Raw genomic sequence first — 57,671 nt, forward strand, 5'->3', positions numbered from 1 at the left:
AACTCTTCAATTTAAGATTTGTTTGATTTGCTACCCAAGGGTAGCGATGCTCAAAGATTACTTTCAGCAAATATGCATTCGAACCGAAGTTCAAATGTGTACTGCTTTGGTCACTCTTCAAGACTTTGATATTTCTTCTGCCTGCCGAAACAGGCTAGATATCGTCTTGCGAGTGCCCACACAGATTGTCTGATAAATTGTTAAAGAGCGTTCGTTACCTGTTCGCTTGCGGCGAATCTTACGGTAACGCGGGAGGTGCATATTACGCTTTCCCGCTGAAGAGTCAAGGTTTTATTTGGTTTCTTTCGAAGTCAAACTCATCTGTTCTCTTCCTGACCCGGCGAAGTGTGTTTCGTTGTTCCCGGTCAGTGGAGGCGCATTATAGGGAGTTCCTGACAGGCTGCAACCCCTAATTTCAAATAATTTTCCAACCGCGTTTTTTTTAGGCGAAAACCGATTAAATCGCTAGTTTTTTCAGCGTTGGGAAGCCATAGCCCTGTAGAACGGGCAATAAAGCATCAGTTCCTGCATCTAGAGTCAGGCAGTAAGCCACATTATCTTCTTGTGTAGAAATGACATTCTCTTGTGAAGAAATCAGCCAGGCAGTTCTACGGGCAATTGCAGCACCAGAATCCACCATTCGAGTGCCTTCTGGCAATACTTGCGCCAACTCCTCTGCTAATAGAGGGAAATGGGTGCAGCCTAGCACCACCGTATCCGGCGGCTCGCGCATACTTAGCCACGGGTTAAGGATTTTCTTTAGTACGGAGAGGGAGACTTCGCCACCATGCAACTTGGTTTCAGCCAGTTCTACCAGCTCGGATGAACCCAGCAGCTCAATTTTGCAATCAGTGGCAAAACGCGCGATCAAATCCAACGTATAAGAACGGTGAACTGTCGCTCGGGTTGCCAATAATCCAACCACGCCATTGCGGGTTAACCGGGCCGCCGGTTTGATTGCAGGCACCACTCCAACAACAGGGAAAGAGAAGCGCTCACGTAAAGCTGGGAGGGAAACGGTGCTGGCGGTATTACAGGCGATGACGACAATGGCAAGGGGATGTTGTTGCTGAACCGCAGTGACGATCTCTACTACACGCTCGACAATAAACTCTTCGGACTTCTCTCCATAAGGAAAGGCGACGTTATCGAAAGCATATATATAGTGAAGATCCGGCAGAAGCTGCCGAATCTCTTGGTACACAGACAACCCGCCGACGCCGGAATCAAAAATCAGCGCCGTCGGGCGAGGGGCAGTATTAGCCTTAGAAGTTATAGCTTCCAGTGAAGTAGTATTCGCGTCCTGGGGTTTGGTAGCCATAAACCGTCTCATAATCTTTATCAAACAGGTTGGCGATTCTACCACGAACCGTAAGATGAGAGGTGACTGGATATGACACGGCAAGATCCCATAGGCTCACACCACCAAGTTCTACCGTTTCTTCTGGATAAGTGCTGTAGTCTTTGTCATAACGCTGGCCAAGATACTGATAGGTTATAGACCAATCCAAATCAGCAACTTGCCAGTCCAACTGGTATTTGACCTGTTGTTTAGCACGACGAGTCAGAACTTCATTAGTTTCCGCATTGCGTGGATCCAGATATTCTAAAGTGACCTGGTGCGATAATGCGCCGGTATCGAAGGAACCTGTCCATTCAACGCCCTTAATGGTGGCTTTGCCCACATTGTAATAACGAGAGTTTGGGTAAACACCTCTGGTATTAATCAGTTGGTCAATATCATTACGATATGCCGATAAACGCCAATCCAGCAGGCCAGTTACTCCGGTAATCGCGCCTTCCCACTGTTTACTTTCTTCCGGTTTAAGATCCGGATTACCAAATCCTGCAGCATAAAGTTGCCCAAGATTGGGGGCTTTAAATGCCGTTCCATAGGAACCAATCAAACTGTAACCATCAATAAACTCCCAACCGGCACTACTTTGCCATGTGGTATGCCAGCCAAACTGCGAATTATCATCACCACGTATCGCACCTTCCAGAGTCACTGGCCCAACAAATTGCTGCACTGTGCCGTAAATCCCGGTATTACGCTGTTCATACCCCTCAGACAGGTAGTTCGTACCTGGCTCGGTGGTTTGCTTTTGCCAATCTACGCCGCCACCAATATTACCTAGCCCCAGCGCATAGGTATTCGCCCATTGTAGATTGTATTGGGAAATATCATCCAGCGTTGCTGATTTGTCATGACGCCCCAAATCAGGATTATAGTTGTAGTCTTTAGTATGGCTGTAACTACCGGTTAGCTTGGCAACATAATTGCCGCCATTAAATTGCAAGCCAGTATCATATGTGCGGCTAGAAAGCTGACGGGTATCAATGAGTGGTGAGCCAACACTGTAATAACCATCATAGTCACTACGGTTATCAAAACCATATGCCCGGGCAAAACCGGTGAACTCTTCATTAAATTTATGATTCAACCCAACCCATAACATTTTTCCCATATACCCATCACGGTCAGGCTGCTTTGCCGTACCGGTATTGCCATCGGCAACAATGTCGTAGCCTTTGCTGTAATTATAATTACCGGCTACGGTAATAGTCGTATTCTCACCTAATTTCTGCTGAGTTGACCCACCGTAGTTTTGATAGCCGTTTGAACCCATACCGGCGGTTAAGGTGCTACCTAGGGTTTCTCGTTCAGTAATAATGTTAATGACGCCACCAATCGCGTCGGAACCATAAACAGCCGAGCGCGGCCCACGGATATATTCCATGCGCTGCACCAGAGATACGGGGATTTGGCTAAGATCAGACGATCCACTAATTCCAGCCTGATTCAGACGTACACCATCAATAAGAATCAAAACGTGTCGAGATTCAGTCCCGCGAATCAATACCGAACTTAATTGCCCTGGCCCACCATTTTGAGCAATATCGACACCCGGTAGGCGGCGTAGAACATCATTAATGCTTTTGGCCTGCCAACGCTCGATATCATCACGAGTTACCACATCGGTAGAAGCCAATACGGTAGAGATCGGTTGTTTGAAACGGTTTGCTGTGACAACCATGTCATCATTACTGTCCGTGGTGGTGTTGTCTTGCGCCCAGCCAGAAAATGCCGTCAGGGAAAGAGCCGTGAGCAGCGTATATTTTTTAATTGTCATGAAAAAGCATCCAAACTTAATTGGCGGATGCCGCAGAACTATGGCCGGTAGCACGCGACGACCACAAATATTGCGACGTAATACCGGCAGGTTTTCGGGCTTGGGATGTATTGCGTCAACATCTACATTAAAGTGCACACCTTTAATAGATGAAGTAACACAATACCGGGCGATGACTTCCCATCCGTTATGGACAGTGTCTGTAGATAAACTATCGCCGTGACTTCCCCTTACCGCTGCGCGTCAGCTCTGGATTTACACCAGATTCCCTTTTCACTCTCAGTTCGAGGCCGGACGGCAATGCTACGATCAATGCAAATAGATATCTAGACTTCCGTTCATGTAACAAGGAATAAACACGACAAAACTGGACTTCATAATCACTTCCCCTACAATCCCGCAGGAATATCCTTTCTTTTACTGCCAGACGAGACGAAACATGACCCCCGACATCCTGCCTACTGAAAATTACGATCACCAATTGGCGGAAAAAATTGCCTCTCTCAAAGAGATGATGTCGCCGTTCAAGGCACCCGAACCGGAGGTTTTCCGCTCTCCGGCAGAACATTACCGCATGAGAGCCGAGTTTCGCGTTTGGCACGATGAAGACGACCTGTACCACATCATGTTTGATCAGCACACCAAACAACGGATTCGGGTGGAGCAATTCCCCGTTGCCAGCGTACTGATTAACCGTTTGATGAGCGCCCTAATGACCGCTATCCGAGCGCAGCCTATTTTGCGTCGCAAACTATTCCAGATTGACTATCTGTCAACGCGGAGCGGAAAAATCATTGCTTCTTTACTGTATCACCGTCAATTGGACGAAGAATGGCAGCAGCACGCGATTGCACTGCGTGATCAATTACGAACTGAAGGTTTTGATTTACAACTGATTGGCCGCGCCGCTAAAACCAAAATCATGTTAGATAATGATTATGTTGATGAAATTCTGCCTGTGGCCGGTCGCGATATGATTTATCGTCAGGTAGAAAATAGTTTCACCCAACCTAATGCGGCGGTGAACATTCATATGCTGGAATGGGCGCTTGATGTAACCAAAGACGCCAGCGGCGACCTGCTAGAGCTGTATTGCGGTAACGGAAACTTCTCTTTAGCACTGGCGCGAAATTTTGATCGGGTACTGGCTACTGAAATTGCCAAGCCTTCTGTTGCTGCGGCACAGTTTAATATTGCAGCCAATCACATTGATAACGTGCAGATTATCCGCATGTCGGCGGAAGAATTTACTCAAGCGATGCAGGGTGTCAGAGAATTTAACCGCCTGAAAGGCATCGACCTACAGAGTTACCATTGTGAAACTATTTTCGTCGATCCTCCGCGCAGCGGCCTGGATGATGAAACCATCAAGATGGTGCAGGGATACCCGCGTATTCTGTATATCTCCTGTAACCCGGAAACACTGAGCGCTAATCTGGAACAGTTGCAACATACTCATACAATCAGTCGATTGGCGCTATTTGACCAATTCCCTTATACCCACCACATGGAATGCGGCGTGTGGCTGGAGAAACGCGACTAATCGACCCAACAAAAAGGGCAACATCACGTTGCCCTTGCTTATTTCATTTGCCAACTGACCCAATGCTTACTGTGAGTTGTCGTCTCTCGCCGCAGCTTTGCGCGCTTTTAGTCTGAATAAAATCCAGAACACCAAAATCACGCACAAAATAGATGGCAGGAAATTTGAGCCAATTTGCGGATATTCAACCCGAACTATCGCGCTATATAGCAAAATACCCAGCAGGAAGCATGCCGATGCCAGCATTGGTAGCCCCCGAGGCATGACATAGTTCAGATAACGTTGGTGTAAACAGTAAATAGCCAATACCAGAGCCAATATGGGAAATAGAGAAAAAGAAACCAACGAGCTGAACAGCGCAGCAACAGAGCCGTTAACTGAAAATCCGGCAATCAATGCCAATATGAGAGTGCCATTTTCACGGCGAGGTTGTTCCATCATCATCCTTACCTTTATTCAACACGGGATACAGCAAGCTTTTCCTGTTCACGGCGATACCAATAATAAGCGCCTTTGGAAATCATCCGTAACTGCAAGACTAACCGCTCTTCTAACTGTCGCCGTTGTTCAATATCAACGTCCAGAACTTCCGCACCAGCACTGAATACAATTGTGACCATGGCCTCAGCCTGCGCTTCGGTAAAGCTGCGCGGCATATGATGTTCCAACTCCAGATAATCAGCGAGTTCGGCAATAAAGTGCTGAATTTCTCTGGCAACGGCGGCTCGGAATGCGGCCGATGTCCCGGAACGTTCCCGCAGTAGCAGGCGGAATGCATTCGGGTTGTTACCGATAAATTCCATAAATGTTGAGACAGAGGTGCGAATAACGCTGCCACCTTTGGCGATACGCTGGCGAGCTTGGCGCATCAGTTGGCGCAACATCAGACCACTTTCGTCCACCATGGTCAGCCCCAATTCATCAACATCGCGGAAATGGCGGTAAAATGAAGTTGGCGCGATTCCCGCCTCACGAGAAACCTCCCGCAGGCTCAGGCTGGCAAAACTCCGTTCTGCACTCAATTGACTGAACGCCGCTTCGATCAGGGAACGACGCGTTCGCTCTTTTTGTTGTGCTCTGACGCCCATAATCGTACCCAAAAGATATCCATTTTCTTTAGCTAAGCCATATAGTAAGCAATATACCAAACTTTATAGTAACAACGGCTATACAAACGCATCAACTTATCCGCGCACGTATGAATTTACAGTCTCAACGACCGCAAAAAACCTAATGATGATTGGGTTATTAATAGGATGATGTTAATATCTCGTTGTAATTTTGTATAATAATAGGTCTCTCCTACATGCAACAGCACTTCCATTTTGATGCCATTGTCATTGGCTCGGGTCCTGGCGGTGAAGGTGCCGCTATGGGGTTGGTTAAGCAAGGTGCTCGCGTCGCCGTGATTGAACGGTATGACAATGTGGGCGGCGGATGTACCCATTGGGGTACCATTCCTTCCAAAGCCCTGCGCCACGCCGTGAGCCGTATCATTGAATTTAACCAGAACCCTCTTTATAGCGACAACTCTCGGGTTATCAGCTCTTCATTTTCCGATATTTTACGTCATGCTGATCGGGTAATTAACCAGCAAACTCGTATGCGTCAAGGCTTCTATGATCGAAATCATTGCCAGATGTTCTCTGGAGATGCCAGCTTTATCGACGCCAATACCCTCAATGTTCGCTATGCTGATGGCACTTCAGACCAATTGACTGCCAATAATATCGTTATCGCGACCGGTTCCCGTCCTTATCGTCCTGAAAACGTCGATTTTACCCATGAACGTATCTACGACAGCGACACCATTCTGCAACTCAGCCATGAACCACAGCACGTTATAATTTATGGTGCTGGGGTCATTGGCTGTGAATATGCCTCGATCTTCCGGGGACTAAGCGTCAAAGTTGATCTGATCAATACTCGTGACCGCTTGTTGGCATTCCTCGATCAGGAAATGTCCGATGCACTTTCCTATCATTTTTGGAATAACGGCGTGGTTATTCGCCACAACGAAGAATTCGAGAAAATCGAAGGCACTACCGATGGCGTTATTGTACATCTAAAATCAGGGAAAAAAGTTAAAGCTGACTGCTTGCTATATGCCAACGGGCGAACCGGCAATACCAGCGGTTTGGGATTGGAAAATATCGGATTAGAAGCCGATAGCCGAGGCCTGCTGAAAGTTAACAGTATGTACCAGACCGCCTTGCCACACGTTTATGCCGTTGGTGACGTCATTGGTTATCCAAGCCTGGCTTCCGCCGCTTACGATCAGGGACGCATTGCAGCACAGGCGATGATTCAGGGGGAAGCACAGGTTCATTTGATTGATGATATTCCTACCGGGATTTACACCATTCCTGAGATCAGTTCTGTCGGTAAAACCGAACAGGAACTGACAGCGATGAAAGTGCCGTACGAAGTCGGTAGAGCGCAGTTCAAGCATCTGGCGCGAGCGCAGATCGTCGGTATGGATGTCGGTAGCCTGAAAATTCTATTCCACCGTGAAACCAAGCAGATACTGGGTATTCATTGCTTTGGTGAGCGAGCGGCCGAGATCATTCATATCGGCCAAGCGATTATGGAACAGAAAGGTGAAGGCAATACCATTGAGTATTTCGTGAATACCACCTTCAACTATCCGACAATGGCAGAAGCCTATCGCGTCGCAGCGCTCAATGGCTTAAACCGCCTGTTCTAACATTGGGTTCATACGCGCTTGCATGTGCTCGCGTATCGCCTCGGCAAGTTGCTCATAGCGGCTACGCAATGGGGAGCCGGGGCGGTAGACCAAAGCAATGGTGCGCTGAGGAACGGGCTTGTAGCACTCCAGATAACAAACTCCGTCGCGTACTTTTTCCGGCGGAACCGCCAATGATGGCAGCAAGGTGATACCGCTGCCAGCAGCCACCATATTACGCAGAGTTTCTAAACTGGTAGCACGGAAATGCGTGTCTTCATCGGCTCCGGCTTGAAAACAGAAGCCCATCGCCTGATCTCGCAGGCAGTGACCATCTTCCAGCATTAACAATTTTTCGCCTGCTAATTCATGCATTTGTACCCGTTCGCGATTAGCCCACGGATGATCGGTATAAACCGCCAGACTCATCGGTTCATCAAATAGCGGCACTTCAATAAAGGCTTCGGTTTCTTTGACCAGCGCCAGAATCGCACAATCCAGCTTTCCACTGTCCAACTGCGCCAACAGGTTCTGGGTTTGCGCTTCATGCAGATACATTTCCAGCTTTGGAAAAGCCTGGTGCAGCATCGGAATAATTTGTGGTAACAGATAAGGTCCTACGGTCGGTATCAAACCAATGTGCAGCGGTCCTGACATACTTTCGCCCTGCAAACTGGCCATTTCCTTCAGAACCTTCACTTCCCGCAACACTGTTCTGGCTTGATCCACCAGCAACAGACCTGCTTGAGTAAACAATACCTTACGGCTGGTGCGCTCCAATAGCATCACGCCTAGCTCATCTTCCAGTTTACGGATCTGGCCGCTTAATGTCGGCTGGCTGACATGGCAGGAATCCGCCGCCCGTCGAAAATGACGGAATTCGGCTAAAGCCACCAGATACTCGAGATCGCGAATGTTCATCTGCTCCTCACTTTATGATAGTAAATAACGATAGATAAGATAGCAATGAGTGATTAGAACTATCAAGAGATAAAATGAATAATGTAGCCCAAGAAAGAGAGACTCAATCAAAAAAAGAATTTAATTTTATAATTAAGGAGTTACACATGTTTACCCACCAAGAAGGTAAAAAAGTTCCACAGGTCACATTCCATACCCGCCAGGGCGATCAGTGGGTTGACGTAACGACTGATAAACTGTTCAAAGATAAAACCGTTATCGTCTTTTCACTGCCGGGAGCCTTTACCCCAACCTGTTCTTCCAGCCATTTACCACGCTATAACGAGTTATCCAGCGTGTTTAAACAGCATGGCGTAGATAGCATCCTGTGTGTTTCTGTTAATGACACCTTTGTCATGAATGCTTGGAAAGCCGATCAGCACGCCGAGAATATTACGTTCATTCCAGACGGTAACGGTGAATTCACCAAAGGCATGAATATGCTGGTTGAGAAAGCTGATCTTGGCTTTGGCCCTCGCTCATGGCGCTACTCCATGCTGGTTCGTAACGGTGTGGTAGAGAAAATGTTCGTTGAGCCAAATAAGCCGGGCGACCCGTTTGAAGTGTCTGATGCCGACACGATGCTGAAGTATTTAGCTCCCGAATACAAAGTACAGGAATCCGTGTCTATCTTCACCAAACCAGGTTGCCCATTCTGCGCCAAAGCCAAACAAATGCTACAAGATCGTGGCATGCAATACGAAGAAATCGTTCTGGGTAAAGATGCAACGACGGTAAGCCTGCGCGCGGTCAGTGGCCGTTCAACCGTACCACAGGTGTTTATCGGTGGTCGCCATATTGGTGGCAGCGACGATCTGGAAACCTATTTGTCAGCCTGATTACATCAATAAAAAAAGCAATCAACGTGAAGTATTTTGGTAGGCCTCGGCCTACCCTTTTTTTCTGTTAGGAGCGGATATGAAAACCTTAAACGTAGATGTCGCCGTTATTGGTGGCGGCACCGCCGGACTGGGCGCTTATCGTGCCGCCAAACTGTCCACCCCCAACGTGGTCATGATTGAAGGCGGAGAATATGGCACAACCTGCGCTCGCGTAGGCTGTATGCCTTCCAAATTACTGATTGCCGCTGCTGAAGCCGTCCATGCCATTGAGAAAGCACCGGGATTTGGCGTCTATCCGCAGGGAGAAACCGTGATTAACGGACGTGAAGTGATGGATCGCGTTAAACGCGAACGCGACCGTTTCGTCGGCTTCGTATTAGAAGGCGTTGATAGTATTCCGGCAGCAGATAAAACTCAGGGTTATGCCCGTTTTATTGATGACAACACCCTGCAAATTGATGACCACACACGCATTGTGGCGCAAAGAATTGTTATCGCAACTGGTTCGCGTCCAAGCTGGCCGACACCGTGGAATGAGTTGGGTGACCGCCTAATCGTAAACGACGATGTGTTTAACTGGGACGATTTACCCGAATCCGTTGCCGTATTCGGCCCTGGCGTCATCGGTCTTGAACTTGGCCAGGCGCTGCATCGTTTGGGGGTTAAGGTAAAAATGTTTGGTGTCGGCGGTGCCGTTGGTCCGTTAACTGACAGCGTGGTGCGAGAATATGCCGCCAAAACGCTGAGAGAAGAGTTCTATCTCGACCCTGATGTAAAAATCGATCTGATGCAGCGAGAAGGTAATAAAGTCTTTATTCGTTATCAGGGGCTGGATGAGAAACCACAAGAAATTATGGTGGATTACGTGCTGGCCGCCACTGGCCGCCGCCCAAATGTTGACAAGTTAGGCCTAGAAAACACCAATCTGGTGCTCGACGAACGTGGTGTACCCAAAGCCGACCGTTTAACCATGCAAACCAGCGCACCACATATCTTTATCGCCGGTGATGCCAGTAACCAACTGCCTTTACTGCATGAAGCAAGCGATCAGGCGCGAATTGCTGGCGTGAATGCTGGCAGCTTTCCTGAGGTAGTTCCGGGATTACGACGCAGCCCGATTTCCGTGGTATTTTCCGATCCACAAATCGCGATGATTGGTTCCACTTTCCGAGAACTAAGCCAGAAGTTCAGCGTCTGTGGCTGTTTCGATGTCGGTGAAGTTTCCTTTGAAAATCAGGGGCGCTCACGGGTTATGCTGCGTAACAAAGGCATACTGCGGGTTTACGGTGAGCAAGGAACCGGCCGCTTTCTCGGAGCCGAAATGATCGGGCCAGGTGCCGAGCATATTGCACATTTATTGGCATGGGCACATCAACAGCAAATGACGGTCGACCAAATGCTGGATATGCCGTTCTATCATCCGGTGATTGAAGAAGGCTTGCGTACCGCGTTGCGTGACCTGCAATCCAAACTAAAACTGGGTACCGACGAAACCGAACGCTGCCTGCGTTGTCCTGGCGAATAAGTTTCAATCTTTAGCAAAACCGGGTCCAAAGCCCGGTTTTGTTGTTTTCATGATCTGACAAAGCATTATTTTTTGCGTGACGCCTTCCTGAATAATGTTTCCTCCGTTGCCCTGCCGAGAAATTCTCCTCATTGTCCTCTTTACACAGAAAATGACATCACCGACTTGAAGTGATACCAATAACAGTACTACAATGGAGGCGCAATGAAAGGCATGGAAAGCCGGATTGCTCGTATCAAAGCTAACCCGTCGGGCGTAAAATTTATCGAATTAGCAAAAATCTGCACATTCTACTTCGGTCCACCCCGACATGATTCAGGCAGCCATCATATCTACAGTATGCCCTGGCAAGGTGACCCAAGGATTAACATCCAACGTAATAACAATGGAATGGCCAAGTTTTATCAGGTCAAACAGGTTGTCGCTGCGTTGGATAAGTTAGAGGAGATGAACCGTGATTAATATCGAACACTACACCTACCGAATTACCTGGTCAGAGGAAGATGCAGAGTTTATCGGGCTATGTGCCGAGTTCCCCAGTTTGTCATGGTTGGCACCGTCCAGAGTACAAGCCCTAGACGGCATAACGGCGCTGGTCGCCGATGTCTTGGCAGAAATGGGACGAGTCGGAGAAACACCCCCAGAGCCCCTGTCAGAAAAACAGTTCAGTGGAAAACTTGTTCTTCGTATGCCTCCCGACCAACATCGCCGTTTGGCAATCAGCGCAATTGAAGAAGGGATCAGCTTAAATCGTTATTTGTGCTCACGCCTGACCTGTTAATTAGCGAGCCAATTGATGTAGACGCCAGTAAAACAGCACCTTCGTGGGTCAATTAAATATCCAATGACTGGCTCTGCCTCAATCTGTCACTGCCTGCGGTTTTTTTTCTTCATATCAAAATCCAACGGTAATGTGATAACGAACTGCCCGGCGCTCAGTAATTCAGCCGGTGGTTTGGGTAACGGTTGAGCGCGTTTTAGCATCGCCAATGCTTCACTATCCAATAGAGGGCTACCGCTACTACCGGCTAACATCGCGGATAGTACCCGCCCTTCACTATCAATGGAAAACTTGATGATCGCCGTGCCTTTACGTTGTTTATTTCTAACTCCGGGCGGGTAACGCTTAAAATTGGCCAGATGACTTTGCAAAATAGCGATCCAGGTCGCCCGAGTTTGCGAATTATTTAATGAATGGCTATTAATCGGTGCCGCAACGCGCTGCTGTGTTCCAGACAGCGGTGAGCTATTACTCATTGATGCGGTTTGAATCTCCGTTTCTTGGTTTTCTTGCGGTTTTGCGGCCTCTCGCCAGCTGGCTTTAACGTTTTTCTGCGGTTTAATGACCTCTTTTGGCTTTTGCTTTGGTTTTTCTTTAACCACAAGCAAAAGCGCATCAGTCTGTGAGACCTCCGGCAAGGACTCAATAACCTCATTGAACAACTCTGGAGGAGACTCACTGGCAGCCACTGCCAGCTCCTGCTCAACCCCCAGCTGATATTGCTCAAGACTCGGCGTAAACGCTATCTCCGTAGACAGAGAAATCACTACTGAAGTCAGCGAATCCGTAGGCAAAGGGGGAATGGTACGCATAGCCAAAAACCATAGCGCACAGAAATGCAGAGCAAGAGATAATAACCAACTGAACGATAAAAACATGACAGAAGAATTACCGTCCATTGATACGCTACGATTATCCGCAGATAGATTCATCATATTCCTTTATTTTCAATCAATGACATAACTGCCATTGAGTAACCCGCCATTTATTCCTCGGCCAATGCAGCTTGCAGGCGATCTGTGAATGGCTTAAATAAATAGCTCAATAACGAACGTTCACCGGTGCGAACAAATACATCGACAGACATACCTGGCCGTATTTTTTCTATCTGGGTCTGCTGTACTGCATCGATATTTATCGACACGGTTAATGGATAATAAGGCTGTAAACTGTGTCGATTATCCAGCCTGTCCGCACCGACACGCAGAACCGTGCCTGCTAACCGTGGAGAATGGCTCTGGTTAAAGGCAGAAAAGATAAGATCCACGGGTAAACCAACGGCGACTTTATCAATCAGCTCAACGGGTAGTTGTGCCTCAATCAAAAGCGGTTCTCCATTGGGAACAATCTCCATTAGCTGCTGCCCTGAACCGACAACACCACCCACGGTATGCTGGGCAAGTGCGATAATCACACCACTGGCAGGAGCAGAAATTTGCATATTGGCCAGTTCATATTCTGCTACGGTGATATGTTGCCCCAGTTCTCGGCGATTTTGTTGCGCTTTGGCCAGCTGCTCATGAATATCTGCCTGATATTGTTCGTGCTGCTGTGCCAGCCGTTGTTCTGTTTCCTGAATGTGCCTGTGAGTTTCGGCGATATAGCTATTGTCTTGATCAACTTTAGCCAAAAACATAATGGCCTTGCTCTCCATCTCTAATTGCTGACTCGTCGCCACATAACCATTTTGTGCCAGTGCGCGAATGCCTTTCAGTTGCTGCTGAATCAAGTCAGACTGACGCTGATTATTCACACGCTGTATGTGTAAACCGGCAAGCCGCTCATGCAGACGGGCTATTTCTGTCGACAAACGAGTCAATTCGCCTTTCTGGACCTGATGCCGATGATGAAGAAGTTGCTGCTGTAGAGCCATTAGCTCTTCAATGATTGGCTGCCCACGCTGCTTTAATAGCGCCTCTGGGAAGGTAATCAGTGCCGAATTACTTTGTTCAGCAATCAACCGAGCCTCCAGAGATAGTAATGAAAAATACTGCTGTTGCAGGTTATCTCGCTGGCTACGTATCGCAGTATCGTCCAGCGAAATCAGCAATTGTCCCTTTTCGACCCACTCTCCCTCCGTCGTATGCAACTGGGTGATTCGTCCACCTTGTAATGACTGAACGATTTTGCGGTTTTCAGCCACGATAACTATTCCAGGCACTGCAACACCTTTATCTAATGGTGCGAAACTGGCCCAAGCGAAGAAACCGATAAACCCGGTTAATACCAGTAGCCCACCAATATAAAGATAGCGTTCGCTATTAGTTTGCAGTGACGGCCGACCGACTTCTGATAACATCATCTTTTGCCTTTTTCCGTGACTTGGGTTAGTCATTCTGCGATGAGTGACCTGCAGGGGCAACGCGGTAAACCACGGTATTACCCCAGACATTTTTCTTACCCACGTTCTGGATATGTGCTGTTGAAGCCACATTATCTTTAGCGTAAAGACCTGCCAGTACCACTTGAGTCCGATCAAACAACTCCTGTCGTCCATTTTTCAGTAATAGTAAAAAGTCACTGCCAGATAATAACTCTGGTTTATGGGTAATCATGACGATGGTGCAGCCTTGTTGCTTTAACTGGCTAATACTCGCCAAGAGCGCTTTTTCTCCTGCATCATCCAAGCTCGCGTTGGGTTCATCCAACACAATAAGCCGCGGCATACCGTACACTGCCCGCGCCAAAGCGATTCGTTGACACTGCCCACCAGATAATCCCTCACCACCATCACCCAACGGGGTGTTATAACCTTGGGGCAAATGCAGAATCAAATCATGCACATCGGCCATTTTGGCAGCAGCGACAACTTTGGCTGAGTCCACGCAACCAAAACGAGCAATGTTTTCGGCAACAGATCCGCGAAATAACTGCACATCTTGCGGCAAATAACCGATAAACGAGCCTAATAAGGACTTATCCCAGAGAGAGATATCGGCACCATCCAAGCGTATCGACCCACTAAAGGCCGACTTGCTGGCGACCAACAATCTAGCCAGTGTAGATTTACCGCTACCCGATGGCCCAAGAACACCAAGAATCTCACCGGGTTGCAGCGTAAAATCAATAGAGTGCAAAATAGGAATTGCAGTGCCTGGCCGACAAGCGAGCAACTGGGTAACGGTTAGCTGGCCAAGAGGAGCAGGCAATGCCATGCCCGCTTCAGAGGGTGTCTGATTTAGCAGTAAATCGGATAAACGCTGGTAAGCCAAACGGGCATGGCTCCAGTGCTTCCAGACGGCAATCAGCTGATCGATCGGCCCTAACACGCGCCCAATCAAAATTGACCCAGCAATCATCACGCCAGCCGTAATTTCACCCCGAATCACCAATAATGCCCCCAAGCCGAGCATCATTGACTGTAATGTTAAGCGGCTAAATTTAGCCAAGGCACTGATACGGCTACTTGTATCACTGGCGATATTTTGCTGATAAAGATAACGACAATGCTGCGCTAGCCAACGTTCTCGCAGGGCTTTCAACATCCCCATCGCCGCAATAGCATCGGCATTACGCAAGTTGGCGTTTGCTTGTTGTGTTGCTTGCAATGTGACCTCAGCCGCTTCTCTGAGGGGTTTCTTACATGCCCATTGATTAAACCAGGCCAGTAAAACCAAAATACCCGCGCCAGCGGTTGCCAATAAACCCAGCCATGGGTGCAGTAAATAAATCACCAATAGATAGAGCGGGAACCACGGAGCATCAAAAAAAGCAAACAGAGCATTACCGGTAGCAAACTGACGAATTACCGTTAAATCATTTAACGCTTGTGCTGCCTGGATTTTATTTCCCTGCAAAGTCGATTCAAATGCTGCGTTGAACACCCGTTGATTAAGCTGCATATCTGTCTTGGTACCCAAACGGATGACAACAGCGCTGCGCACCCATTCCAGTAAACCAATGAAAGCAAAAGCCCCCAAAACCAGGAGAGTGAGCATGAGTAAGGTCATGGTATTCGTTGAAGCTAATACACGTTCATAGACCTGCAACATATAAATTGCAGGCGTCAACATCAGTAGATTAATAATTGCGGTAAATATACCAATCCCCCAGAGACTGGGTTTATCATAGGTTAATAGCGTTAATATTGTTGGCGATGTCGATAATCGGGAAATGTTCGCAGATTGCATGGGCTCGTTTCCACACTGAAGATTATTGCCAAAGGAACAAGCCTTACTCGTTGCCACGCTTCGGCAGCGACCAGTAAAATCACCACCACACCCGGTGTTCCTATTGATGCAGTGGTGAACTTTCTATGCGGCTAAGGCCTTATTTTTTAATTGATGTTCTATCAGGCGACCAATAACATCTCGCTATTATCCGCGACACCGATGGTTTCAACTATTGGCATATCGCCCATCACGTCGCTGGAATCATACTGAGTGGCAATAGACAGGTCTTTGAAAGCGGTATCCACATCAATGCCTTTCGCTTTAAGTATTTCCAGCATCGGATCGGGATTTCCTCTCATTAAACCATGCGTTATCTTGTGCATATTACCCTGATGGTTTTGCTCCATAGTGAGTTCATCATCATAGCTACCAGTGATATGAAGCCCACTAAAACTCACTTCAGCCGGGGTCAAATACCAGCTGCCACTTTGGTCTTGATGCAGGCTCTCGCCAAACTGTATGCTATCCATCTGCCCATAGAAGGTGTGCTTAGGAAAGTATGAGTAATGCAGAGTACCGTCTATAATCATGGCAGAACTACTCCCATGCGAACTGCTAATGGAATATTGAGTGCCATTATATTGATCGTCACCACCGAAAAACTGACCACGATCTTTCACCGCAGCCTGATCAATATTGCCAAATGTCGTTGCCCATTTATTCATATAAGATGAAATAGTATAATCGGAAAATTCATTTTGATATTTGATTGTCACATTCATAAATAACATCCTTTTAGTTAATGAAAGATAACTTAGACATAATTACTTTCTTAATCATGTCTACCAACAGATAATTTACTTACCTGAAGACTTTAAAATTTGTATTCAAAGCCCCCCTGGATAGTGCGACCACGGCTGGCAGAAAATGAAAGAGAATCACCATAATTAACCAAATAAGCACGATTGTTGATGTTTTCTATAGAACCACGCAATGTAAAGTTATTTGTTAATTTATAGCTGGCATATAAATCAAATATTGTGTATTTCGGCCAGTCCGCAACATAGCTTGTACCTGGGTAGCCAGCACTATTAAGGACAGACAAATCTTGATACCCACGGTTATAACGGATCACGGTACCAAAATCTAACAGTTTATTTAATGCTCGTCCGCCGAGGGTTAAACTGCCACGATCACCGGGTAAATAAGCCGATGAACCGAATATCTCCCCATGACTACATACAACCCGGTGATCTTGCCAACGTTGTTCAACGGTATATATACCCTTAGCTCTTGAATATCCCACTGCTTGTACCCCTCCCAACCAGGCCGGCTTAGAACAACTATCATTATGACCCAGCATTCGGGTATAACTCAGATTGGTATAAAATAAACCGGCGTCATAACTTAGCTGATATTCGAATCCACGAAAGCGGCTCTTTAATAGATTATTACCAAAGGCGGCATAGGCAAAAGAACTGCGGCCCAGTTTGGGTAATTGTTTACCCAATTCAAGATTAATATAATTAGTCACTCGAGTATCAAAGTAAGCCATTTTAGCGGCAAATTTATCCCCGTTAACTAATAGGTCTGATTGCTGAATATTGAATCCCGCCTCCCAGGTTCGGGAGCGTTCGATTGCCAGTCTAGGATTGGGGAAAAACCGCCCTGAGCCGTGAGCGCTGCCCGTGGCCAAGGCTTCCGTAATACCCGGTGGCCGCCATGATTTACCGTAATTACCGAAAAATTCCAGCCATTGCACTCCGGGCTTAATCCCCATGGCTACCGTCGGTAAGAGTTGCTGTTCATGGCGATCAACATCCCACGTCATGATTAGCCGTTGACGAACGCAAGGGTCGATGGGGTTATAACCTAGTTTGTAATAATTCGCTGGTCGCTTGCAAGGATTATCAATGGTGTGGGGAAGGTGCCAGGTGGGTAGCCAAGTATGCCCTTGTAAATGGGACTTATCGAAACGCAGCCCACCATCCAGCCGCAACCAGTTGTCATAGTGATAATCGAGCTGGGTAAAGACGCTGGTCAGGCTACGCTTACCTTCCGGGGTCACACCGACCATTGAGTCTTTGGTTGAGTGGCCACTGGAACGGTCGCTAAACCAGTCAATACCGTATTTAAAGCTGAGTAAGTGGTTATCGGGTAAGTTTAGTAACTGAGTATTTTGCCACTGTAGACCACGGGTGGTTAAACGAGTACGGGTGAAGTATTTATCACAGCGTACCCAGTCAGAGCAAAGGGTATTGGTTCTATCATCAGTATCAACGTAATAGGCCTTCGCCATGATATCCAACCAAGATAGATGCCCCGGTTGCAACTGATAGTCTAGAGCTATATTTCTGGTCATAACATCACTTATGCTGCTGGTTCTCCAGCCGACTCCGCTCTTGTTAGGTGCGTTTTTTACGGAAACAAGGAAACCGCCGTTGGGGCTGTAGGCTTGAGTTTGCAGGTAACTGGCGACCAAACGTTGCTCGGCTGGCAGGTTCCAACCCACTTTCGCGAGCCGCGTATGCATTTTATAGCCGGAATTCAGCACCTGCATATGTTTCAGCTCTTCACCAACAGCGTTTTTTTTCCAGGACTTATACCCAAAACGTACCCCAGCCAGATCGCCAATATTGCCCGGCCAGTAATCACCAAAATTACGCTCGCTTGCGGCCAGCAGTAAATCACCGGTTTCATTACCGAGAGCCAGCACCCCACCGCCAATAAAGTAGGTTCCATTATCACCGGTCATGGCTCGCAGCCTGCCACCAATCTCTTTTCCCGGTTCAAGAAAATCTTCTGCATTAATGGTATTAAATGTTGTGATACCACCAATAACTCCGCCGCTGCCAATACCATTGGTCGACCCTTTTTCAATCACAACAGTGCTGAGAATTTCAGGATCAATAAACATCACGCCATTGCGCCCGCCATGACCACTTTTCGTAAAATTTTGCCGCATACCGTCAATATTCATATTGATGCGGCTAAAATCCTGAATACCACGAATATTGACCGACAGCGCGGGATCCTGTTGATCCACAGCGGAATACACACCAGAAGTTTGTTCTAATATATCAGCGGCATGTCTGGCAGGCCGGTTATCTAATTGTTCTTTAGTTATTTCACTAATCGATCGCGGCTCGTCATATATCCAATCACTAGAATGCTCGTTACTGCTCCCTTCTATTTTTATCGTTTCTAATTCAACATCATTTTTATTGCTTTTGGGATGTATGGGGTTATTAACAAATTGATTAGAGTAACCTTTAATACTAATCAATGAAAAAAGCCAAAAAAAAGTTATATTTATTAACCTCTTAAAGTTTATTCTCTTTACATAAATATTATTCATATTTTAACTTCATCCTTTAAAAATGATGCTGACAATTGATTGGGTTATTGCACAAAATCAATCATCAAAAATAAAGCGTAACGGCAACGCTTTATTTTTATTCCAACAAGTGAGAATGATAATCATAATCACTTAGTGGGGTAAACTCAACTTTTCACAGGATGAAATGAAGAATAATGAGTGAGAATAACGAATAATATGATTAATTCGGCCATAGGTGTAAAAGCTGAAATATTAGCTGATCGGATAATCCTAATTTATTACATTCAGGCAACACTGAAGTAGAGCTAATATCTAACTCATTATCTAGAAAGGGAATTCTTCATGATAAAGCGGATGGCAGAAATGCCACCCGCGACGCGGAGGGAATCAATTAAAACAGACGTGCTTTGGCCTCAGCAATGGCTAGTGCCACTTGTTCCGGTGATACGCCACCTTTCGCGACACGTTTATCCAGACAAGATTGCAGAGAAAGAATCGGGTATACATCATCGTTGATCATTGCACTGAATTTTTGCAGTTCGTGTAAAGATAAACCTTCCAGCGCCTTACCCTGACGAATAGCTTCCACGACGACCTCACCCACAATATGATGTGCTTCACGGAAAGGTACACCTTTGGCCACCAGATAATCGGCCAGTTCGGTTGCGTTGGCGTACCCCTGCTCGGCAGCCTCTTTACAACGTGGGCGCTTGACCTGAATACCTTCTAATACCAATTCTGCCATATGCAAGCAATCTAGCCAGGTATCCAGGGCATCGAATAGCCCTTCTTTATCTTCCTGCATGTCTTTGTTGTAAGCCAAAGGCAAGCCTTTTAGCGTCATCATCATACCGGTCAACGCGCCTTGAACACGGCCACATTTACCACGAATCAATTCCAATGCATCCGGATTTTTTTTCTGTGGCATCAGGGAGGAACCTGAAGTGACGCGGTCAGACAAATCAACAAAAGCAGCTTCACCACTGTTGAAGAAAATCAAATCTTCGGCAAAGCGGGAAAGATGAACCATGCCGATGCTGGCATTCGAAAGCAGTTCCAGCACATGATCACGGTCGGAAACACTATCCAGGCTATTACGGGTCGCAGAAGCAAAGCCCAACCAGCCGGCAAGCTGCTCACGATCGATAGCGTAGGCCGTTCCCGCCAATGCGCCACTGCCCAACGGACTGACGTCGAGGCGTTTTAAGCTATCCTGCAAACGACTTTCATCACGGGACAACATTTCGCTGTAAGCCAGACACCAATGGGCAAAAGTCACCGGTTGAGCACGCTGTAAATGGGTATAACCCGGCATCACAGCATCCTGATTCGCTTCCGCAGTGATCACCAACGCCTGCTGCAATTGGCGAACCGCTGTGAGCAACTCAGTCACCTGGAATTTGCACCATAGCTTCAAATCGGTGGCAACCTGATCGTTACGGCTGCGTCCGGTATGCAGTTTTTTACCCAAGTCACCGACTTTGGCAATCAACTGGGTTTCTACCCAGCTATGAATATCTTCTGCATCGCTGTTCAGAATGGCTTGTGGGTCGGTCTGAACCTCTGCCAGTAAGAGTGTCAGTGCATCTTCGAGTCGTAACTGCTCTTCTGCACTTAAAACCCCCACAGTAACCAGCGCTTTTGACCAGGCAACCGAGCCAATAATATCCTGTTCTGCCAGCCGGTAATCAAACCGCAGGGAATCATTAAATTGCTTAAACCGCTGATCTGCCGCCTGACTGAACCGTCCGCCCCACAATGCCATAATCTTGATTTCCTTCAACCGGATAAAACAATAATGATAATAAATCGAGCCAGATGGGCGCAGACTAAGCCGCACCCGACAAATCACAACATTACTTCTTTGCGTTCAACGCACGGATACGGGAAGACAGTGAGAACAGACGGATAAAGCCGCCCGCATGGCTATGATCGTAAACCTCATCTTCACCGAAAGTCGCAAACTCTTCGGAATACAGACTGTTAGGCGAAGTTTTCTGAATTGCCGTCACCTGACCTTTGTAGAGTTTCAACACCACTTCGCCGTTAACTTCCTGAGCCAACGATTCAGCCGCAGCTTGCAGTGACTGGCGTAATGGCGCGAACCAGCGACCATCGTAAACCACATAGGACATTTCCAGACCCAACTGCTCACGCCATTTGAAGCTATCGCGATCCAGAACCAATTGCTCAACACCACGCAGCGCAGCCATCATGATGGTGCCGCCTGGGGTTTCGTAGCAACCACGGGATTTAATGCCAACCAGACGGTTTTCAACGATATCAATACGACCAATCCCGTGTTTGGCACCCAGTGTGTTCAACGTATCCAGACACTGGAACGGACTCATGGTTTTGCCATTTACGGCAACCACTTTGCCTTTTTCAACGGTAACGGTAACCTGTTCAGCTTTGTCTGGCGCGTCTTCAGGAGCCACAGTCCAAACCCAGCAATCTTTGTTCGCCGCATTGGCTGGGCTTTCCAGCACGCCGCCTTCCGTGGAGATATGCCATGCATTCTCATCACGACTGTAGATTTTTTCCAATGAAGCCGTAGTCGGAATATCACGCTCTTTCAGGTAATCCAGCAATGCTTCACGGGAACGCAGATCCCACTCACGCCAAGGGGCGACCACTTTCAATTGTGGTGCCAACGCGGTGTAAGTGCTTTCGAAACGCACCTGATCATTACCTTTACCGGTTGCACCGTGCGCGACAGCATCAGCACCCAGCTTCAGCGCCAGTTCAACCTGTGCTTTAGCGATCAACGGACGCGCCATTGACGTTCCCAGCAGGTAAGTACCTTCGTACAATGCACCGGTTTGCAACACCGGATACACGTAATCTTTGATAAATTCTTCACGCAGGTCAGCCACGTAACAGGCTGAGGCACCAGTACGCAGCGCTTTTTGTTCAATCCCTTCCAGATCGGCACGTTCTTGCCCAATATCAGCCACAAACGCGATCACTTCGCAGTTATCGTAGTTTTCTTTCAGCCACGGAATGATCGCTGAAGTGTCTAAGCCGCCGGAGTAAGCCAGAACAATTTTGCTGATGCCTTTAGTTTGCATTTTAATTTCCTTGAATCTCAATTCGGATGAAACAATAGAAGAATCTGTAATGACTTGAATTAACAGTCTCAAGCCAGAATACGTGTACCGATAGGCACACCATTAAACAAAGCAGGAAGCTGGTCAGCATGACGCCAGCTGGCAATATCCACCGGGCGCCCTAGTGCACGAGCGGCATCCAACGCCGCGTTCACTTTCACTACCATACCATCAGTAATAATGCCCTGCGCAATCAGTTGCTCCGCTTTTTGCGCCGTCATTTCAGCAATACGCTGCCCTTTGCCATCCAGAATGCCGCTGACATCAGACAGCAGAATCAAGTCGGCTCCCAGCGTCGCCGCTAGCGCAGTTGCCGCCTGATCAGCGTTAACATTCATCAACACGCCATCGGCGGTAATACCAATGGAGCTGATGATTGGCATATAGTTGCCCGCCAACAGTGTTTGCACCAACGCCGGAGAACCTGGCTGTGCGCTACCGACATGCCCCAGCGCCACGTCCAGCGGCGTCACGCTGACAGTATTGCCATCGCCCAGACACAGGCCAACAGCATTAATCTGGTGTTTCACCGCCCAGGCCAGCAAGGTTTTATTGGCCGTCCCCGCCAGTGCGCCAGTGATGATGTCAATCTGGTCAGCAGGTGTAACACGTAGGCCATTTCTCTTGACGACTGGCAGCGCCAGTTTTTTCATCAAGTCGTCTACCAGACAACCACCACCATGCATAATAACCAGTGGACGCTGATGCTTTTCACGGTAGGTAACCAATGCAGTAAACAGACGTTCCAGCGCCTCTTCACTATCCAGTAGCACCCCACCTAGTTTAATGACTAACGGACTCATCATGATTTGCGCCTCAATTGCATCTTGGAAAAGTGGGGGGCAGCGAAAATATCTTTTATGGCAAATTTCGCAACCATCCCTGGTTAGAATAGAGCCTGAGTTTCCGCGAAACCAAAGCGGATATTCATGCACTGAACAGCTTGAGCTGCCGCGCCTTTCAGCAAGTTATCTTCGGTCGCAACGACGATTAAATGCTCGCCCTGCACTGAGAAGCCAATATCACAGAACGGCAGCCCTACGACGGACTTTAACGCGGGGATACCTTGCTGATACAAGCGCACCAAAGGTTTATCCTGATAGGCTTGGTGATAAGCCTCGGCGACATCCAGCTCCGTTACCCCCGTTTTCAGGCGACAGGTAATCGTCGCCAAAATACCGCGAGCAAAATTGCCCAGATGAGGAGTAAAAATCACTGGCGTACCCAAATGAGCAACGATTTCAGGCTGATGACGGTGAGTAAATAAACCATAAGGTTGCAAACTGACTTCACAAAAACTGTTGCCGATACTGGCCTTACGTCCTGCACCACTCACGCCGCTGACCGCGTTGATAACGGGCCATTGATCATCATTCAGCAATAGATTATCTACCAATGGCTTCAAAGCTAACTGGGAGGCGGTAGGATAACAGCCCGGCACCGCAATCAGTTGCGCCTGCTTAATCTTATCTGCCTGCCATTCCGCCAGACCATAAACCGCCTGTGCCAGCCATTCGAGGTGCTGATGTGCAAAACCGTAATAGGTTGTGTAGAAATCGGGATCCTGTACGCGAAAAGCCCCAGACAAATCAAAGACCACGCAACCCGCAGCTAAAAACTGCGGAGCCAGATCGTGACTGACCTCATGCGCCGTCGCCAGAAACAACACATCCACATTTTTTGCGGCCTGAGCCACATCAACCAACGGTTGTAACGGCAGATCGATGATGCCTTTAAACTGCGGGTGCAAATCAGAAAGCAATTTTCCTGCATCTGCACTTTGCGCTGAAACCGTTAAACCGGTTATGTTCATATGTGGGTGACGATTCAGATAAGCCGTAAGTTCCGCTCCGGCATAGCCGCTGGCACCAACAATCAGCGTATTCAACATGGATTCAGTTCACCTTCTGACTAACTGGTACATAAGTACGCAAAACAGGTTGTAGGGTTTTTCAGTTGATTTTGACTGTTTCCCTACGCGATTTAGCATTGACATTTTCGTAAATTCAAGGGCGTTTCTGGTTCCCTTACGCTCATGCTTGCTGTATTTTCATTCAAATAGTTATTCACTATAACTGCATGAATATTGATACTACCCTAACCAAAGGCTGTCAACAGTGAAGATGAAATTACCTCCATTTATTGAGCTGTACCGGGCGTTAATTGCAACGCCTTCCATTAGCGCAACCGATAGCGCCCTGGATCAAAGTAATGAAGCGTTAATCAACTTGCTGGCCGGATGGTTTAGCGATTTGGGTTTTCGCGTCGACATTCAGCCAGTTCCAGACTCCCGCCAGAAATTTAACCTGCTGGCCAGCATCGGCGAAGGCAGCGGTGGGCTATTGCTGGCGGGTCATACCGATACCGTGCCTTATGACGAAGGGCGCTGGACTCGCGATCCCTTCACCCTGAACGAACACGACAACAAGCTTTACGGTTTGGGTACGGCGGATATGAAAGGCTTTTTCGCCTTTATTTTGGATGCGGTGCGTGATATTGACGCCAGTAAACTGACTAAACCACTGTATATTCTGGCCACCGCCGACGAAGAAACCACCATGGCGGGAGCACGTTACTTCGCTGCCTCAAGCCCATTGCGGCCAGACTTTGCTATCATCGGTGAACCCACCTCACTGAAACCGGTGCGAGCTCATAAAGGCCACATTTCCAACGCGATTCGTATTGTCGGGCAATCGGGTCACTCCAGTAATCCAGCACTTGGCGTCAATGCTATTGATTTGATGCATGAATCTATCACTCACCTTATAGCGCTGCGCAATACATTGCAGACGCGTTACAACAATCCCGCATTCAATATTCCCTACCCAACCATGAATTTCGGCCACATTAACGGCGGTGATGCGGCAAACCGTATTTGCGCCTGTTGCGAATTACATATGGATATCCGCCCACTGCCGGGGCTGACATTGAATGATTTAAGCGAATTAATGCACGAGGCGCTGGAGCCGGTAAATCAGCGCTGGCCGGGCCGTTTGACCATTAATGAACTGCACCCACCGATTCCGGGTTATGAATGTCCAACCAACCATCATCTGGTGGCGGTAATTGAAAAACTGTTAGGTAGCCGCACCGAAGTGGTGAATTACTGCACCGAAGCCCCGTTTATCCAACAAATGTGCCCAACGCTGGTACTCGGTCCAGGATCGATCGATCAAGCTCACCAACCGGATGAATACCTTGATACCGCATTTATCGAACCGACGCGGACACTGATTGCCCAGCTCGTAGACCACTTTTGCCAACAGTGAGCCGACAAGAGTTTGCCGAACCGTCGGGTAATCAGATGGGCAGGCGGATTTATGCCCATCCTCGTGATAGCGAACATCGATCAAGATTGATGATTAGCCAGACTGATAACCTAAGACCGGTAATTAAATTTCAGAAATACCCCCAATTTTGATGTTTTTTTGCTAAAAATAGTGTCAATTGGGTTATTGGAATTGAACGTGGCGAGATTCGTAATCAATCTCAGCCTTTTGGGTGAAATTAATTTACAAAAAGAAATCATATACCAAAAAGTTTTCAACATGCAGCCAACACACTGGCAATTTGAAAGCTGGCGGGTATAGGGGTCAGGGGTCATATGAACGAACAATATTCCGCAATGCGAAGTAACGTCAGTATGCTCGGTACACTACTCGGAGAAACTATCAAGGAAGCGCTGGGCGAGCACATTCTTGACCGGGTAGAAACCATCCGTAAGTTATCTAAATCTTCGCGAGCCGGTAATGAAGCGCACCGTCAGGAGCTGCTGTCGACACTGCAAAATCTCTCTAACGATGAGTTATTGCCCGTGGCACGTGCGTTTAGTCAGTTCCTGAATCTGACCAATACCGCAGAACAGTACCACAGCATTTCGCCGCATGGCGAAGCGGCAAGTAACCCGGAAGCCTTGGCCCAACTGTTTAACCGCCTGAAAGATAAGAATCTGAGCAATAAAGATATGTGCAAAGCGGTGGATGAGCTCTCCATCGAACTGGTGCTGACTGCTCATCCTACCGAGATTACCCGCCGGACTTTGATCCACAAACTGGTTGAAGTGAATAGCTGCCTGAGCCAGTTGGATCATAATGACTTAGCCGATTACGAACGTAACAAAATCATGCGTCGTTTGCGGCAGTTAGTCGCTCAATCCTGGCATACCGACGAAATTCGCAAACTGCGTCCTTCGCCAATCGATGAAGCCAAATGGGGTTTTGCCGTAGTAGAAAACAGCCTATGGGAAGGGGTTCCAGCTTTTCTACGCGAATTCAACGAGCAGTTGGAAAACTCTCTCGATTACCGTCTACCGGTTGAAGCAGTGCCAATTCGCTTCACCTCATGGATGGGCGGTGACCGTGACGGCAACCCTAACGTCACTGCGGAAGTGACTCGCCATGTGTTGTTGTTAAGTCGCTGGAAAGCGACCGATCTGTTCCTACGGGATATTCAGGTGCTGGTATCCGAACTGTCCATGTCGGAATGTACCCCAGAATTACGCAAACTGGCTGGCGGCGAAGAAGTGCTGGAACCTTACCGCGAACTGATGAAGCGCATCCGTAGCCAGCTAATCAATACGCAGGTCTATCTGGAAGGTCGCCTGAAAGGCGAACGAGTGTTACCGCCAGATGACCTGCTGGTCAGCAATGATCAACTATGGGAACCGCTGTACGCCAGCTATCAATCCCTGAAAGCCTGTGGAATGGAAATTATCGCCAACGGCCAATTGTTGGATACCCTGCGCCGCGTGCGTTGCTTCGGTGTGCCGTTGGTGCGTATCGATGTTCGTCAGGAAAGTACCCGCCATACCGATGCAATTGCCGAACTGACCCGCTATTTGGGCTTGGGCGACTACGAAAACTGGTCTGAATCAGACAAACAAGCTTTCCTGATTCGCGAACTCAACTCCAAACGCCCGTTAGTACCATTAAAATGGCAACCCAGCGCCGAAACCGAGGAAGTGCTGGAAACCTGTCGGGTGATTGCCGAAGCGCCAGAAGGCTCAATTGCCGCTTACGTGATTTCGATGGCAAAAGTCCCTTCTGATGTGTTGGCGGTACACTTGTTACTGAAAGAGGCTGGCTGCCCGTTCACCTTGCCAGTCGCGCCACTGTTTGAAACCCTCGATGACCTGAATAACGCCGATGATGTCATGACGCAATTATTGAACATTGACTGGTATCGTGGCCTGATTCAAGGCAAACAGATGGTTATGATCGGTTATTCCGATTCGGCAAAAGATGCTGGTGTTATGGCGGCATCATGGGCGCAATATCGCGCACAAGATGCCTTAATCAAGACCTGTGAAAAAGCCGGTGTAGCTCTAACGCTGTTCCACGGTCGTGGCGGTTCCATTGGTCGCGGTGGTGCGCCAGCTCATGCGGCGTTACTTTCTCAGCCTCCGGGTAGCCTGAAAGGTGGCCTGCGTGTCACCGAACAAGGTGAGATGATTCGCTTTAAATTTGGTCTACCTGAAGTCACCATCAGCAGTCTGGCGCTGTATGCCGGTGCGATTCTGGAAGCCAATCTGTTGCCGCCACCAGAACCGAAGAAAGAGTGGATCGAAGTCATGGATCTGCTGTCTGAAGCCTCTTGCGATATGTATCGTGGTTACGTGCGTGAAAACCCTGACTTTGTGCCTTACTTCCGCGCAGCGACGCCGGAATTGGAACTGGGTAAATTGCCGTTGGGTTCACGCCCAGCCAAACGTCGTGCTAACGGTGGAGTGGAAAGTCTACGCGCTATTCCGTGGATCTTTGCCTGGACCCAAAACCGCCTGATGCTACCGGCTTGGCTGGGTGCTGGTGCCGGTTTGCAAAAAGCCATAGATGCGGGGAAACAGCAGGAATTGGCAACCATGTGCCGCGATTGGCCATTCTTCTCGACCCGAATTGGTATGTTGGAAATGGTGTTCGCCAAAGCCGATCTCTGGTTAGCCGAATATTATGACCAACGTCTGGTAGACAAAAAACTCTGGCCACTGGGCAAACAACTACGCGACCAATTAGCCGCCGATATTAAGCTGGTACTGGCTATTTCCAACGACGACCACCTGATGGCCGATCTGCCGTGGATTGCCGAGTCTATCGCCCTGCGTAACGTTTATACCGACCCGTTAAACGTTCTACAGGCTGAATTATTGCACCGCTCTCGTCAGCAGGAACATCCGGATGCTCGCGTTGAACAGGCATTGATGGTAACCATCGCCGGTGTGGCGGCAGGAATGCGTAATACCGGTTAGTTAGCCAGCAAAGTTAATGTCAATAAAAGACCAAACGGGCCGAGCGCCCGTTTGAGGTTAATAACAAAGTCCTCGCCGCAGTGAAAATAGGCAGACCGTCAAGTCGCAGTGAATACGTTCTTACCGGCTCGTTCCGCGCCATCCTTGGCGCGGACGCTTGGCTCTTCTACCGGCCTTCCCCACTAGAGATCGCAGGATCGAGGTTCGTGACTCGACTGAAACAGGCTAACTGCCCGTTTTTTAGCTAAACATACAGAGCCGAATATTCACTCAATAAGCATACATTCGGTTTATGGAAGATTTTTATAAATAATCCAGCCATTATTATTTCTTATAATATTTCATTTTTATTAGGAATCGATACGATGGCCATACAAGCCTCTGGCGCATTCGCCAGACAAAATATGTTGAGCAAATTAGATAGCTTCGCCAAGACATCTGAAACAAATGGTAAAGTCACCAAAAGCACAGCACAGAAGATGGCTTCTTTGTTCAAAGAAGTAAAAAATACAATCAATAGCTTGAATTCTAACGAAAAAAAACAGGCACTAACAAACTTGGGAAAAATGGCTACGACGCTTGAAGGCCAAAAATCAGACATGTTTGATAAAAAAATGGCTCCTATCAGCCAATTTATGACCGCAATCAAGGGGGCAGGTACGCGTGAGACAACATCAGCCTTGGATAAAGGATTTAACGCCTTATCGGGACACACCATTCACGCATCTAAATATCATCAATAATTGATTTATTGAGACACAGAACCCACTCTAATCGGCGGGTTCTGTGTCTTTTCGCTACGGCCTGACACCTAAAGTATGGCAAATGGCATAGCTCATTTCTGCCCGATTCAGCGTGTAGAAATGGAAATCCTTCACCCCTTCACGACTCAAGATTTTCACCATATCCATCGCAATAGAAGCGCCTAGCATTTTGCGCGTTTCCGGGTCATTATCCAATCCGTCAAAGACACTGGTCATCCAGTGGGGCACACGCACGTTAGTCAGGGTGGCAAAGCGCTGTAGCTGCTTAAAGTTAGACACCGGCAGAATACCCGGCACTATCTCGACATCAATTCCGGTCGCTACACAGCGATCACGGAAACGCAGATAACTTTCTACATCAAAGAAAAACTGAGTAATGGCGCGGTTAGCACCGGCATCAATCTTACGCTTCAGATTAATCAAATCCGCTTGGGCGCTTTTGGCCTCTGGATGAACTTCCGGATAAGCTGCAACCGAAATATCAAAATCACCCACGTTTTTCAGTAACGCGACCAAATCTGTTGCATACATTTCCGGCTTGCCACTGCCTTCAGGTAAATCACCACGCAATGCAACAATATGGCGAATACCGCTGCGCCAGTAATCCTGCGCGATTTCTCGAAGTTCACCCGGAGAAGCATCAATACAGGTCAAATGTGGCGCAGCATCCAGACCGGTGCGCTCTTTAATATCTTTAATAATACTGTGAGTACGATCGCGCTCACCGGAATTGGCACCGTAAGTGACCGAAAGGAACTTGGGTTTGAGGGTGCTCAAACGGTCAATCGAGCTCCACAAGGTGTCTTCCATTTCGCGGGTACGCGGCGGGAAAAACTCAAAAGAGACGTTAATCTGACCCTGCAATTCTGCCAGACTCTGATTCAGCGCTTCCCGCTGGTTTGCGTGAAAAAAGCTCATACCCTGTCTACCTCGTTACCCATCATTATCGACTTTGCGGTTCAATCTCTCCGCCCTTACCACTGCGAACGTCTATACGTTTAGACGTCTAAATAGAAAATGACTGATATTCGAGAAGGAGTCAATGCCTAAATCAGTGTAGACCGATGATTAATTTTCACTCAAGACACGCAGGAAATTCATCTTTAACCTAGAGGTTGCTGTCACTGTTTTAGAGTGTGGCTTTTTTCCATCAAGCAGCTCCGCGGCAAGAAGTTGAATGTATTTTCACAGCACATCTATAGCATTAACTTCATCGTTTTTTTGTATTTAAAAAACGCTATCCGTGTGATCGTTACACATCTAAATTCTCAGCAAAAACACTGATGGCCATAACGATGAAAAATAGAATATTAGTTAACTTTAGTCATACATCAATGCATTTATCCACTTCCAGGATTGGAAGGATGAATAATGCTACAGATAAGAAGGATGCTATCAAATTAGGATTTTCTGATAGACTAAAAAATATTTTCACCCATAAAGAAAATAAACTAGGAAAGCTCTATGACCATTTAAATTCCAATGGGTGTGAGAAAAGGCTGGTTATAAAAACGAATGGTGATATATGTGAAAAATATTATTTATTCCGGCAAGATAATTATATATTTTCAAAGCAACAACAGATGCAGAAAATACAAGCATTCTCTGAAAAAATAGCAGCAAAAAAAATTCAATTGGCATTTAGAGAACATTTAATAAAAAATAACCGAATAAAGTCATCTGAATTTGATGAGAATACCGATTTTATTGCAACAACATACAATGGAAACAAAAAAGACCTTGGTAGTTTTAAGCACGTGATCAGAAAAGACAAACGCTTTGTTGCTTTAGCTTCTAATAATAAAAATAAAAAATTTAGTATGGAGAATAAAATCGACGACCTCAAAGGAATCAAGAGCGTTAAATTTGGTTTAGCGGTTAATCACAACCTCATGATTGCACGTAATGCTGGAGAATCATTGCTAAACTGCATTGAGAAAAAACAAAATATTTTACCCAATCATTTTAATAATGCAGTCAATGACCTCAAAAAACTGCATAATAAACATACTTACCTGAGAGATATAAAGCCGGGCAACATGGCTTATGATGGAAAACAAATTAACTTTATTGACGTTGATGATCGGGTGATAATCACACACAATCCATATAAGAATGAATTAAAACACACTTTTCTTGGCGCAAAAGTTATTTATACGAAAAAATACATCACGAAAGAATTATTGTCACATATTTATAATAAAAATAAACTGGCAACTCAACCTGCTGTAGTTAAATATCTTAAAGCCGCCGATGAATATGCGTTTATCACATCAATGATTACTGCGACAACTCACTTAACCAATATTGGTAGCATACTCAACCCCACAGAGATTAACACAAAAAAGTATAACTCAACCGGAACAATAAATAGCGAAAACAGAAATATACTTGGCTCATGGCTCAATGAAAATGTGAAACCAAAATACCATGAATCTATTATCTCATTGTTAACAAATCCGGTTGACTATGCTAAAAAAGCACGGAAAACCTACTTATCCGATATGCTATTATTGTCAGGAAAATAAAGCCTCCTAATTTTTTGGTAATGACGCGAATGAGTAGAAAATATGTTTTTCAATAAAGGCTCCGATGATCTTTTGATGTCACTCAATCGAGAGCGCTAAAAGCAGATTTTTTTACGGGTCAGACGCGCTTTATGCGACTTCGTAGCATCAGATTGTTACGTTCAATAGGCTGAGTAATTTTTCCAGTTAGAGGGTTATCCTTCGGCATTTTCCGGTAATAACTGCCCCAGTTATCGCTGGGAAGTGCCAAGAGTTTTTAAAGTACGCATGACGCTAAACCAGAGTAGAATCACAACCGGGACCATAAACGTTTACGCCGCCACAAGTAAACATCAAAATTCAATATTATAAATAAAATTCAAAAAATTACATGTATCACCAGATGCGTTTAATTGGAGTCCCGTTACGAAACGGCGCACTTTTGATTATCAGTTCAACATTTCAGCTATCAGGTTTGGTGATATTCACCACCAAGTTTAAATTTTAAAGCGTTTTATTGTATTTAAGATACTGCATATATGTAAGGATAAAGTGGGTTCAATTGGCTATTTAACTTACTACCTAACAGGATAATCATGAAGATTAGTGACATAATTAAATTTTATGAAGACCTTTCCTTACAAACAAATATCAAAAAAAACTGTAATTCACTTACGAATAATAAAATAGATACCCGCACTCATCGACTTGAGGCTACTGGCATTAAAGTAATAAATACGCCAATAAAACTTAACGATGAAGCAAACGACAAAAATACCCTATCTGCTAATAAAATACGCTTTCACTTTAGAGTTCATTTAAAAAAACTGGACAACATGCGAAATAATGGAATTTATACTAACAACCGTTTTATAAAAACCACTTATAATGGAAATGATAAGAGCATTTGTGGCAGAGAGTACTATTTTCATGAAGAACATAGACCTGTATATAGGCCTAATGAAAAAACAAGTCACGGAGGAGAAGGCGGATTTAAAAAAATAACCCATAAAGATAGTCGTTTTATTGCTTTTGAACCTATTGATATAGCAGAAAGATTTCATACGGAAAATAATTTTAATGATATAAAAGAAATAGATAGCATTAAGGTAGGTCTCGCCGTGAGTACGAAATTAATCATTGCCCGCAATGCGGGAGTTGATATATTTAGCTATATAGAGAATGGCGACACCATTCCTTATAGTGCATTTAAAAATGCGCTAATGGATTTAAAAAAGCTACATTGTAAAAACGTTTACCTGCGAGATATAAAACCAGAAAATACAACTTATGATAATAAAAACGTTAACTTTATCGATGTTGAAGATAGAATTTCAGCCCATGTCGATTCGTATAATAATCGGATAAAATGGACCATAAGTGGCGAGCCGGTGATATACACCGAAAACTATATTACTTCAGAATTAAAAGAGAATATTTATAGTGAATATGATGTGCCATTAACGGGTAAAAATGTCATTAAGTATTTAAAATCTGCGGATGAATATGCATTCCTATTAACAACAATAGCGGCAACCACTGAAAACAGTAAGTTGAAAAGCATTATTCTCAATGACGATGAAAATCAGTATCAAGATAGAACAACCGGTAAAATGAGAGTTGAAAATAAAAATGAGTTTAATCAGTGGATTAATGAAAAAATCAAGGTGGAACATAGAGGAACCGCACGATTATTACTAACCAACCCAAAACTTCATGCTGAATTAAAAGGTGATATTTATTTATCTGACATGTTTTTACTTCCTAAGAAATAAAACCTATTTTAAGAAAAAAGATCATTATTGATGCCAAATGATATCTCTCTGGCATCAATAATGATAACAACGGCCTAAAGCAGTTGGGATAGTCGATTCAAATCCGACTGGATAGCGCCAGCGGTGACATCTCGCCCCGCTCCTGGACCACGAATTACCAATGGATTATCACGATACCAGCGGCTTTCGATAGCAAACACGTTATCGCACGGCAGCAACGAAGCCAACGGATGTTCAGGGCGCACCGCTTCAACGCCAACCCGCGCTTTCCCATTAGCATCGAAACGCGCCACGTAGCGCAATACCAGCCCCATTTCATTGGCGGCCTCAAGGCGCTGTATCATTTGCTGATTCAACGCTTCGCCATTCTCAAAGAATTGATCGACAGAGCCAGTTTCCGCCCCAGCTGGTACCAGTGACTCAACCCGAACCTGATTCGGCTCAATGTCATAACCTGCTTCACGCGCCAAAATCACCAACTTGCGCATCACATCCTGACCGGATAGATCTACCCGTGGATCGGGTTCCGTCAAGCCTTGCTGCCACGCCTGATCCACCAAATCGGTGAACGGCACCGTGCCGTCGAACTGCAAGAATAGCCAAGACAAGGTTCCGGAGAAAATCCCGCTGATAGCCAAAATACTGTCGCCGCTGTCGCGTAGATCCCGCACCGTATGGTTAACTGGCAGCCCAGCACCGACCGTTGCGTTATACAGCCAGTGGCGACCGGTTTTGGCGAAAGCATCGCGAATTTGCCGGTAGGTATGACTATTGGCTGCTCCAGCCAGTTTATTCGCGCTAATCACATGGAAACCATAGCTGGCAAAATCCAGATACTGCTCTGCCAGTGATTGGCTAGCTGTCACATCCAACACCACTAAATCATCGAAAGGATGGGCGCGCATCCACAGGAAAAGAGATTCTTCATCCTGTTCTTTGGCTTCATCATCATAAAAAGCCAATGTACGGCTGGGATCCAGTCCGTCGTAACTGAGCAGGCTACGGCGGCTATCCACCACACCTGCCAGCACAAATTCAAATCCGCTGCGGGCCGAAATATTTCTCTGCTCGCGGGCAAACAGTTCCAGCCAGCGAGCACCGATATTACCTTTACCAAACAGCATCAAGCCAATGCGTTTTTCTGCTCGGAACAGGGTCTTATGCAATCCCTGAATCAAATGCTCCGTCGGGCCTAAACGCAGTACCGCAACCAGACTGATTCCATCCTCCGCCTGCCAGATAAACTCGACCGGCTGATCTTTAAGCTGCTGATAAAAACGGTGACTGTGCAACGGATTCTTGCACACCCCAGCGCCCACCATTGCCACCAGCGCCAGACCTTCACGCAGAGATAATTTACCTGGCAAAGTCGCGTCTTCCAATACCCGCAGCGCGCTGTTCACTACCTCAGAGGTATAGCAAAGCTGTAGTAAGTTACGATCGGGGTGAATACCGGTTGCCAGCGGCTTGATCTGCGCGCGTTTGAGCAGCAAATCAATTTCTTTTTGTGCCACAGAGAAATCATGATGGCTGGCGATCTGTAACTCGATCAGGCAAACATCATCGTGGCTGGTCACTATTTTCGCACCCATACCCGATGCCAATACACGCTCAATGCGGGTCGAACCCTGCTCCGGCTGATAACTACAACGCAGCTGTAAATCAATATCGCTGCCAGAAACCGGTTGTAAAGTACGGGTATGTAATACCGGTGCCGCGAGTCGCGCCAGTTCGCTGGCTTCATCCAATCGCAGCAATGGCAGTAGACAGGCATCTTTGACTTTACGTGGATCGGCGCTATAAACCCCAGCGACGTCACTCCAGATGGTTACGCGCTCAACACCCGCCAAAGCACCAACCTGAGTCGCTGAGTAATCGCTGCCGTTCCGCCCGAGTAACACGGTTTCTCCGGCATCGTTACACGAAATAAAACCAGTCACGACTAAACGTTGGTGAGGATGCTGCGCCAACAGTTGTTGCAGTAGCGGGTAAGAACGACCCTCATCAATCTGAGGTTGCGCCGCCCGTTCCGCACGTAAGAAACTGCGCGCATCCAGCCAGTTGGCATCCATATCCAGCTTTTTCAGTACCGCAGCCATTAAACGCGCCGACCAAATCTCGCCGTGTCCAACCACCTCGGCATAAATAGCGTCGTCAACCTTGTTATCCAGCAACGCAGCCAGACGTTCCAAATCTTGAATAAAGGCCGTAATCAACGATTCGGCCATTTCAGGCGGTAGTAATCCGCTAATCAGTTCATGCTGATAACGCCGCAGCGCCTGTTGTACCTGGTGGGCGGACAGACGGTCGCTTTGGCTTAATTTTAACCAACTAATTAATTGGTTCGTGGTGCTGCCTGCGGCAGAAACCACCATCAGATCACCCGGTTTACTGTAATTGGCCATAATCTCGGCCACACGCAGGTAACACTTCACGTCCGCAAGGCTACTACCACCAAATTTATGCAGTTGACGACCATTTACCGCCCCTGCTACCGCTATTGCATTCATGCTTACCTCGCTGCTGCCGACCGAAAAGCATTTTCCAGATCGGCAATCAAATCTTCGCTGTCTTCAATACCCACGGAAATGCGTAGCAAACTGTCAGTAATACCTGCCGCAGTCCTTGCTGCCGCCGCCATACCTGCGTGTGTCATGGTTGCAGCATGAGAAATCAGGCTTTCAACGCCGCCCAGAGACTCCGCCAATGTGAACAATTCCAGGGCAGAAAGGAAGCGACGTAATACTTGCTCATCTCCATCCAGTTCAAAACTAAGCATTGCGCCGAAGCCGGACTGCTGGCGGCTGGCAATTTCGTGGCCGGGATGCTGTGGCAGTGAAGGATGATACAGCTTTTTCACCAAAGGCTGCTGCTGTAAATAGCGAACAATGTCATTCGCATTGCGCTGCTGTTGAGCCATTCGCGGTGAAAGTGTCCGTAACCCTCGCAACAGTAAATAGCTATCAAACGCCGCACCGGTTACGCCAATATTGTTAGCCCACCAAGCCAGCTCCACGGCTAACGCTGGATCTTTGGCGATAACCGCCCCCGCAACAACATCCGAATGGCCATTGAGGTATTTGGTACACGAGTGCACCACCAGATCGGCACCCAAGGCTAGCGGTTGTTGTAGCACCGGACTGAGGAAAGTATTATCCACCACGACCAGCGCGCCAACCTGGTGAGCCGCCTGACAGATCGCCGCGATATCGACCACCCGCAACAATGGATTACTCGGGCTTTCGATCAGAACCAGCTTGGGATTTTCCGCCAGCGCCCGATTTAATGCCGCTTCATCGCCTTGATCGACAAACAGTACGCGATAAGCTCCCCGTTGGCTCAGGCTATCAAACAACCGATAGCTGCCACCGTAACAATCGTGAGGTGCCACCAGTAAATCTCCCGGCTGCAATAGTGTCGTACAAACCAAATGAATCGCAGACATACCGGAACTAGTCATCACCGCACCCGCTCCCCCTTCCAGTTCAGCCAATGCGCGCTGCACGACATCCCGCGTTGGGTTACCCCGTCGAGAATAATCATGAGCCCGTGGCTGATTAAAATCGGTAAAATTATAGGTACTGGAGAGATGGATAGGCGGAACAACGCAGCCATATTGCTCGTCATCATTCAACCCGCTGCGAACTGCTATTGTTGCCTGTTTGCGTGTCATATTGGTTTCTGCCTGCCGGGACGTTGAAAATATGAATTCAGAGTAAACGCACAACGAATAGACGTCAATACATCTGGACATCTAAACTTCTTAGCGTATAGATTGAGCTAAAGATTAATACCCGCTAAAATTATAGCGATTTAAATGATCACAGTGCAGCCTGGAAGACTTCGGCACTGAGCAGACCGATTTTGCCGCATCGAGAGAAAGGCAGAGGAGGTGAATTGCACCTTTTTAGTGATTCTGGTTGGGTAAAACCGACAATTATTTAGTGAGAACATTGAAGATCGGGCATAATTGGCCGATTTTCAAAATTTTGTATTTTTCCGACAAATTTAAGGTATCCCATGGCTGAGTGGAACGGCGAGTATGTCAGCCCTTACGCTGAACACGGCAAGAAGAGCGAACAAGTCAAAAAAATTACGGTATCCATTCCTCTGAAGGTATTAAAAATCCTCACCGATGAGCGGACCCGTCGCCAGGTGAATAACCTGCGCCATGCGACCAACAGTGAATTGTTGTGCGAAGCATTTCTGCATGCCTTTACCGGGCAACCGTTGCCAAACGATGAAGATCTGCGTAAAGAACGCAGTGATGAAATTCCTGAGGCAGCGAAAATGATTATGCGCGAACTGGGCGTTGACCCCGATACTTGGGAATATTGATTCTTCAGGCATCCCCCGCATTAGCCGATAAAGTGCCAGACCAAAGTCTATCGATAACGTCTCCCAGCAGTTTTTGGGTGGCGTTATTCCATTCAGGATTATGATTTCACTGTAATGGTAATCCAGGAGTCTGAAACGGTGGTTTCGAATGGGGGAGATGGATTCTTGCAGGCTTTATCGCATAAATAGTCGCGATACAGACATGAAAAAAGGTGCCAAAGGCACCTTTTTCGTCTGACGGGCAGAAAATTACTTCTTGGCACCCGGCACGCTGAAACGCTTGTTGAAGCGGTCAACACGGCCACCGGTAGCAACATCACGCTGCTTGCCAGTGTAGAACGGATGGCATTCACCACACACGTCCAGATTCAGGTCATGACCAACAGTAGAGTTGATCTTGATAACGTTACCGCAAGAGCAAGATGCAGTAACCAATTCGTATTTAGGGTGGATACCTTTTTTCATGGGAAACCTCTAATTAAGGCCGTGTCGCTATCCAGCCCTGTTCCGCCAGACACCACACGTAGTTGATAATAAGATTTGATATCGGATTATATCAAAGGCGGCGAATCATACAGAATTTAAGCAGCCCTCGCAATCGAATCCGCACATTGTGATACACAGGGTGTAAACTGTTCAATCTTTTTTTATCCAGGATGGTGTCATGTCCGTTGTTCAAGTTGCATTACCGGTTCCCCTTGCCCGCTCATTCGACTATCGCTTGGGCAATGACATGATCAGCCCGGTAATCGGCGGACGCGTCAGTGTCACTTTCGGCAAGCGAAAAGCAATAGCTATCGTGGTCGGCTTGAGTGAAACCAGTGACCTGCCACTCGAACAGCTAAAAACTATCGATCAGGTTCTGGATAATGAAAGTTTATTCCCGCCAAGCCTATGGCGCATTTTGCGCTGGGCGGCAGAGTATTATCACTATCCTATTGGCGAAGTGCTATTTCACGCCTTACCCATTTTATTACGGCAGGGGAAACCGGCACAGTCAGCGCCGTTGTGGCAATGGTTTACTACTGAACAGGGTCGGGCAACGCCACCGGAAAGTCTCAAACGAGCGCCTAAACAACAGCAGGCACTGGCTGCCCTGCTGCAAAAACCGGTTTACCGCCATCAGGTTAATGAGTTGGCACTGGCGGAAAGTGCCTTGCAGGCTTTACGCACCAAAGGGCTGATTGACCTGCGGGCACAAGAGCAAGCCACCACCGATTGGCGCACTCATTTTGAGGTGCTGGGTGACCGGCTACGCCTCAATACCGAACAGGCTACTGCCGTCGGAGCCATTCGCAGCGAAGATGACCAGTTCGCTGCCTGGCTACTGGCTGGCGTGACCGGTTCAGGTAAAACTGAAGTTTATCTCAGCGTGCTGGAAAATATTCTGGCACAGGGACGCCAAGCGCTGATTCTGGTACCGGAAATTGGCCTGACACCGCAAACTATTGCCCGTTTCCGCGAGCGCTTTAATGCGCCAGTAGAAGTGCTGCATTCTGGTTTGAACGATAGCGAGCGCCTTTCGGTTTGGCTACGAGCGCGCAACGGTGAAGCCGCTATTGTTATCGGCACACGTTCAGCGCTATTTACACCATTTTCACGCCTGGGCGTAATCATTATTGATGAAGAACATGACAGTTCGTATAAGCAGCAGGATGGTTGGCGTTATCACGCCAGGGATTTGGCCGTATTCCGCGCCAGAGAAGAGAATATCCCGATCGTAATGGGAACCGCCACACAGGCACTGGAAACGTTGCATAACGTACAATTGGGTAAATATCGCCAGTTAACCCTTTCCAAACGCGCCGGTAATGCCAAACCAGCGGCGCAACATCTGCTGGATTTAAAAGGGCTACCGCTGAAAGTGGGTCTATCTCAACCGCTGTTACAACGGATGAAAGATCACTTGAAAGCGGATAATCAGGTGATCTTGTTTCTTAACCGCCGTGGTTATGCGCCTGCGCTGCTGTGCCATGAATGCGGCTGGATCGCTGAATGCCAGCGCTGTGACCATTACTACACTTTGCACCAGAACCAGCGCCAGCTCCGTTGCCACCATTGTGATAGCCAACGTCCCGTGCCGCATCAATGCCCACAATGCGGCTCCACTCATATAGTTTCCGTTGGGGTTGGCACCGAGCAGTTGGAAAATGAGTTGGCACCGCTGTTTCCCGAAACTCCGATAACACGCATCGATCGTGATACTACCAGCCGCAAAGGTTCACTGGAACAAGCGCTGGCAGACGTTCATCAGGGCGGCGCACGTATCCTGATTGGCACCCAGATGTTAGCCAAAGGACACCATTTCCCCGATGTAACACTGGTGGCTCTGCTGGATGTAGACGGCGCGCTGTTCTCTGCCGACTTCCGTTCCGCCGAACGCTTTGCTCAACTGTATACGCAGGTTTCAGGGCGCGCCGGGAGAGCTGGCAAAAAAGGCGAGGTGATTTTACAAACTCATCATCCCGAGCACCCTTTACTGCAAATTTTGCTGCAACAGGGCTACGATGCCTTTGCCAAACTGGCGTTGACCGAGCGTCAGAGCGTATTTTTACCGCCTTATACCAGTCATATCATTGTGCGCAGTGAAGACCATGATAACCGGCAATCGGCTCTGTTCCTGCAACAACTGCGCAATCTGCTGGAAGCCAGCCCACTCAAAGACGAGTCTCTCTGGATTATGGGGCCAGTACCGGCGTTACAAGCCAAACGTGGCGGTCGCTTCCGTTGGCAATTATTGTTACAGCACCCTTCCCGGCAATTATTGCAAAAACTGATTAAAACCAGCCAACCATTGATTAATACACTCCCTCAAGCACGAAAAGTGAAGTGGACACTGGATGTCGATCCAATAGACAACTAGCACTTATCTTGATAATTATTTTGTTTTAATGTGATGACAAGGCAAACGTTTACGGTGTGATCTGCGAGCCATATCGAAAAAAACTACTTAGGTCACATTTTTCATGCAAATTAGGTAACAAATTGACCTCACTATCTGTATAGAATGATGTAAGGCATTAGTTTTACCGGTTCACACTGCCAGAAATGAATGTCACCGCATCGTTCGGAATATCTGTTTAACCTGCGATAAGCCATTAATTTACCGTGTTATTGGTAGTCAACCATCTCAAAGAGTTGGTGCTGGCTCGTAGCCAGAGCAAGGAGAAAAGCGTTGGAGCATAAGAAAGAATTCAGTATGGCGACCATGAAAGACGTCGCTGAAATGGCAGGCGTTTCAACAGCAACGGTATCCCGGGCTTTAATGAATCCGGAGAAAGTCTCCGCCCTGACGCGACACAAAGTGGAACAAGCCGTTTTGGCCGTTGGCTATTCTCCCCATGCCCTTTCCCGCAACATCAAACGTAATGAGTCTCGGACTATTCTGGTTATTGTGCCGGATATCAGTGATCCCTTCTTTGCCGATATTATTCAGGGCATAGAACAAACCGCCGCCCAACAAGGCTATCTCGTGCTGATTGGCGATTGCGCCCAGCAAACTCAGCAGGAACGGACATTCGTCAATTTAATCATTACCAAGCAAATTGACGGAATGCTGTTACTTGGCTCCAACCTGCCTTTTGATGCCAGCAAAGAAGAACAACGCAATCTTCCGCCAATGGTGATGGCCAATGAATTCGCGCCAGAGCTGGAGCTGCCGACAGTTCATATCGATAACCTGACCGCCGCCTTTGAAGCAGTGCATTATTTGCATCAACTTGGCCATACACGCATTGCGACCATTGCCGGGCCGGAGACGATGCCACTCAGCCATTATCGCTTACAGGGCTATGTGCAAGCGCTGAATCGCAATGGTCTTGCCATTGATAAAGAATATATTCTGCGCGGTGATTTCGGCTACGAAGCGGGAGCCGAGGCCTTCGCTCAATTGATGTCCCTGCCCAAACCACCAACCGCGATTTTCTGTCATAACGACGTCATGGCTATTGGCGCAATCTGGCAGGCGAAAAAAATGGGATTACAGATTCCCGAAGATGTTTCACTGGTTGGTTTTGACGATCTCAAGCTGTCACAATATTGCGACCCACCGCTGACGACAGTCGCTCAACCTCGTTATCAAATTGGTGAGCAAGCCATGTTACTATTGCTCGAGCAGCTACAGGGAAATAACGTCCAAAGCGGCTCCCGACTGTTAGACAGCGAATTAATTATTCGAAACAGTACCTGTAAGCCTAAAAGCTAGTCAAATATTATAGGGTTAAGTAACATGACGGACTTACTCCATCATCAAAATGCAGCGAAACAATAGTGGCACAACGAGATTATGTAAGCCGAGGACGCTCAGGAGCGCGGCGCAAGAGCACAGCCAAAAAGAAAAGTAGTGCTCCAAGAATATCAAAAACTCTGGTGGCGCTTGCTGGCGCTCTATTGGTGGTATTTATTGGCGGCCTCTATTTCATCACCCACAACAAGCCGGGTGAGCTTCCGTTATTACCTGCGGCTCATGACCCACGTACGGGTAATGGGTTACCGCCCAAGCCTGAAGAGCGTTGGCGGTATATCAAAGAATTGGAGAATCGTCAGATTGGTGTTACGACACCAACGGAGCCATCTGCCGGTGGTGGCGTGGATGCCAAAACTCAACTGACTAATGAGCAGCGTCAATTGTTGGAGCAAATGCAGGCCGATATGCGCCAGCAGCCAACCCAGCTGTCGGAAGTGCCTTATAACGATGCCTCGCAGGTTCCACGTTCTCAGGTCACTATCAAGCCGCCAGTGAGCAACATACCGCCTCCGGTGCAGCAGCAGCCAGTGACTCAACCGCGCCAGGTCACAGCTCCGGTTATCACGCCACCAGCACAACCGCAGCGGATGCTGCCAGCGACACCGGCTCCGATGACTCAGGCAGTAACACCGCCGAAACCGGAAAAAGAGAAAGAGAAAGAGAAAGAAAAGACGCAGCGCTGGATGTTGCAGTGTGGCTCCTTCAAGGCAATAGATCAGGCCGAGTCTGTTCGTGCCCAGCTGGCATTTGAAGGTATTGAAAGCCGGATTACCACCAGTGGTGGTTGGAATCGCGTCGTTCTGGGGCCATACAGCGCCCGTCCCGCCGCAGATAAAATGCAGCAACGATTGAAAAGTACAGGCGTGTCGGGTTGTATTCCCCTATCTATAGGGGGTTGAAAAGTATTAATCCTCCCCCATTTATAACTTCAATATGCCCCGTCTTGTGTTGAACAACACAAGACGGGGACTCATTCCGTCTGCAACGAGGGTTCGCTCGTGACAACAATTGTAAGTGTACGCCGAAATGGCCATGTAGTAATTGGTGGTGATGGTCAGGTCACTCTGGGCAATACCGTGATGAAGGGGAACGCAAAAAAAGTTCGCCGCTTATATAACAACAAGGTTATTGCAGGTTTTGCCGGCGGCACCGCTGACGCTTTCACTTTATTTGAACTCTTTGAGCGCAAGCTGGAAATGCATCAAGGTCATTTGACCAAGGCCGCCGTTGAGTTAGCCAAAGATTGGCGCACCGATCGTATGCTACGCAAACTTGAAGCACTGTTGGCGGTTGCCGATGAAACCGCCTCGCTGATCATCACCGGTAATGGTGACGTGGTGCAGCCGGAAGATGACTTGATCGCCATTGGGTCTGGTGGGCCATATGCCCAATCGGCGGCGCGCGCACTACTGGAAAACACCGAACTAGGTGCTCGGGATATCGTTGAGAAATCACTGAGCATTGCGGGGGATATTTGTATCTATACCAACCGCTTCCAAACTATTGAAGAATTAACATACAAAGCGTAAGGATAGAATATATGTCTGAGATGACCCCACGCGAAATCGTCAGTGAGCTTGATAGCTACATCATTGGCCAGAATAAAGCCAAGCGCGCAGTGGCCATTGCCCTGCGTAACCGTTGGCGTCGTATGCAGCTTAACGAAGAGCTGCGTCACGAAGTCACACCGAAAAACATTTTGATGATCGGCCCGACCGGCGTTGGTAAAACCGAAATCGCCCGTCGCCTGGCAAAATTGGCCAACGCACCGTTTATCAAGGTAGAAGCCACCAAATTCACTGAAGTTGGCTATGTTGGTAAGGAAGTGGATTCTATCATCCGCGATCTGACCGACGCTGCCGTGAAAATGGTTCGTCATCAGTCTATTGAGAACAACCGCTATCGCGCCGAAGAGTTGGCAGAAGAGCGCATTCTGGATGTGCTGATTCCACCAGCCAAAAACAACTGGGGCCAACCTGACGAATCTCAGGAGCCTTCAGCTACCCGTCAAGCATTCCGCAAAAAACTGCGGGAAGGCCAGTTGGACGATAAAGAAATCGAAATCGATCTGGCTGCCGCGCCGATGGGCGTTGAAATCATGGCTCCTCCAGGTATGGAAGAGATGACCAACCAGTTGCAATCTATGTTCCAGAATATTGCTGGCCAGAAACAAAAACCACGTAAAATCAAAATCAAAGAAGCTTTCAAGCTATTGATTGAAGAAGAAGCGGCAAAACTGGTTAATCCTGAAGAGCTGAAACAGCAGGCTATTGATGCTGTAGAACAACACGGTATCGTGTTTATCGATGAGATCGATAAAATCTGTAAGCGTGGAGAAACTTCTGGCCCTGATGTTTCTCGTGAAGGCGTACAGCGTGATTTACTGCCACTGGTTGAAGGCTGTACCGTTTCGACCAAACACGGCATGGTGAAAACCGATCACATTCTGTTTATTGCTTCCGGTGCTTTCCAGGTTTCCAGCCCGTCGGATCTGATTCCGGAACTTCAAGGGCGCTTGCCAATTCGCGTAGAGTTGCAGGCTCTCACCACCGAAGATTTCGAGCGGATCCTGACCGAACCAAGTGCATCGTTGTCCGAGCAGTACAAAGCCCTGATGGCAACGGAAGGGGTGACTATCGATTTCACCGCCGAAGGTATTCGCCGCATTGCCGAAGCAGCATGGCAGGTGAATGAGCGTACCGAAAACATCGGTGCCCGCCGTCTGCACACCGTTCTGGAGCGTTTGATGGAAGATATTTCATTCGATGCCAGCGAAAGTAACGGCCAATCCATCACTATTGATGCGAAATACGTCGGGGATCACCTGGATGAGCTCGTAGCAGATGAAGATCTGAGTCGATTTATCCTATAATTCGTTTCATCACCGTCCGCTATGATCAATAAAAGTAGGAGGCATCTCGCCTCCCACTTTTTGTCGCCAGCAGACTTCGACTCTCACAGACTGAAGCGAATTATGAGCTCATCAACCCCTATCAGCCAAACTCAAGCCTGGCTGGAAAGCCTGCGACCACGGACATTACCGCTCGCTTTTGCCTCAATTATCACCGGTTCCGCTCTGGCCTATTGGCTCGACAGTTTTAAACCGGCTGTGGCATTGCTGGCATTAGTGACCGCCGGTATGCTGCAAATTTTATCCAATCTGGCCAATGACTATGGCGATGCGGTCAAAGGCAGCGACACCGAAGATCGCATCGGCCCATTGCGCGGCATGCAAAAAGGCATGATAACCCGCGAACAAATGAAGCATGCCCTGATTCTCACTGTCGTTCTCACGGTCATCTCCGGCATTGCACTGATTGCCGTAGCCTGTGAAAAGCCCAGTGATATCATCGGATTTCTGGTACTTGGCCTGCTAGCAATCATCGCCGCCATTACCTATACCATCGGCAGCAAGCCTTATGGCTATATGGGATTGGGGGATATTTCAGTTTTGATGTTCTTCGGCTGGCTAAGCGTGGCAGGAACCTACTATCTACAAGCTGGTCATTTCGACAGCGTGGTGATGTTACCCGCTACCGCCTGCGGATTACTGGCAACCGCCGTATTAAATATCAATAATTTGCGCGATATCGAAAATGACGCCGCGAACGGAAAGAATACGCTGGCAGTGCGTTTAGGCTCAGTGTGCGCCCGCTATTATCACGCCATTTTAATTATCGCCGCCATTGCCTGCCTAGCCTTGTTCAACCTGTTATATCTACGCAACTGGACTGGTTGGATCTTTATCTTGGCGATTCCTTTACTGGTCAAACATGCAGTCTTCGTTCTGAGTGAACCTTCTGCCGCAGGTATGCGCCCAATGCTGGTGCATATGGTCAAAGCCGCCCTGCTCACTAATATTCTGTTTGCCGTTGGTTTAGTCTTGAGTTAGCACCACACTTTATTCGCCAATCCGTACCCAAATTCTGCGGATTGGCGAAATTTGACAATTGATGATTTTGCCAACAGTCGATAGAAAGGGATATACTGACGATCCCAGCCGCAACCAGACATTAATCCTATGAAATATGATACTTCCGAACTCAGTGACATCTACCATGAAGATATCAATGTGGTAGAACCTCTGTTCTCCAATTTTGGCGGACGTACATCGTTTGGCGGTCAGATCACGACCGTAAAATGCTTCGAAGACAATGGGTTACTTTTTGATCTTCTCGAGGAAAATGGTCGCGGGCGCGTGCTGGTTGTTGACGGTGGCGGTTCAGTACGCCGAGCACTGGTCAATGCTGAACTGGCCAGCTTGGCCGCAGCGAATGAATGGGAAGGCATTGTGGTTTACGGTGCCGTCCGTCAGGTTGACGATCTCGCCGAGCTGGATATCGGAATTCAGGCAATGGCCGCAATTCCGGTCGGTGCCGCCAGTGAAGGTATTGGTGAGAGTGATATTCGGGTGAATTTTGGTGGTGTTACCTTCTTCTCCGGCGATCATCTGTACGCTGATAACACCGGCATTATCCTGTCAGAAGAGCCGTTGGATATCGAATAGCATCACCTTTAATAATACCGCGCGAACCACGTAGAAAGGGCGATATTGATATCGCCCTTTTGCTATGACATCAGTCAATCGCTCGCGCAATGGATGCTGAGATAGTCCTCAGACTTCTTCCATTTTACCCAGCAATGCGCGCAGGCGATCCTGCCACACGTGCTGTTCTTGCTTCAGCTGTTCGTTTTCACGCACTAATGCCTCACGACCACCAGCTGCATCCTGAACCTCTTGGGACAGGGCGTTGTTCTTCTCTTTCAGCTCTTCAATTTCCATCTGTAGCAAAGTGATGGTATCAATCGCCTGCTGAACTTTACCTTCCAACTTCTCAAATACTTCAAATGACATTCTTTAGTCCCCTCATAATCCCAAGGCGTACATCTATTGGTAGCAGCCGCAGTTTTAAAGATGCAACCACTGCAAATATCCATCGCGCTATCTATTTGTCTAACTCGCGTAACAAGCGCTGTTGTTTAACGCGCCTCCGTAAACAGCGACGCAGCTTGATTAAAACGATTGTATGTAGCCAGTCTCCGCCTGTCTAGCAACATACCAGTACAAACCGCAGTCTCTCGCAATTTACCTGTAGCGACTATCAGCAAATGCTGAAAATAAACCAACCACTGAAATGGCGTGATTACATAGTTGCAACAAAAAAAGAAGAAAGCACTGGTCTGATCACACTTTCCAAGAGCCCTAACATCCACGTATAACGCGAATTCGCTCATTTTTATGACAGGGTACACAAATTTTAATTTCGCTATTTCTCGTTTGTGCTCGTTAACGATAAATTCACATACCCCCAAAGATAAATTTTGGGAAAAAAACAATAAATACCCTATAACTCTCTGTCTGTAGGATAACATTATGAGCCAAACATCGAGTCCGACCCTCAAAGGCCAATGCATTGCCGAGTTTCTCGGTACTGCTTTATTGATATTTTTTGGCGTTGGCTGTGTTGCTGCATTGAAATTAGCTGGCGCAAGTTTTGGCCAATGGGAAATCAGTATTATCTGGGGCCTGGGTGTCGCCATGGCCATCTACCTGACTGCGGCTATCTCAGGCGCACATCTTAACCCCGCCGTTACTATCGCTTTATGGCTGTTTGCCTGTTTCGACCGCAAGAAAGTCTTACCCTATATCGTGGCACAGGTTGCTGGCGCATTTTGCGCAGCGGCTTTGGTTTACGGCTTGTATTACGGCTTGTTCGTCGATTTTGAACAAACCCATCAAATCGTTCGCGGCAGCACAGAAAGCCTGAATCTGGCCGGTATCTTCTCTACTTATCCGAACCCTCACATTACCGTATTCCAGGCTTTCCTGGTTGAAACCGTTATTACCGCTATTCTGATGTGTCTGATTCTGGCACTGACTGACGACGGCAACGGCATTCCGCGTGGCCCACTGGCTCCTCTGCTGATTGGTATTCTGATCGCAGTTATCGGTGCATCAATGGGTCCATTGACCGGTTTTGCACTCAACCCGGCTCGTGATTTTGGTCCAAAACTATTTGCTTACCTCGCTGGTTGGGGCGATATCGCCTTTACCGGTGGACGTGAAATCCCTTACTTCCTGGTACCCGTTTTCGGTCCTATCGTTGGTGCGTTACTGGGTGCCTTTGGCTACCGCGCATTAATTGGCCGCCATTTGCCATGTGATATCTGCGTTGTAGAAGACGAAGCCACCACTAGCACCACCGAACGTAAAGCGTAATCCAGACACTGGAATAAACGGTAACTAAAGCAGGCTTATTATTATGACAACAGAAAATAATACTGAAAAAAAATACATTGTTGCTCTCGACCAAGGAACAACCAGCTCCAGAGCGGTAGTACTGGATCATGACGCCAATATCGTGAGCGTTTCTCAACGTGAGTTCACCCAAATTTACCCGAAAGCTGGCTGGGTTGAACACGACCCGATGGAAATCTGGGCCACCCAAAGTTCAACTCTGGTAGAAGTGCTGGCAAAAGCGGATATCAACTCCGATCAAATTGCCGGTATCGGCATTACTAACCAGCGTGAAACCACCATCGTGTGGGAAAAAGAAACCGGTAAGCCGATTTACAATGCCATTGTCTGGCAGTGTCGCCGTACCGCAGATATTTGTGAAAAATTGAAGAAAGACGGATTGGAAGAATATATCCGCCACAACACTGGCCTGGTTGTTGACCCTTACTTCTCAGGCACTAAGGTCAAATGGATTCTTGACCACGTTGAAGGTGCGCGTGAGCGAGCCAAGCGTGGCGAGCTGCTATTCGGGACAGTGGACACATGGTTGGTATGGAAGATGACCCAGGGACGGGTACACGTCACTGATTTCACCAATGCATCCCGTACTATGATGTTCAATATCCACACCCTGGATTGGGACGATCGTATGCTGGAAGCGCTGGATGTTCCACGCGCCATGCTGCCGAGTGTCCGTTCATCGTCAGAAGTTTATGGGCAAACCAACATCGGTGGTAAGGGCGGCACACGTATTCCTATCGCCGGTATCGCTGGTGACCAGCAGGCCGCGTTGTATGGCCAACTGTGCGTCCAACCGGGTATGGCGAAGAATACCTACGGCACCGGCTGTTTCCTGCTGATGAATACCGGCAAAGAAGCCGTACGCTCCAATCATGGCCTGTTGACGACCATTGCCTGCGGCCCACGCGGTGAAGTGAACTACGCGTTGGAAGGTGCTGTATTTATCGGTGGTGCGTCCATTCAATGGCTGCGTGACGAATTAAAACTGATTAGCGATGCTGCTGACTCAGAATACTTCGCCACCAAAGTCAAAGACAGCAACGGTGTCTATGTGGTTCCTGCCTTTACTGGCTTAGGCGCACCATACTGGGATCCGTATGCCCGTGGTGCCATTTTTGGTCTGACTCGTGGAGCCAATAGCAATCACATCATCCGCGCTACGCTGGAATCGATTGCCTATCAAACCCGCGACGTACTGGATGCCATGCAGGCTGATGCCAATACCCGCTTACAAGCCTTACGTGTTGATGGTGGCGCAGTAGCCAATAACTTCCTGATGCAGTTCCAGGCAGATATTTTAGGCACCCGCGTCGAGCGCCCAGCAGTACGTGAAAGCACCGCATTGGGTGCCGCTTTCTTGGCTGGTCTGGCGATCGGTTTCTGGAACGACTTGGATGAAGTGAAAAGCAAAGCGACCATTGAGCGGGAATTCCGCCCAAGCATTGAAACCACCGAACGTCATGTTCGTTACAGCGGTTGGAAAAAAGCCGTGGCTCGTGCCCAAGCTTGGGAAGAACACGACTAATATCATCTCAATATCACGCGCTGCCGCTCCCCCTGGCAGCGCGCTTTTATCCTTTCTTTCCAGCCACCATTCCTCAATGTGATAGAATTCCGGCCTATATCCGTTTTCCCTTTCGCAATTAACAGGTCGACCCATGAAACGTGAATTAGCCATCGAATTCTCCCGCGTAACCGAAGCCGCAGCACTCGCTGGCTACAAATGGTTAGGCCGAGGTGACAAAAATGCCGCTGACGGTGCCGCAGTGCAGGCCATGCGCATCATGCTTAACAAGGTCAATATTGATGGTCAAATCGTCATTGGCGAAGGGGAGATTGATGAAGCACCAATGCTGTATATCGGTGAACAGGTGGGCACCAAAGAAGGTGATGCCGTCGATATTGCGGTCGATCCTATTGAAGGCACCCGCATGACGGCAATGGGACAATCCAATGCGCTAGCAGTGCTGGCGGTCGGTGATAAAGGTACCTTCCTGCATGCTCCTGATATGTATATGGAAAAGCTGGTGGTAGGCCCTGGAGCAAAAGGCGCTATCGACCTTAATCTTCCGTTGGCTGAGAATCTGAATAACATTGCCCGCAAACTGGATAAACCGCTATCCGAACTGACTGTCATCACGCTGGCTAAACCGCGCCATGACGGTGTCATTGCTCAAATGCAGCAAATGGGAGTGAAAGTTTTTGCCATTCCCGATGGCGATGTTGCCGCCTCGATTCTCACCTGTATGCCCGAGAGTGAAGTGGACGTCATGTACTGCATCGGCGGCGCACCGGAAGGCGTTATCTCCGCTGCAGTCATTCGCGCACTGGACGGCGATATGCAAGGCCGACTGTTACCTCGTCATGAAGTCAAAGGTGACAGTGAAGAAAATCGCATCTTAGGTGAAAAAGAGCTGGAACGTTGCCTGAAAATGGGAATTGAAGCACGCAAGGTGCTGCATCTAGACGATATGGCGCGTAACGATAACGTGATTTTCTCAGCAACGGGTATTACCAAAGGTGATTTACTGGAAGGTATTTATCGTAAAGGGAATATGGCGACCACTGAAACGCTGCTGATTCGCGGGAAATCCCGCACTATACGCCGCATTCGCTCAACGCATTTCCTCGATCGCAAAGACGCTGCGTTACACGAATTTCTGCTGTAATTGATCGATATTGTGGGTGCTCTGGTTGCGCACCCACAATTATACTCACTCACCTCACCGAGCGTTAAACCCTATTCTCTTGCTGCTGCATTCGAGCCGATAACGGCCACCAGCACAATAAAATCAACAACGCCATTGCAAACATCAGCAATCCAAGACTGAATTGTCCAGTTTGCGGCAACATCGCCGACAGCCAGGTTGTCAAACCTGAACCGATATTCTGCAAGCCGCCGACCAACGCGCCTGCGGCACCCGCCAAATAGGGGAAAGGCTCCATTGCGCCAGTAGTAGCCAATGGGAACAACATCCCAGCACCAAAAAAGAACAAAGCGGCTGGTACAATCAGCGTCCAAATATTCATGATGCCAAACCACCCGGGAATCCACATCATCAACCCAGCCACCAGACAGCTAATCACCGAATGCCACATCAGATTGTGGAAGCTACGTTCGTCACGCCCCGCGTACCATGCGCCAAAGAATGCCGCGGGTATCGGCAAGATAAACAAAATACTGACGGTCATGCCGTTCAATCCCAACACCCCACCCATCAATACGCCAGAACTGGCTTCGAACACCGCAATCCCCGCTAGCGCCCCAATCAACATCACCAGATAACAACTAAATGCCCGATCCGACAATAAAGTGCGGAAACTGGCCAGCATTCGGGGTTTTTCGGCCTGCTGAGGTCGGGTCTCAGGCAACCAGCGGAACATGCAGAAAGCCACGCCACAGCACAATATCAAAAGAAATGCGTAACAAGCACGCCAGCCAAACCAACTGGCAAGTACGCCGCCAATAACCGGAGCCAGAAGCGGGCTGACCAGAATCCCCATATTCAACATACTATTGGCATAACGCAGCAGGGTACCGGCGTACAAATCCCGTGGCATGGTTCGCGCCATAACACCGGCAACGCCAGTTCCCATACCTTGTACAGCACTGGCAGCAACCAGCATCACCAGACTATTGGACAGAAAAGCCCCCAATGCACCGAGCATAAATATTGTCATGCCGGCCAGAATGACCGGTCGACGACCAATGCGGTCCGACAGTGGGCCATAAATCAGTTGTGATGCACCGTAGGTCAATAAATAGGCCGCCATCACTCGCTGCACCGCACCGGGACGCACAGCGAGGTCTTTAGCAATATCAGCAATGACCGGGACATAAATAGTCTGAGCCATCTGGCCGACAGCAACCAAGATGATTAACATCAGTAGCAGGTGGAAATTTTCTATTTTTCTCATTATCTTAAATAATCGATTGGCTTGTAATACGTGCATTTCTAGCCAGCGATACTGGCAACTAGCAGCACACCTTATTTATTTCGCATAAGCTAACAAATCCACGGCATATAGCTAATCAGAGCAAGATATTGCCTGCCAATCATTTGGCAGCCTAAACTACCAGTTATGTAAATCAAACTGTACATTATTAACTACATATTAAGACAATGGCTTATCTATCATGCTGATAACATTTAATCGATAATGCATTTCCGCAAAATCCCATAAAATACCCTTATCGCTATTTACATCATGCACACATCAGAATAACGGGAGTTGTAAGCTATGGCTGAATGGGTCAGTGGTAAAATCACACAGGTACAACATTGGACTGATGCCTTATTCAGCCTGCGTCTAGATGCTCCGGTAGATAGTTTTACCGCCGGTCAGTTCGCCAAACTGGCTCTGGATGTCGATGGTGAACGAGTGCAACGCGCCTATTCCTATGTCAATGCCCCCAGCGATGGCACTCTTGAGTTTTATCTGGTTAACGTCCCGGAGGGAAAGCTCAGCCCCCGCTTACAACAGTTACCCGTTGGGGCCGAAATTATGGTGACCAAACAAGCGGCTGGCTTTTTCGTTCTGGATGAGATTCCTGATTGCGATACCTTATGGATGCTGGCGACCGGTACTGCTATTGGCCCCTATTTATCTATCTTGCAGGAAGGCCGTAATCTGGCGCGTTTTAAACATCTGGTATTGGTACATGCGGCTCGTTTCTCCCGCGATCTCAGCTATTTGCCGCTGATGCAGCAATTGGAACAACGATACAATGGCAAGCTACGAATTCAGACTGTCGTCAGCCGCGAAGAAGCGCCGGGATCCTTGACTGGTCGCGTTCCGGCACTGATTGAAAATGGCTTGTTAGAAGCTGCGGTTGGCTTGAAAATTGATGGCGAGCGGGATCACGTCATGCTGTGTGGTAATCCGCAGATGGTTCGTGATACCCAACAAACTCTAAAAGATCAGCGGCAAATGAAGAAACATCTGCGCCGTAAACCGGGCCATATTACCAGCGAGCATTACTGGTAAATATTCTGTCACCGCTGGATACCAGCGTAAAAAAGGGCGTGGCCTGCGCCCTATTCTTATTTTTTCACAAGATTATTTCGCTTTGTCAGCCCAAAATATTACCTGATCGGGTTCCGAGCCAAAGCGGTTATCGCCTTCCGTCCCTAGAAATGCACCGCAATCAATTAGCATCATTACAATAATCAACGTAGGAATAAAACGTCCCACACCCCATTGCCAAAGGGGTGCCAGCATTTGCCAGTTACCGGCCATAAGCATCCAGGCTAACACCATCAACAAAGCCCACCAACCGGCTTTATTACGATCGTGCAGACGCTTCACCACAACCGCAGCTGTCGGCCACAGCAGAAACACAATGGCAAATGCGGCAGTTTGCATCGGCAACCAGTTTTGTCCCGCTAGTGTAAAAATTATCGACATCGCCAATAGCCATAGGCCGATCCAAATCCAGAAATCACGACGCCCAATACGGCCTTTAAACGAAAAACACCATTGCTGAATGGTCATAGGGATTCATTCCATTTCATCGAAATTATTGCGGCAAAGTGTACCCTAACGTCGAGGTTAACGAATAATCTTTGCGGGGATTTTTGACAAGCACTACCGATTACCGTTTTAATTCTCTATACACTCCCTAAACTACGGCGTAAGTCATGAGAAATACCATAACCGCTGTACTCGCCATATTATTGCTAATGGCCACGGTTAGCCGCACAGCTCATGCTGGCTCGACGGATGCGAGCGGTGCTCCAACACCCAATAACCAACTGACGGCACCCTACCTACTTTCCGGTGCACCCAGTTTTGATTTAACGCTGGTTAAATTTCGCGAAAGCTATAACCAGGACAATCCGACGTTGCCAATCAATGAGTTCCGAGCCATCAACAGCAAAGATGAAGGCAGCAATCTCACCCGTGCAGCCAGCAAGATAAATGAAAATCTTTATGCATCAACAGCATTAGAGAAAGGCACGGGGAAAATCAAAACCTTGCAGATAACCTATCTGCCGATTAAAGGTGATGAAGAAAAGGTCGCCAGAATCATTGCCGTAGCCTATATGGCAGCATTGATGCGCCAATTTGACACCACACTATCATTGCAGCAAAGCCTCGATAATGTGCTCAAGTTATTGAACAAAGGGAAAGGCTCCCATTTTTATACTCAGTCTGTCGGTGCAATTCGCTATGTTGTGGCAGATAACGGTGAAAAAGGGCTAACTTTCGCCGTTGAACCGATTAAGCTTTCACTTTCTGAACCTTGATCTCAAGCGTAATTAATGACGAAAAGCAAAGCCATTACCGATAATCATCTCTATACTGTTGGGCAGGTAAACTGCCGCTCTGGCAGTCATTATTATTGACCCTCGCGTTCCCTAGTTGGAGGAAGAAACATGCGACATCCATTAGTTATGGGTAACTGGAAGCTGAACGGTAGTACTCACATGGTTAACGAACTGATCGCTGGCCTGCGTAAAGAACTGAGCAATGTTGACGGTTGTGGCATTGCCATTGCTCCGCCGACAATCTATCTGGATCAGGCCAAACATCTTCTATCTGGTAGCCGTATTGCTCTGGGTGCTCAAAACGTCGATGTGAATCTTTCCGGCGCATTCACCGGTGAAACTTCCGCAGAAATGCTGAAAGATATCGGTGCTCAATACATCATTATCGGTCACTCCGAGCGTCGTACTTATCACCACGAAAGTGATGAGTTCATCGCGAAGAAATTTGGCATGTTGAAACAAGCAGGCTTGATTCCCGTACTTTGCATTGGTGAATCTGATGCAGAAAATGAAGCCGGCCAGACTGAAGCCGTTTGCGCTAAACAGCTGGATGCCGTACTGAACACACTGGGCGCGCAAGCATTCGAAGGCGCAGTTGTCGCTTACGAACCTATCTGGGCTATTGGTACAGGTAAATCAGCAACTCCAGCACAGGCTCAGGCCGTTCACAAATTTATTCGTGGTCATATCGCTAAGCACGATGCTGCCATCGCTGAACAAGTCATTATTCAGTACGGCGGTTCTGTTAACGATAAAAATGCTGCGGAACTGTTTACACAGCCAGATATTGATGGCGCATTGGTTGGCGGCGCGTCACTGAAAGCCGATGCTTTTGCCGTTATCGTGAAAGCAGCTGCAAAAGCGAAAAAAGCGTAACTAACGTTTCATACGTAACACGCAAAAACCCCGGCAACGGGGTTTTTTATGGCCTAAATAGCAACATGATCAGCGTTTGTTGATTTGGTCAAATACGCCACCCGTAGAAAAATGTTTCTGCTGTGCTTTAGTCCAACCACCAAAAACTTCATCAATGGTAAATAATTTCAGTTTAGGGAATTCATTGGCGAATTTGGCGGCTACCGCAGTATCACGTGGGCGATAGAAGTTCTTCGCCGCGATAGTCTGACCGACGGGTGAATACAGATATTTTAGATAGGCATCGGCCACTTCTCGGGTACCACGTTTATCGACTACTTTATCGACCACTGACACCGTAGGCTCAGCCAGAATAGACACACTTGGCGTGATAATATCAAACTGATCCTTCCCCAATTCATTCACCGCCAACAAAGCTTCATTCTCCCAAGCTATCAGTACATCTCCAATCCCACGCTCTACAAATGTGTTGGTTGCGCCACGCGCACCAGAGTCCAGCACCTCCACATTTTTATACAGGTTTTTGACGAAATCCTGTGCCTTCACCTGATCATTATTATTGTGCTCTAAGGCATAACCCCAGGCAGCCAGATAATTCCAGCGTGCACCACCTGACGTCTTGGGATTCGGCGTAATGACGGAAATACCCGGTTTTACCAAATCTGACCAATCGTGAATCTGCTTGGGATTACCTTTACGCACTAAAAATACAATGGTTGAAGTATAAGGAGCGGAATTATCGGGCAGACGCTTGATCCAGTGTTTATCAATACGACCACGTTCGGCAATAGCATCTACGTCATAAGCCAACGCCAGCGTCACAACATCAGCCTCAATACCGTTAATTACTGAGGTTGCCTGCTTTCCTGAACCGCCGTGCGACTGGCGTACCGTCACTTTGTCACCAGTTTGCTGTTGCCAGTGCTGACTAAATGCCTGATTGTATTCCTGGTAGAATTCCCGCGTTGGGTCATAAGATACATTCAGCAATTGAATATCTTTCGCCAGGACGCCCGATGTCACCAGCATTAATGTCAGACCTATACCCCATTTACGCATTGATCGCTCCCCAGAATTTATATAATCAACCTCAATAGGTTGGATACGATAAAGCCTGCCAGAAACTGAGCCTGCGATTAAAGAATAAAAAACGCGCTATTATATCTTTCTGAAATATACCCACCCTAAAATGCAAAAAGCCCCCGGAAATGTGAACGGAGGCTTTTTCAGGCAAGAAGTGGACGTTAGAACAGTTTTTTCGCTGTATCGTACCAATCTTCTTTAAACTTACTTTTCTTATTCTGCGGGTCAATACACACCGAGATAAAGTCGTGAACCATTTTTTCGTTTTGGATACCGACACAAATCCCGCCCTGTGCCCAAATTACCGAATCATCAGTGCACAATTCAACAGCATAGGCACCCATACGGGAAGCCAAAATTCGGTCATAAGCGACGGGTGCTCCACCACGTTGGATATGACCTAACACCGTACCACGGGTTTCACGGCCAGTTTCTTTCTCGATATATCTAGCCAGTTCATCAATATCATCAAGCTTCTCAGTGATAGCGACAATGGCGTGTTTTTTGCCTTTCGCAATACCGGCCTTGATTTCAGCGACTAAATCATCACGCTTGAACTCGACTTCGGGAATAGCGATAAACTCACAGCCACCGGCAATCGCCGCAGCCAGAGTCAAGTCACCACAATAACGACCCATCACTTCAACGATAGAGATACGTTGATGGGAAGAAGAAGTATCACGTAAACGGTCAATCGCTTCTACAACCGTATCCAGAGCGGTAAAGAAACCAATGGTATAGTCGGTTCCGGCAACATCGTTATCGATTGTGCCTGGTAAACCGACACAACGGATGCCCGCTTCGAGCGTCAGCAGGTTTGCACCGGCATAAGAACCATCACCACCAATAACGACCAATGCATCAATATTATTAGCTTTCAGGTTATTGATCGCAATGGCTCGCTTTTGCGGATCACGGAATTCAGGAAAACGCGCAGAACCAAGGAAAGTACCACCACGGTTAATCATATCGGACACACTATAGCGGTCCAACTTCTTCATACGGTTTTCATACAAGCCCAGGAAGCCATCTTCAATACCAAAAACCTCCAACCCCGCCGATAAAGCGGCACGAACCACACCACGAATAGCGGCGTTCATACCCGGCGCATCACCGCCGCTTGTTAGTACTCCGATTTTCTTGACCATGACTACCTCTGAACTTGTATATGCGATTTTTTAAGAACTCTTTATTAGCCGATTATGCCATGAGTCTGATACTCGTACATAAAAGCAACGCTACGACCATAATATTGGATACTATAGCAAAAATTCGAT

At 47.7% G+C, this 57,671-nt stretch carries 48 protein-coding genes, 1 pseudogene and 1 riboswitch; of the genes and pseudogenes, 25 read left to right on the top strand and 24 right to left on the bottom strand.

Annotation, left to right across the window (positions count from 1 at the left end; translation table 11 throughout):
- Nucleotides 1-457: 457 nt before the first annotated feature.
- Nucleotides 458-1,321 carry a glutamate racemase gene (murI, locus tag DJ39_RS01715; protein ID WP_038244650.1) on the bottom strand — a complete coding sequence of 288 codons (864 nt, stop codon included), beginning with the start codon at nucleotides 1,319-1,321 and terminating at the stop codon, nucleotides 458-460.
- Entirely contained in the window at nucleotides 1,266-3,134 is a 1,869-nt protein-coding gene (btuB, locus tag DJ39_RS01720) for a TonB-dependent vitamin B12 receptor BtuB (RefSeq protein WP_004719473.1), read from the bottom strand. Before btuB ends, murI begins: the two co-directional genes overlap by 56 nt.
- A gap of 68 nt (nucleotides 3,135-3,202) precedes the next feature.
- A riboswitch (cobalamin riboswitch) is annotated at nucleotides 3,203-3,444 on the bottom strand.
- Between the two features lie 129 nt (nucleotides 3,445-3,573).
- On the opposite strand from btuB, the gene trmA reads away from it, so the two are divergent.
- Nucleotides 3,574-4,677 (top strand): tRNA (uridine(54)-C5)-methyltransferase TrmA, encoded by a 1,104-nt coding sequence (gene trmA / locus DJ39_RS01725; protein ID WP_004719475.1) that lies wholly within the window; start codon nucleotides 3,574-3,576, stop codon nucleotides 4,675-4,677.
- Between the two features lie 66 nt (nucleotides 4,678-4,743).
- Here trmA and DJ39_RS01730 read toward each other — a convergent pair whose 3' ends face one another.
- Complete coding sequence (locus tag DJ39_RS01730; RefSeq protein WP_072089266.1) at nucleotides 4,744-5,115, bottom strand: YijD family membrane protein; 372 nt, start codon at nucleotides 5,113-5,115, stop codon at nucleotides 4,744-4,746.
- A 14-nt stretch (nucleotides 5,116-5,129) separates the two neighbouring features.
- Entirely contained in the window at nucleotides 5,130-5,765 is a 636-nt protein-coding gene (gene fabR / locus DJ39_RS01735) for an HTH-type transcriptional repressor FabR (protein WP_004719479.1), read from the bottom strand.
- Between the two features lie 218 nt (nucleotides 5,766-5,983).
- Between fabR and sthA the strand changes: the two genes are divergently transcribed.
- Nucleotides 5,984-7,384, top strand: a complete 1,401-nt coding sequence (gene sthA / locus DJ39_RS01740; protein ID WP_004719482.1) for a Si-specific NAD(P)(+) transhydrogenase — start codon at nucleotides 5,984-5,986, stop codon at nucleotides 7,382-7,384.
- On the opposite strand, the gene oxyR is transcribed toward sthA, so the two are convergent.
- The gene (oxyR, locus tag DJ39_RS01745; protein WP_038244660.1) at nucleotides 7,367-8,284 is read right to left on the bottom strand and encodes a DNA-binding transcriptional regulator OxyR; all 918 of its coding nucleotides are present in this window, start codon (nucleotides 8,282-8,284) and stop codon (nucleotides 7,367-7,369) included. The two genes, sthA and oxyR, sit on opposite strands and share 18 nt — an antisense overlap.
- Nucleotides 8,285-8,430: 146 nt before the next feature.
- Here oxyR and DJ39_RS01750 point away from each other — a divergent pair, with 146 nt between their 5' ends.
- The 4 genes from DJ39_RS01750 (at nucleotide 8,431) to DJ39_RS01765 (ending at nucleotide 11,471) form a co-directional block, all read left to right on the top strand.
- Nucleotides 8,431-9,162 (top strand): glutathione peroxidase, encoded by a 732-nt coding sequence (locus tag DJ39_RS01750; protein WP_004719483.1) that lies wholly within the window; start codon nucleotides 8,431-8,433, stop codon nucleotides 9,160-9,162.
- A 79-nt stretch (nucleotides 9,163-9,241) separates the two neighbouring features.
- On the top strand, nucleotides 9,242-10,690 hold the full coding sequence (locus tag DJ39_RS01755; protein WP_004719485.1) for a dihydrolipoyl dehydrogenase: 1,449 nt from the start codon (nucleotides 9,242-9,244) through the stop codon (nucleotides 10,688-10,690).
- A 204-nt stretch (nucleotides 10,691-10,894) separates the two neighbouring features.
- Nucleotides 10,895-11,152 carry a hypothetical protein gene (locus DJ39_RS01760; protein WP_004719488.1) on the top strand — a complete coding sequence of 86 codons (258 nt, stop codon included), beginning with the start codon at nucleotides 10,895-10,897 and terminating at the stop codon, nucleotides 11,150-11,152.
- Nucleotides 11,145-11,471 (top strand): type II toxin-antitoxin system HicB family antitoxin, encoded by a 327-nt coding sequence (locus DJ39_RS01765; RefSeq protein WP_038244665.1) that lies wholly within the window; start codon nucleotides 11,145-11,147, stop codon nucleotides 11,469-11,471. The genes DJ39_RS01760 and DJ39_RS01765 overlap by 8 nt, the downstream gene beginning before the upstream one ends.
- A gap of 86 nt (nucleotides 11,472-11,557) precedes the next feature.
- Here the strand turns inward: DJ39_RS01765 and tolA are convergent, their stop codons facing one another.
- The 9 genes from tolA to argC form a co-directional block, all read right to left on the bottom strand.
- The gene (gene tolA / locus DJ39_RS01770) at nucleotides 11,558-12,406 is read right to left on the bottom strand and encodes a cell envelope integrity protein TolA (RefSeq protein ID WP_004719489.1); all 849 of its coding nucleotides are present in this window, start codon (nucleotides 12,404-12,406) and stop codon (nucleotides 11,558-11,560) included.
- Nucleotides 12,407-12,456: 50 nt separating this feature from the next.
- Nucleotides 12,457-13,770, bottom strand: coding sequence for an HlyD family type I secretion periplasmic adaptor subunit (locus DJ39_RS01775; RefSeq protein WP_370272843.1), 1,314 nt, complete (start codon nucleotides 13,768-13,770; stop codon nucleotides 12,457-12,459).
- A 28-nt stretch (nucleotides 13,771-13,798) separates the two neighbouring features.
- Entirely contained in the window at nucleotides 13,799-15,601 is a 1,803-nt protein-coding gene (locus DJ39_RS01780) for a type I secretion system permease/ATPase (protein WP_004719492.1), read from the bottom strand.
- A 161-nt stretch (nucleotides 15,602-15,762) separates the two neighbouring features.
- Complete coding sequence (locus tag DJ39_RS01785) at nucleotides 15,763-16,365, bottom strand: heme acquisition protein HasA (protein WP_038244668.1); 603 nt, start codon at nucleotides 16,363-16,365, stop codon at nucleotides 15,763-15,765.
- Between the two features lie 92 nt (nucleotides 16,366-16,457).
- Nucleotides 16,458-18,941 (bottom strand): TonB-dependent hemoglobin/transferrin/lactoferrin family receptor, encoded by a 2,484-nt coding sequence (locus tag DJ39_RS01790; protein WP_038251117.1) that lies wholly within the window; start codon nucleotides 18,939-18,941, stop codon nucleotides 16,458-16,460.
- A gap of 373 nt (nucleotides 18,942-19,314) precedes the next feature.
- A complete protein-coding gene (gene argH, locus DJ39_RS01795) occupies nucleotides 19,315-20,688 on the bottom strand; it encodes an argininosuccinate lyase (RefSeq protein WP_038244674.1) in 1,374 nt (457 codons plus the stop codon).
- A gap of 91 nt (nucleotides 20,689-20,779) precedes the next feature.
- A complete protein-coding gene (locus DJ39_RS01800; RefSeq protein ID WP_004719502.1) occupies nucleotides 20,780-21,994 on the bottom strand; it encodes an argininosuccinate synthase in 1,215 nt (404 codons plus the stop codon).
- Between the two features lie 68 nt (nucleotides 21,995-22,062).
- Entirely contained in the window at nucleotides 22,063-22,836 is a 774-nt protein-coding gene (gene argB, locus DJ39_RS01805; protein ID WP_038251626.1) for an acetylglutamate kinase, read from the bottom strand.
- Between the two features lie 83 nt (nucleotides 22,837-22,919).
- A complete protein-coding gene (gene argC, locus DJ39_RS01810) occupies nucleotides 22,920-23,924 on the bottom strand; it encodes an N-acetyl-gamma-glutamyl-phosphate reductase (RefSeq protein ID WP_004719506.1) in 1,005 nt (334 codons plus the stop codon).
- A gap of 232 nt (nucleotides 23,925-24,156) precedes the next feature.
- Between argC and argE the strand changes: the two genes are divergently transcribed.
- The 3 genes from argE (at nucleotide 24,157) to DJ39_RS01825 (ending at nucleotide 29,017) form a co-directional block, all read left to right on the top strand.
- Nucleotides 24,157-25,302: an acetylornithine deacetylase gene (gene argE, locus DJ39_RS01815; RefSeq protein ID WP_004719507.1), complete on the top strand. Its 1,146-nt coding sequence runs from the start codon at nucleotides 24,157-24,159 to the stop codon at nucleotides 25,300-25,302.
- 335 nt (nucleotides 25,303-25,637) lie between these two features.
- The gene (gene ppc, locus DJ39_RS01820; protein WP_004719509.1) at nucleotides 25,638-28,274 is read left to right on the top strand and encodes a phosphoenolpyruvate carboxylase; all 2,637 of its coding nucleotides are present in this window, start codon (nucleotides 25,638-25,640) and stop codon (nucleotides 28,272-28,274) included.
- 365 nt (nucleotides 28,275-28,639) lie between these two features.
- Complete coding sequence (locus DJ39_RS01825; RefSeq protein ID WP_004719510.1) at nucleotides 28,640-29,017, top strand: hypothetical protein; 378 nt, start codon at nucleotides 28,640-28,642, stop codon at nucleotides 29,015-29,017.
- Between the two features lie 54 nt (nucleotides 29,018-29,071).
- Here the strand turns inward: DJ39_RS01825 and metF are convergent, their stop codons facing one another.
- The gene (gene metF, locus DJ39_RS01830) at nucleotides 29,072-29,956 is read right to left on the bottom strand and encodes a methylenetetrahydrofolate reductase (protein WP_004719513.1); all 885 of its coding nucleotides are present in this window, start codon (nucleotides 29,954-29,956) and stop codon (nucleotides 29,072-29,074) included.
- Between the two features lie 446 nt (nucleotides 29,957-30,402).
- Between metF and DJ39_RS01835 the strand changes: the two genes are divergently transcribed.
- Complete coding sequence (locus DJ39_RS01835) at nucleotides 30,403-31,566, top strand: hypothetical protein (protein ID WP_004719514.1); 1,164 nt, start codon at nucleotides 30,403-30,405, stop codon at nucleotides 31,564-31,566.
- A 78-nt stretch (nucleotides 31,567-31,644) separates the two neighbouring features.
- On the opposite strand, the pseudogene DJ39_RS17240 reads toward DJ39_RS01835, so the two are convergent.
- Nucleotides 31,645-31,810 (bottom strand): annotated as a pseudogene (locus DJ39_RS17240) (IS1 family transposase); the annotation flags it as partial.
- A 331-nt stretch (nucleotides 31,811-32,141) separates the two neighbouring features.
- Between DJ39_RS17240 and DJ39_RS01840 the strand changes: the two are divergent.
- Nucleotides 32,142-33,320, top strand: a complete 1,179-nt coding sequence (locus DJ39_RS01840; RefSeq protein ID WP_038251120.1) for a hypothetical protein — start codon at nucleotides 32,142-32,144, stop codon at nucleotides 33,318-33,320.
- Between the two features lie 74 nt (nucleotides 33,321-33,394).
- Here DJ39_RS01840 and DJ39_RS01845 read toward each other — a convergent pair whose 3' ends face one another.
- Complete coding sequence (locus DJ39_RS01845) at nucleotides 33,395-35,830, bottom strand: bifunctional aspartate kinase/homoserine dehydrogenase II (protein ID WP_004719516.1); 2,436 nt, start codon at nucleotides 35,828-35,830, stop codon at nucleotides 33,395-33,397.
- Nucleotides 35,831-35,832: 2 nt separating this feature from the next.
- Nucleotides 35,833-36,993 carry a cystathionine gamma-synthase gene (gene metB, locus DJ39_RS01850; RefSeq protein ID WP_004719518.1) on the bottom strand — a complete coding sequence of 387 codons (1,161 nt, stop codon included), beginning with the start codon at nucleotides 36,991-36,993 and terminating at the stop codon, nucleotides 35,833-35,835.
- A 347-nt stretch (nucleotides 36,994-37,340) separates the two neighbouring features.
- On the opposite strand from metB, the gene metJ reads away from it, so the two are divergent.
- A complete protein-coding gene (metJ, locus tag DJ39_RS01855; RefSeq protein ID WP_004719520.1) occupies nucleotides 37,341-37,658 on the top strand; it encodes a met regulon transcriptional regulator MetJ in 318 nt (105 codons plus the stop codon).
- 249 nt (nucleotides 37,659-37,907) lie between these two features.
- On the opposite strand, the gene rpmE is transcribed toward metJ, so the two are convergent.
- Nucleotides 37,908-38,123, bottom strand: coding sequence for a 50S ribosomal protein L31 (gene rpmE / locus DJ39_RS01860; RefSeq protein WP_004719522.1), 216 nt, complete (start codon nucleotides 38,121-38,123; stop codon nucleotides 37,908-37,910).
- 199 nt (nucleotides 38,124-38,322) lie between these two features.
- Between rpmE and priA the strand changes: the two genes are divergently transcribed.
- The 7 genes from priA (at nucleotide 38,323) to rraA (ending at nucleotide 46,411) form a co-directional block, all read left to right on the top strand.
- The gene (priA, locus tag DJ39_RS01865; protein ID WP_004719523.1) at nucleotides 38,323-40,521 is read left to right on the top strand and encodes a primosomal protein N'; all 2,199 of its coding nucleotides are present in this window, start codon (nucleotides 38,323-38,325) and stop codon (nucleotides 40,519-40,521) included.
- A 312-nt stretch (nucleotides 40,522-40,833) separates the two neighbouring features.
- Nucleotides 40,834-41,862, top strand: a complete 1,029-nt coding sequence (cytR, locus tag DJ39_RS01870) for a DNA-binding transcriptional regulator CytR (protein WP_004719525.1) — start codon at nucleotides 40,834-40,836, stop codon at nucleotides 41,860-41,862.
- A 65-nt stretch (nucleotides 41,863-41,927) separates the two neighbouring features.
- The gene (gene ftsN, locus DJ39_RS01875) at nucleotides 41,928-42,803 is read left to right on the top strand and encodes a cell division protein FtsN (protein WP_038251121.1); all 876 of its coding nucleotides are present in this window, start codon (nucleotides 41,928-41,930) and stop codon (nucleotides 42,801-42,803) included.
- A 99-nt stretch (nucleotides 42,804-42,902) separates the two neighbouring features.
- Complete coding sequence (gene hslV / locus DJ39_RS01880) at nucleotides 42,903-43,433, top strand: ATP-dependent protease subunit HslV (protein WP_004719528.1); 531 nt, start codon at nucleotides 42,903-42,905, stop codon at nucleotides 43,431-43,433.
- A gap of 11 nt (nucleotides 43,434-43,444) precedes the next feature.
- The gene (gene hslU / locus DJ39_RS01885; RefSeq protein WP_038244690.1) at nucleotides 43,445-44,776 is read left to right on the top strand and encodes an ATP-dependent protease ATPase subunit HslU; all 1,332 of its coding nucleotides are present in this window, start codon (nucleotides 43,445-43,447) and stop codon (nucleotides 44,774-44,776) included.
- 102 nt (nucleotides 44,777-44,878) lie between these two features.
- A complete protein-coding gene (locus DJ39_RS01890) occupies nucleotides 44,879-45,796 on the top strand; it encodes a 1,4-dihydroxy-2-naphthoate polyprenyltransferase (protein ID WP_004719533.1) in 918 nt (305 codons plus the stop codon).
- Nucleotides 45,797-45,925: 129 nt separating this feature from the next.
- Nucleotides 45,926-46,411: a ribonuclease E activity regulator RraA gene (gene rraA, locus DJ39_RS01895; RefSeq protein WP_004719534.1), complete on the top strand. Its 486-nt coding sequence runs from the start codon at nucleotides 45,926-45,928 to the stop codon at nucleotides 46,409-46,411.
- Between the two features lie 108 nt (nucleotides 46,412-46,519).
- On the opposite strand, the gene zapB is transcribed toward rraA, so the two are convergent.
- Complete coding sequence (zapB, locus tag DJ39_RS01900) at nucleotides 46,520-46,759, bottom strand: septal ring assembly protein ZapB (RefSeq protein ID WP_004719537.1); 240 nt, start codon at nucleotides 46,757-46,759, stop codon at nucleotides 46,520-46,522.
- A 519-nt stretch (nucleotides 46,760-47,278) separates the two neighbouring features.
- Here zapB and DJ39_RS01910 point away from each other — a divergent pair.
- The 3 genes from DJ39_RS01910 to glpX all read left to right on the top strand — a co-directional run bounded on the left by DJ39_RS01910 (nucleotide 47,279) and on the right by glpX (nucleotide 50,832).
- Complete coding sequence (locus tag DJ39_RS01910) at nucleotides 47,279-48,124, top strand: MIP/aquaporin family protein (RefSeq protein WP_004719538.1); 846 nt, start codon at nucleotides 47,279-47,281, stop codon at nucleotides 48,122-48,124.
- A 43-nt stretch (nucleotides 48,125-48,167) separates the two neighbouring features.
- A complete protein-coding gene (gene glpK, locus DJ39_RS01915; protein WP_004719540.1) occupies nucleotides 48,168-49,688 on the top strand; it encodes a glycerol kinase GlpK in 1,521 nt (506 codons plus the stop codon).
- Between the two features lie 133 nt (nucleotides 49,689-49,821).
- Nucleotides 49,822-50,832: a class II fructose-bisphosphatase gene (gene glpX, locus DJ39_RS01920; RefSeq protein WP_004719542.1), complete on the top strand. Its 1,011-nt coding sequence runs from the start codon at nucleotides 49,822-49,824 to the stop codon at nucleotides 50,830-50,832.
- Between the two features lie 64 nt (nucleotides 50,833-50,896).
- Here glpX and emrD read toward each other — a convergent pair whose 3' ends face one another.
- On the bottom strand, nucleotides 50,897-52,081 hold the full coding sequence (emrD, locus tag DJ39_RS01925) for a multidrug efflux MFS transporter EmrD (protein ID WP_038244803.1): 1,185 nt from the start codon (nucleotides 52,079-52,081) through the stop codon (nucleotides 50,897-50,899).
- A 324-nt stretch (nucleotides 52,082-52,405) separates the two neighbouring features.
- On the opposite strand from emrD, the gene fpr reads away from it, so the two are divergent.
- Nucleotides 52,406-53,152, top strand: coding sequence for a ferredoxin--NADP(+) reductase (gene fpr, locus DJ39_RS01930; RefSeq protein WP_004719546.1), 747 nt, complete (start codon nucleotides 52,406-52,408; stop codon nucleotides 53,150-53,152).
- A gap of 72 nt (nucleotides 53,153-53,224) precedes the next feature.
- Here the strand turns inward: fpr and DJ39_RS01935 are convergent, their stop codons facing one another.
- A complete protein-coding gene (locus tag DJ39_RS01935) occupies nucleotides 53,225-53,659 on the bottom strand; it encodes a DUF805 domain-containing protein (protein WP_004719548.1) in 435 nt (144 codons plus the stop codon).
- A gap of 146 nt (nucleotides 53,660-53,805) precedes the next feature.
- On the opposite strand from DJ39_RS01935, the gene DJ39_RS01940 reads away from it, so the two are divergent.
- A complete protein-coding gene (locus tag DJ39_RS01940; protein ID WP_038251122.1) occupies nucleotides 53,806-54,414 on the top strand; it encodes a DUF1454 family protein in 609 nt (202 codons plus the stop codon).
- 129 nt (nucleotides 54,415-54,543) lie between these two features.
- Entirely contained in the window at nucleotides 54,544-55,311 is a 768-nt protein-coding gene (gene tpiA / locus DJ39_RS01945) for a triose-phosphate isomerase (RefSeq protein ID WP_038244698.1), read from the top strand.
- Between the two features lie 69 nt (nucleotides 55,312-55,380).
- Here the strand turns inward: tpiA and DJ39_RS01950 are convergent, their stop codons facing one another.
- Nucleotides 55,381-56,370 (bottom strand): sulfate ABC transporter substrate-binding protein, encoded by a 990-nt coding sequence (locus DJ39_RS01950; protein WP_004719555.1) that lies wholly within the window; start codon nucleotides 56,368-56,370, stop codon nucleotides 55,381-55,383.
- Nucleotides 56,371-56,555: 185 nt separating this feature from the next.
- A complete protein-coding gene (gene pfkA, locus DJ39_RS01955) occupies nucleotides 56,556-57,542 on the bottom strand; it encodes a 6-phosphofructokinase (RefSeq protein WP_004719556.1) in 987 nt (328 codons plus the stop codon).
- Nucleotides 57,543-57,671: the final 129 nt, after the last annotated feature.

This window comes from Yersinia ruckeri ATCC 29473, assembly GCF_000754815.1.
GTDB classification, from domain to species: Bacteria; Pseudomonadota; Gammaproteobacteria; order Enterobacterales; family Enterobacteriaceae; genus Yersinia; species Yersinia ruckeri.

Coding starts and splice junctions, on each gene's coding strand:
- pfkA (WP_004719556.1), bottom strand. CDS start 57,542: ATGGTCAAGAAAATCGGAGTACTAACAAGCGGCGGTGATGCGCCGGGT.
- glpX (WP_004719542.1), top strand. CDS start 49,822: ATGAAACGTGAATTAGCCATCGAATTCTCCCGCGTAACCGAAGCCGCA.
- DJ39_RS01790 (WP_038251117.1), bottom strand. CDS start 18,941: ATGAATAATATTTATGTAAAGAGAATAAACTTTAAGAGGTTAATAAAT.
- sthA (WP_004719482.1), top strand. CDS start 5,984: ATGCAACAGCACTTCCATTTTGATGCCATTGTCATTGGCTCGGGTCCT.
- DJ39_RS01780 (WP_004719492.1), bottom strand. CDS start 15,601: ATGCAATCTGCGAACATTTCCCGATTATCGACATCGCCAACAATATTA.
- argC (WP_004719506.1), bottom strand. CDS start 23,924: ATGTTGAATACGCTGATTGTTGGTGCCAGCGGCTATGCCGGAGCGGAA.
- btuB (WP_004719473.1), bottom strand. CDS start 3,134: ATGACAATTAAAAAATATACGCTGCTCACGGCTCTTTCCCTGACGGCA.
- DJ39_RS01940 (WP_038251122.1), top strand. CDS start 53,806: ATGAGAAATACCATAACCGCTGTACTCGCCATATTATTGCTAATGGCC.
- murI (WP_038244650.1), bottom strand. CDS start 1,321: ATGGCTACCAAACCCCAGGACGCGAATACTACTTCACTGGAAGCTATA.
- metJ (WP_004719520.1), top strand. CDS start 37,341: ATGGCTGAGTGGAACGGCGAGTATGTCAGCCCTTACGCTGAACACGGC.
- DJ39_RS01890 (WP_004719533.1), top strand. CDS start 44,879: ATGAGCTCATCAACCCCTATCAGCCAAACTCAAGCCTGGCTGGAAAGC.
- argE (WP_004719507.1), top strand. CDS start 24,157: ATGAAATTACCTCCATTTATTGAGCTGTACCGGGCGTTAATTGCAACG.
- metF (WP_004719513.1), bottom strand. CDS start 29,956: ATGAGCTTTTTTCACGCAAACCAGCGGGAAGCGCTGAATCAGAGTCTG.
- argH (WP_038244674.1), bottom strand. CDS start 20,688: ATGGCATTGTGGGGCGGACGGTTCAGTCAGGCGGCAGATCAGCGGTTT.
- hslU (WP_038244690.1), top strand. CDS start 43,445: ATGTCTGAGATGACCCCACGCGAAATCGTCAGTGAGCTTGATAGCTAC.
- rpmE (WP_004719522.1), bottom strand. CDS start 38,123: ATGAAAAAAGGTATCCACCCTAAATACGAATTGGTTACTGCATCTTGC.
- DJ39_RS01825 (WP_004719510.1), top strand. CDS start 28,640: ATGGCCATACAAGCCTCTGGCGCATTCGCCAGACAAAATATGTTGAGC.
- DJ39_RS01935 (WP_004719548.1), bottom strand. CDS start 53,659: ATGACCATTCAGCAATGGTGTTTTTCGTTTAAAGGCCGTATTGGGCGT.
- emrD (WP_038244803.1), bottom strand. CDS start 52,081: ATGAGAAAAATAGAAAATTTCCACCTGCTACTGATGTTAATCATCTTG.
- DJ39_RS01785 (WP_038244668.1), bottom strand. CDS start 16,365: ATGAATGTGACAATCAAATATCAAAATGAATTTTCCGATTATACTATT.
- fabR (WP_004719479.1), bottom strand. CDS start 5,765: ATGGGCGTCAGAGCACAACAAAAAGAGCGAACGCGTCGTTCCCTGATC.
- tolA (WP_004719489.1), bottom strand. CDS start 12,406: ATGATGAATCTATCTGCGGATAATCGTAGCGTATCAATGGACGGTAAT.
- metB (WP_004719518.1), bottom strand. CDS start 36,993: ATGACACGCAAACAGGCAACAATAGCAGTTCGCAGCGGGTTGAATGAT.
- DJ39_RS01755 (WP_004719485.1), top strand. CDS start 9,242: ATGAAAACCTTAAACGTAGATGTCGCCGTTATTGGTGGCGGCACCGCC.
- DJ39_RS01835 (WP_004719514.1), top strand. CDS start 30,403: ATGAATAATGCTACAGATAAGAAGGATGCTATCAAATTAGGATTTTCT.
- rraA (WP_004719534.1), top strand. CDS start 45,926: ATGAAATATGATACTTCCGAACTCAGTGACATCTACCATGAAGATATC.
- tpiA (WP_038244698.1), top strand. CDS start 54,544: ATGCGACATCCATTAGTTATGGGTAACTGGAAGCTGAACGGTAGTACT.
- DJ39_RS01845 (WP_004719516.1), bottom strand. CDS start 35,830: ATGAATGCAATAGCGGTAGCAGGGGCGGTAAATGGTCGTCAACTGCAT.
- zapB (WP_004719537.1), bottom strand. CDS start 46,759: ATGTCATTTGAAGTATTTGAGAAGTTGGAAGGTAAAGTTCAGCAGGCG.
- DJ39_RS01950 (WP_004719555.1), bottom strand. CDS start 56,370: ATGCGTAAATGGGGTATAGGTCTGACATTAATGCTGGTGACATCGGGC.
- glpK (WP_004719540.1), top strand. CDS start 48,168: ATGACAACAGAAAATAATACTGAAAAAAAATACATTGTTGCTCTCGAC.
- DJ39_RS01750 (WP_004719483.1), top strand. CDS start 8,431: ATGTTTACCCACCAAGAAGGTAAAAAAGTTCCACAGGTCACATTCCAT.
- DJ39_RS01840 (WP_038251120.1), top strand. CDS start 32,142: ATGAAGATTAGTGACATAATTAAATTTTATGAAGACCTTTCCTTACAA.
- DJ39_RS01730 (WP_072089266.1), bottom strand. CDS start 5,115: ATGGAACAACCTCGCCGTGAAAATGGCACTCTCATATTGGCATTGATT.
- fpr (WP_004719546.1), top strand. CDS start 52,406: ATGGCTGAATGGGTCAGTGGTAAAATCACACAGGTACAACATTGGACT.
- DJ39_RS01800 (WP_004719502.1), bottom strand. CDS start 21,994: ATGCAAACTAAAGGCATCAGCAAAATTGTTCTGGCTTACTCCGGCGGC.
- argB (WP_038251626.1), bottom strand. CDS start 22,836: ATGAGTCCGTTAGTCATTAAACTAGGTGGGGTGCTACTGGATAGTGAA.
- DJ39_RS01760 (WP_004719488.1), top strand. CDS start 10,895: ATGAAAGGCATGGAAAGCCGGATTGCTCGTATCAAAGCTAACCCGTCG.
- priA (WP_004719523.1), top strand. CDS start 38,323: ATGTCCGTTGTTCAAGTTGCATTACCGGTTCCCCTTGCCCGCTCATTC.
- ppc (WP_004719509.1), top strand. CDS start 25,638: ATGAACGAACAATATTCCGCAATGCGAAGTAACGTCAGTATGCTCGGT.
- DJ39_RS01910 (WP_004719538.1), top strand. CDS start 47,279: ATGAGCCAAACATCGAGTCCGACCCTCAAAGGCCAATGCATTGCCGAG.
- DJ39_RS01775 (WP_370272843.1), bottom strand. CDS start 13,770: ATGTTATCAGAAGTCGGTCGGCCGTCACTGCAAACTAATAGCGAACGC.
- trmA (WP_004719475.1), top strand. CDS start 3,574: ATGACCCCCGACATCCTGCCTACTGAAAATTACGATCACCAATTGGCG.
- oxyR (WP_038244660.1), bottom strand. CDS start 8,284: ATGAACATTCGCGATCTCGAGTATCTGGTGGCTTTAGCCGAATTCCGT.